Annotated in this window: 47 protein-coding genes (2 of these 47 only partly in view); 34 read left to right on the forward strand and 13 right to left on the reverse strand. The window is 65.2% G+C overall.

Going from position 1 to position 57,671, the window contains the following annotated elements; translation table 11 throughout:
• The 7 genes from NMQ14_RS14870 to moaE all read left to right on the forward strand — a co-directional run.
• Positions 1–51, forward strand: partial view of a CmpA/NrtA family ABC transporter substrate-binding protein gene (locus NMQ14_RS14870; protein WP_257097369.1) — the final stretch only. The gene continues 1,251 nt to the left of window position 1, outside the view; the window shows 51 of its 1,302 coding nt (coding positions 1,252–1,302); its start codon lies off the left edge, out of view; it ends in the stop codon at positions 49–51.
• 53 nt (positions 52–104) lie between these two features.
• Positions 105–1,028 (forward strand): nitrate ABC transporter permease, encoded by a 924-nt coding sequence (gene ntrB, locus NMQ14_RS14875; protein ID WP_257097370.1) that lies wholly within the window; start codon positions 105–107, stop codon positions 1,026–1,028.
• 21 nt (positions 1,029–1,049) lie between these two features.
• Positions 1,050–1,844, forward strand: a complete 795-nt coding sequence (locus NMQ14_RS14880) for an ABC transporter ATP-binding protein (RefSeq protein ID WP_069038023.1) — start codon at positions 1,050–1,052, stop codon at positions 1,842–1,844.
• Between the two features lie 342 nt (positions 1,845–2,186).
• A complete protein-coding gene (gene mobB, locus NMQ14_RS14885) occupies positions 2,187–2,681 on the forward strand; it encodes a molybdopterin-guanine dinucleotide biosynthesis protein B (protein WP_257097371.1) in 495 nt (164 codons plus the stop codon).
• Positions 2,678–3,895 carry a gephyrin-like molybdotransferase Glp gene (gene glp / locus NMQ14_RS14890; RefSeq protein ID WP_257097372.1) on the forward strand — a complete coding sequence of 406 codons (1,218 nt, stop codon included), beginning with the start codon at positions 2,678–2,680 and terminating at the stop codon, positions 3,893–3,895. The genes mobB and glp (NMQ14_RS14890) overlap by 4 nt, the downstream gene beginning before the upstream one ends.
• Before the next feature lie 3 nt (positions 3,896–3,898).
• Positions 3,899–4,162, forward strand: a complete 264-nt coding sequence (gene moaD, locus NMQ14_RS14895) for a molybdopterin converting factor subunit 1 (RefSeq protein ID WP_257097374.1) — start codon at positions 3,899–3,901, stop codon at positions 4,160–4,162.
• A 13-nt stretch (positions 4,163–4,175) separates the two neighbouring features.
• The gene (gene moaE / locus NMQ14_RS14900; RefSeq protein ID WP_257097376.1) at positions 4,176–4,625 is read left to right on the forward strand and encodes a molybdopterin synthase catalytic subunit MoaE; all 450 of its coding nucleotides are present in this window, start codon (positions 4,176–4,178) and stop codon (positions 4,623–4,625) included.
• On the opposite strand, the gene NMQ14_RS14905 is transcribed toward moaE, so the two are convergent.
• On the reverse strand, positions 4,626–6,770 hold the full coding sequence (locus NMQ14_RS14905; RefSeq protein WP_257097378.1) for a 4Fe-4S binding protein: 2,145 nt from the start codon (positions 6,768–6,770) through the stop codon (positions 4,626–4,628).
• Between the two features lie 185 nt (positions 6,771–6,955).
• On the opposite strand from NMQ14_RS14905, the gene NMQ14_RS14910 reads away from it, so the two are divergent.
• Complete coding sequence (locus NMQ14_RS14910; RefSeq protein ID WP_257097379.1) at positions 6,956–7,789, forward strand: tetratricopeptide repeat protein; 834 nt, start codon at positions 6,956–6,958, stop codon at positions 7,787–7,789.
• Between the two features lie 326 nt (positions 7,790–8,115).
• Here the strand turns inward: NMQ14_RS14910 and NMQ14_RS14915 are convergent, their stop codons facing one another.
• The 3 genes from NMQ14_RS14915 to NMQ14_RS14925 all read right to left on the reverse strand — a co-directional run bounded on the left by NMQ14_RS14915 (position 8,116) and on the right by NMQ14_RS14925 (position 10,733).
• Positions 8,116–9,531, reverse strand: coding sequence for an ATP-binding protein (locus tag NMQ14_RS14915; RefSeq protein ID WP_257097380.1), 1,416 nt, complete (start codon positions 9,529–9,531; stop codon positions 8,116–8,118).
• Entirely contained in the window at positions 9,528–10,253 is a 726-nt protein-coding gene (locus NMQ14_RS14920; protein WP_257097381.1) for a response regulator, read from the reverse strand. The genes NMQ14_RS14915 and NMQ14_RS14920 overlap by 4 nt, the downstream gene beginning before the upstream one ends.
• 93 nt (positions 10,254–10,346) lie before the next feature.
• Entirely contained in the window at positions 10,347–10,733 is a 387-nt protein-coding gene (locus NMQ14_RS14925) for a hypothetical protein (protein ID WP_257097382.1), read from the reverse strand.
• Between the two features lie 186 nt (positions 10,734–10,919).
• Between NMQ14_RS14925 and NMQ14_RS14930 the strand changes: the two genes are divergently transcribed.
• Together NMQ14_RS14930 and NMQ14_RS14935 are read left to right on the forward strand one after the other, a co-directional pair.
• On the forward strand, positions 10,920–13,523 hold the full coding sequence (locus tag NMQ14_RS14930) for a glycosyltransferase (RefSeq protein ID WP_257097383.1): 2,604 nt from the start codon (positions 10,920–10,922) through the stop codon (positions 13,521–13,523).
• Between the two features lie 15 nt (positions 13,524–13,538).
• A complete protein-coding gene (locus NMQ14_RS14935; protein ID WP_257097384.1) occupies positions 13,539–15,080 on the forward strand; it encodes a glucan 1,3-beta-glucosidase in 1,542 nt (513 codons plus the stop codon).
• 390 nt (positions 15,081–15,470) lie between these two features.
• Here the strand turns inward: NMQ14_RS14935 and NMQ14_RS14940 are convergent, their stop codons facing one another.
• On the reverse strand, positions 15,471–16,565 hold the full coding sequence (locus NMQ14_RS14940) for an NADH:flavin oxidoreductase/NADH oxidase (RefSeq protein ID WP_257097385.1): 1,095 nt from the start codon (positions 16,563–16,565) through the stop codon (positions 15,471–15,473).
• 126 nt (positions 16,566–16,691) lie between these two features.
• A complete protein-coding gene (locus NMQ14_RS14945; RefSeq protein WP_257097386.1) occupies positions 16,692–17,165 on the reverse strand; it encodes a nuclear transport factor 2 family protein in 474 nt (157 codons plus the stop codon).
• Between the two features lie 93 nt (positions 17,166–17,258).
• Between NMQ14_RS14945 and NMQ14_RS14950 the strand changes: the two genes are divergently transcribed.
• From NMQ14_RS14950 to lolD, 3 genes are all read left to right on the forward strand, one after another.
• Positions 17,259–17,858 (forward strand): TetR/AcrR family transcriptional regulator, encoded by a 600-nt coding sequence (locus NMQ14_RS14950; RefSeq protein ID WP_257097388.1) that lies wholly within the window; start codon positions 17,259–17,261, stop codon positions 17,856–17,858.
• Positions 17,859–17,999: 141 nt separating this feature from the next.
• Positions 18,000–19,244 (forward strand): lipoprotein-releasing ABC transporter permease subunit, encoded by a 1,245-nt coding sequence (locus tag NMQ14_RS14955; RefSeq protein ID WP_257097391.1) that lies wholly within the window; start codon positions 18,000–18,002, stop codon positions 19,242–19,244.
• The gene (lolD, locus tag NMQ14_RS14960) at positions 19,237–19,944 is read left to right on the forward strand and encodes a lipoprotein-releasing ABC transporter ATP-binding protein LolD (protein ID WP_257097393.1); all 708 of its coding nucleotides are present in this window, start codon (positions 19,237–19,239) and stop codon (positions 19,942–19,944) included. Before NMQ14_RS14955 ends, lolD begins: the two co-directional genes overlap by 8 nt.
• A 34-nt stretch (positions 19,945–19,978) precedes the next feature.
• Here lolD and NMQ14_RS14965 read toward each other — a convergent pair whose 3' ends face one another.
• The gene (locus NMQ14_RS14965) at positions 19,979–20,539 is read right to left on the reverse strand and encodes a DUF2062 domain-containing protein (protein ID WP_257097395.1); all 561 of its coding nucleotides are present in this window, start codon (positions 20,537–20,539) and stop codon (positions 19,979–19,981) included.
• 89 nt (positions 20,540–20,628) lie between these two features.
• Between NMQ14_RS14965 and NMQ14_RS14970 the strand changes: the two genes are divergently transcribed.
• The 3 genes from NMQ14_RS14970 to NMQ14_RS14980 all read left to right on the forward strand — a co-directional run bounded on the left by NMQ14_RS14970 (position 20,629) and on the right by NMQ14_RS14980 (position 24,836).
• Complete coding sequence (locus NMQ14_RS14970) at positions 20,629–23,037, forward strand: DNA internalization-related competence protein ComEC/Rec2 (RefSeq protein ID WP_257097397.1); 2,409 nt, start codon at positions 20,629–20,631, stop codon at positions 23,035–23,037.
• Positions 23,038–23,337: 300 nt separating this feature from the next.
• Positions 23,338–24,267 carry an alpha/beta fold hydrolase gene (locus tag NMQ14_RS14975; protein WP_257097399.1) on the forward strand — a complete coding sequence of 310 codons (930 nt, stop codon included), beginning with the start codon at positions 23,338–23,340 and terminating at the stop codon, positions 24,265–24,267.
• Positions 24,264–24,836: a DUF1415 domain-containing protein gene (locus NMQ14_RS14980; protein WP_257097401.1), complete on the forward strand. Its 573-nt coding sequence runs from the start codon at positions 24,264–24,266 to the stop codon at positions 24,834–24,836. The genes NMQ14_RS14975 and NMQ14_RS14980 overlap by 4 nt, the downstream gene beginning before the upstream one ends.
• A gap of 74 nt (positions 24,837–24,910) precedes the next feature.
• Here NMQ14_RS14980 and NMQ14_RS14985 read toward each other — a convergent pair whose 3' ends face one another.
• Complete coding sequence (locus NMQ14_RS14985; protein ID WP_257079596.1) at positions 24,911–25,183, reverse strand: hypothetical protein; 273 nt, start codon at positions 25,181–25,183, stop codon at positions 24,911–24,913.
• A gap of 143 nt (positions 25,184–25,326) precedes the next feature.
• Between NMQ14_RS14985 and NMQ14_RS14990 the strand changes: the two genes are divergently transcribed.
• The 12 genes from NMQ14_RS14990 (at position 25,327) to NMQ14_RS15045 (ending at position 48,055) form a co-directional block, all read left to right on the forward strand.
• The gene (locus tag NMQ14_RS14990) at positions 25,327–26,079 is read left to right on the forward strand and encodes a pseudouridine synthase (RefSeq protein ID WP_257097403.1); all 753 of its coding nucleotides are present in this window, start codon (positions 25,327–25,329) and stop codon (positions 26,077–26,079) included.
• 485 nt (positions 26,080–26,564) lie between these two features.
• Positions 26,565–26,918 carry a hypothetical protein gene (locus NMQ14_RS14995; protein WP_257097404.1) on the forward strand — a complete coding sequence of 118 codons (354 nt, stop codon included), beginning with the start codon at positions 26,565–26,567 and terminating at the stop codon, positions 26,916–26,918.
• A gap of 257 nt (positions 26,919–27,175) precedes the next feature.
• Positions 27,176–28,855 carry a DUF2341 domain-containing protein gene (locus NMQ14_RS15000; protein WP_257097406.1) on the forward strand — a complete coding sequence of 560 codons (1,680 nt, stop codon included), beginning with the start codon at positions 27,176–27,178 and terminating at the stop codon, positions 28,853–28,855.
• Positions 28,856–28,942: 87 nt separating this feature from the next.
• The gene (locus NMQ14_RS15005; RefSeq protein ID WP_257097407.1) at positions 28,943–29,353 is read left to right on the forward strand and encodes a biopolymer transporter ExbD; all 411 of its coding nucleotides are present in this window, start codon (positions 28,943–28,945) and stop codon (positions 29,351–29,353) included.
• Positions 29,354–29,372: 19 nt separating this feature from the next.
• The gene (locus NMQ14_RS15010) at positions 29,373–29,777 is read left to right on the forward strand and encodes a biopolymer transporter ExbD (RefSeq protein ID WP_257079601.1); all 405 of its coding nucleotides are present in this window, start codon (positions 29,373–29,375) and stop codon (positions 29,775–29,777) included.
• Positions 29,777–30,481, forward strand: coding sequence for a TonB C-terminal domain-containing protein (locus NMQ14_RS15015; RefSeq protein WP_257097409.1), 705 nt, complete (start codon positions 29,777–29,779; stop codon positions 30,479–30,481). Before NMQ14_RS15010 ends, NMQ14_RS15015 begins: the two co-directional genes overlap by 1 nt.
• A gap of 50 nt (positions 30,482–30,531) precedes the next feature.
• Entirely contained in the window at positions 30,532–32,187 is a 1,656-nt protein-coding gene (locus NMQ14_RS15020; protein ID WP_257097411.1) for a putative porin, read from the forward strand.
• Between the two features lie 2 nt (positions 32,188–32,189).
• On the forward strand, positions 32,190–32,855 hold the full coding sequence (locus tag NMQ14_RS15025) for a hypothetical protein (RefSeq protein ID WP_257097413.1): 666 nt from the start codon (positions 32,190–32,192) through the stop codon (positions 32,853–32,855).
• 256 nt (positions 32,856–33,111) lie between these two features.
• Positions 33,112–33,930 carry a PEP-CTERM sorting domain-containing protein gene (locus tag NMQ14_RS15030; RefSeq protein WP_257097415.1) on the forward strand — a complete coding sequence of 273 codons (819 nt, stop codon included), beginning with the start codon at positions 33,112–33,114 and terminating at the stop codon, positions 33,928–33,930.
• Between the two features lie 30 nt (positions 33,931–33,960).
• Positions 33,961–35,340 carry a hypothetical protein gene (locus NMQ14_RS15035; RefSeq protein ID WP_257097416.1) on the forward strand — a complete coding sequence of 460 codons (1,380 nt, stop codon included), beginning with the start codon at positions 33,961–33,963 and terminating at the stop codon, positions 35,338–35,340.
• Positions 35,341–35,474: 134 nt separating this feature from the next.
• Complete coding sequence (locus tag NMQ14_RS15040; RefSeq protein ID WP_257097418.1) at positions 35,475–37,124, forward strand: ShlB/FhaC/HecB family hemolysin secretion/activation protein; 1,650 nt, start codon at positions 35,475–35,477, stop codon at positions 37,122–37,124.
• A gap of 11 nt (positions 37,125–37,135) precedes the next feature.
• The gene (locus NMQ14_RS15045; RefSeq protein WP_257097420.1) at positions 37,136–48,055 is read left to right on the forward strand and encodes a filamentous haemagglutinin family protein; all 10,920 of its coding nucleotides are present in this window, start codon (positions 37,136–37,138) and stop codon (positions 48,053–48,055) included.
• Between the two features lie 6 nt (positions 48,056–48,061).
• Here NMQ14_RS15045 and NMQ14_RS15050 read toward each other — a convergent pair whose 3' ends face one another.
• Genes NMQ14_RS15050 through moaA form a run of 5 tightly spaced genes read right to left on the reverse strand, consistent with a single transcriptional unit; the run spans position 48,062 to position 52,739 of the window.
• Entirely contained in the window at positions 48,062–48,976 is a 915-nt protein-coding gene (locus NMQ14_RS15050; RefSeq protein ID WP_257097422.1) for a helix-turn-helix transcriptional regulator, read from the reverse strand.
• A 2-nt stretch (positions 48,977–48,978) separates the two neighbouring features.
• On the reverse strand, positions 48,979–50,214 hold the full coding sequence (gene glp, locus NMQ14_RS15055) for a gephyrin-like molybdotransferase Glp (RefSeq protein ID WP_257097424.1): 1,236 nt from the start codon (positions 50,212–50,214) through the stop codon (positions 48,979–48,981).
• Complete coding sequence (gene mobA / locus NMQ14_RS15060) at positions 50,211–50,804, reverse strand: molybdenum cofactor guanylyltransferase MobA (protein WP_257097427.1); 594 nt, start codon at positions 50,802–50,804, stop codon at positions 50,211–50,213. The genes glp (NMQ14_RS15055) and mobA overlap by 4 nt, the downstream gene beginning before the upstream one ends.
• The gene (locus NMQ14_RS15065; RefSeq protein WP_257097429.1) at positions 50,801–51,619 is read right to left on the reverse strand and encodes a formate dehydrogenase accessory sulfurtransferase FdhD; all 819 of its coding nucleotides are present in this window, start codon (positions 51,617–51,619) and stop codon (positions 50,801–50,803) included. Before NMQ14_RS15065 ends, mobA begins: the two co-directional genes overlap by 4 nt.
• A gap of 31 nt (positions 51,620–51,650) precedes the next feature.
• Positions 51,651–52,739: a GTP 3',8-cyclase MoaA gene (moaA, locus tag NMQ14_RS15070; RefSeq protein ID WP_257097431.1), complete on the reverse strand. Its 1,089-nt coding sequence runs from the start codon at positions 52,737–52,739 to the stop codon at positions 51,651–51,653.
• 77 nt (positions 52,740–52,816) lie between these two features.
• Between moaA and NMQ14_RS15075 the strand changes: the two genes are divergently transcribed.
• The 6 genes from NMQ14_RS15075 to NMQ14_RS15100 form a co-directional block, all read left to right on the forward strand.
• Positions 52,817–53,326, forward strand: coding sequence for a DUF3305 domain-containing protein (locus tag NMQ14_RS15075; RefSeq protein WP_257097433.1), 510 nt, complete (start codon positions 52,817–52,819; stop codon positions 53,324–53,326).
• Complete coding sequence (locus NMQ14_RS15080; RefSeq protein ID WP_257097435.1) at positions 53,316–53,915, forward strand: DUF3306 domain-containing protein; 600 nt, start codon at positions 53,316–53,318, stop codon at positions 53,913–53,915. The genes NMQ14_RS15075 and NMQ14_RS15080 overlap by 11 nt, the downstream gene beginning before the upstream one ends.
• Before the next feature lie 65 nt (positions 53,916–53,980).
• Complete coding sequence (locus NMQ14_RS15085; protein WP_257097437.1) at positions 53,981–56,074, forward strand: 4Fe-4S binding protein; 2,094 nt, start codon at positions 53,981–53,983, stop codon at positions 56,072–56,074.
• 23 nt (positions 56,075–56,097) lie between these two features.
• The gene (locus tag NMQ14_RS15090) at positions 56,098–56,730 is read left to right on the forward strand and encodes a molecular chaperone (RefSeq protein WP_257097439.1); all 633 of its coding nucleotides are present in this window, start codon (positions 56,098–56,100) and stop codon (positions 56,728–56,730) included.
• 63 nt (positions 56,731–56,793) lie between these two features.
• Entirely contained in the window at positions 56,794–57,006 is a 213-nt protein-coding gene (locus NMQ14_RS15095) for a formate dehydrogenase (RefSeq protein ID WP_257097441.1), read from the forward strand.
• A gap of 16 nt (positions 57,007–57,022) precedes the next feature.
• Positions 57,023–57,671 carry the beginning of a formate dehydrogenase subunit alpha gene (locus NMQ14_RS15100; protein WP_257097443.1) on the forward strand. Its footprint extends 2,258 nt past the window's final position, so only the first 649 of its 2,907 coding nucleotides appear in the window; its start codon is at positions 57,023–57,025; the stop codon falls past the right edge of the window.

Below are 57,671 nucleotides of genomic sequence, written 5' to 3' on the forward strand. Positions count from 1 at the left end.
GGCAAGGACCCGCAGAAGTATGCAGGCAGCTTCAAGGTCAACGCCGCTTGATGGTTCGGACGCGGGGTTCGCCCCGCGTCCTCCGGTACCGAAAGGAGTCAATCATGAGTGCAGCAATCATTACCAGTGACAAGGTGGTTCCGATGACTTCGGGCTCCGCCGCCGCGCCAGTGCGCGCCGCGAACGAAGCCGTGCCGGTCGCGCCTCCCGTTGTGGCCGCAGCGCCGCGCGAGCCGCGCACGCCGATGTCGGAAATCCTGCTGAGCATTTTCAAGGCGGTGTTTCCGCCGATCGCCGGCATGGTGTTGCTGATCGCCGTGTGGGCGCTGCTGGCGGGCTCCGGCGGCAGCATCCCCGGGCCGCTGCCGGTGTGGGAAGCGGCCAAGGTGCTGTTCGCCGACCCGTTCTACAACAACGGGCCGAACGATCTGGGCATCGGCTGGAACGTGCTGTCGTCACTGCAGCGCGTCGGCATCGGCTTCGGCTTCGCCGCCCTGATCGGCATTCCGCTGGGCTTCATCATCGGCCGCTTCGCCTTCATGAACGCCATGCTCGATCCGATCATTTCCCTGCTGCGTCCGGTCAGCCCGCTCGCCTGGCTGCCGATCGGTCTGCTGGTGTTCAAGCAGGCCGATCCGGCTGCGACGTGGACCATCTTCATCTGCTCGATCTGGCCGATGATCATCAACACTGCGGTGGGCGTTCAGCGCGTGCCGCAGGACTACATGAACGTGGCGCGCGTGCTCGATCTGAGCGAATGGAAGATCGTCACGAAGATCCTGTTCCCGTCGGTGCTGCCGTACATGCTGACCGGCATCCGCCTGTCCATCGGCACCGCCTGGCTGGTCATCGTCGCCGCCGAAATGCTGACCGGCGGCGTGGGTATCGGCTTCTGGGTGTGGGACGAATGGAACAACCTGAAGGTCGAGCACATCATCATCGCCATCTTCGTCATCGGCATCGTCGGCCTGCTGCTCGAACAGTGCCTGCTGCTGCTCGCCCGCCGTTTCTCGTACGGCAACAGCTGATCGCGGATTCAGGAGATTCCCATGAGCAAAGTCATCGTCAAGGTGGAAAACGCCGGCATGTCCTTCGATACCAAGAAAGGCAAGTTCGTCGCACTGCGCGACATCGACCTCACCATCGCCGAGGGCGAATTCGTCACGCTGATCGGCCACTCCGGCTGTGGCAAGTCGACGCTGCTGAACTTGATCGCCGGGCTCACGCTGCCGACCAGCGGCAACCTGTTCTGCGACGGTCGCGAAATCGCCGGCCCGGGCCCGGAACGCGCCGTCGTGTTCCAGAACCACTCGCTGCTGCCCTGGCTGACCTGCCGCGAAAACGTGCTGCTGGCGGTCGAGCGCGTGTTCGGCAAGAAGGAAGGCAAGGGCAAGCTGAAGGCGCGCGCCGAGGCGGCGCTCGAAATGGTGCATATGGACCACGCGCTGGACAAGCTGCCGCATGAAATTTCCGGCGGCATGAAGCAGCGCGTCGGCATCGCCCGCGCCTTCGCGATGGAGCCGAAGATCCTGCTGATGGACGAGCCCTTCGGCGCGCTCGACGCACTGACGCGCGCCAGCCTGCAGGACGAGCTGAACGGTGTCATGGAAAAGACCGGTGCGACCGTCGTCATGGTGACGCACGACGTCGATGAGGCGGTGCTGCTGTCCGACCGCATCGTCATGATGACCAACGGCCCGGCGGCCACCATCGGCGAAATCCTCGAAGTGAAGCTGGCCCGTCCGCGCGACCGGTTGAAACTGGCGCATGACCACGACTTCGTCGAGTACCGCGCCGCGCTGCTGGAATTCCTGTATCAGAAGCAGGTGAAGAAGGCGGCCTGACCCGGCGTGTGCCGGGCGTCGCTGCGCTCACCCCAACCTGCGGGGCGGGTGCGGGGTGCGGCGGGTGCGTGTTGGGCATCGCCTTTGGCTCACCCCAACCTACAACGGCGCGCGGAGTCCGTAGGTTGGGGTGAGCGCAGCGATGCCCAACATCCCCGCTCCATCTCCGCGAAGCTGCGCGACATCGTCGACGACGTAGGTGTCGGAGCTGCCCTCGCCTGCCAGGGCGAAGTGCCGGGTCAATCTGTGCCGTTTGCGGCAAACCGTGACAGGCGAAGCGGCCGCCGTGCGCGTGCGCGGTCGCCTGGGCGATAATCACGGTTTTCCCGCACCGCCCAGCCCATGAAAGTTTTCGGATTTGCCGGCTACAGCGGCTCCGGCAAGACCACGCTGATCGAACAGCTCATCCCGCATTTCGTGCTGGAGGGGCTGACCGTTTCGCTGATCAAGCATGCGCATGCCGGGTTCGACATCGACCGCCCGGGCAAGGATTCCTTTCGCCTGCGCGAGGCCGGCTGCACCGAAGTGCTGCTCACCTCCAACAACCGCTGGGTGCTGATGCACGAACTGCGCGGTCGCGACGAGCCGTCGCTCGATGAACAGATCGCGGCGCTGAGCCCGTGCGATCTGGTGCTGGTGGAAGGTTTCAAGGCCTCGCCGATTCCCAAGCTGGAAATCCATCGTCCGTCGCACGACCGGCCGCTGATGTATCCGGACAATCCGCATGTGGTCGCGGTCGCGACCGATGTGCCGATGGAACTTCCGCTGCCGCGGCTCGACCTGAACGATGTGGACGCCATCGCCGTCTTCATCCTCACGCACCAGGGGTTCCGATGAACGAAATGCTTACGCTCGACGCCGCACTCGCGCGCCTGCTCGATGCCGCGCGCCCGATCGGCGACACCGAAACGGTCAGCACCTTCCATGCGGCCGGTCGTGTGCTGGCACGCGATCAGCGGTCGGCCATCACGGTTCCGCCGCACGACAACAGCAGCATGGATGGCTACGCGGTGCGCGTGGCCGACCTCGAATCGGTCGGCGATTGCCTGCCGGTCAGCCAGCGCATTCCGGCCGGACACGTCGGTGCGCCGCTGGCGCCCCGCACCTGTGCGCGCATCTTCACCGGCGCGCCTGTGCCCGCGGGTGCCGACGCCATCGTGATGCAGGAAGCCACGCGCACCACCGATGCCGGGGTGTGCTTCGACGAGATACCGAAGACCGGCGCATGGATACGCCGCACCGGCGAAGACATCCGCAGCGGCGATACGGTGCTGGCGGCCGGCAGCCGGCTGCGTGCGCAGGAAGTCGGCCTGGCCGCGTCGGTCGGGCTGGCCGACCTGCCGGTGGTGCGTCGGCCGCGCGTCGCGCTGTTTTCCACCGGCGACGAACTGGTCATGCCGGGCCAGCCGCTGCCGCCGGGCGCCATCTACAACTCGAACCGCTACCTGCTGCGCGCGCTGTGCGAGGCGCTGGGCTGCGAAGTGCTCGATCTGGGCATCGTGCCGGACCGGCTCGACGCCACGCGCGCCGCGCTGCGCGAAGCGGCGGCGACCTGCGATGTCATCCTGACCAGTGGCGGCGTCGGCGTCGGCGAAGAAGACCACATCAAGCCCGCACTGATGGCCGAAGGTTCGCTGGAAAGCTGGAAGATCGCGATGAAACCGGGCAAGCCGCTGGCGCACGGCCATGTGAAACGCTCCGATGACAGCATGGCCGACTTCCTGGGTCTGCCCGGCAATCCGGTGTCCAGCTTCGTCACCTTCCTGCTGCTGGTGCGTCCGTTCATCCTGCGCCGCATGGGTGTGAAGGGCGTGACGCCGGTGCCCTTCATGGTGCGCGCCGATTTCGACTGGCCGAAAGCTGATCGCCGGCGCGAATTCCTGCGCGTGCGCCGCACTGCCACCGGCGGGCTGGAGCTGTTCGACAACCAGAGCTCCGGCGTGCTCACCTCGACCGTGTGGGGCGATGGCCTGGCCGACATCGCGGCCGGGCGGACGATCGCCCGGGGCGATGCCGTGCCTTTCCTGTCCTTCGAATCGCTGCTGTACTGAGTCATGACGAACAAGACCATCAAAGTGCTGTATTTCGCCGCGCTGCGCGAGGCCCTCGGCACCCCGGGCGAAACGCTTGCACTGCCGGACGACTGCACGACCCTGGCCGGCGTGCGGGCGCTGATCGCCGGTCGCGGCGGCGACTGGGAGAAGCTGGCGCAGATGAAGAACCTGCGCGCCGCGATCAACCAGCGCATGGCCGATCCGGCCGCGACGGTGGCCGACGGCGACGAGGTCGCCTTCTTTCCGCCGGTCACCGGCGGCTGAGCGGGAGGCAGGCATGAGCGTAAGTATCCGCGAAGCCGATTTCGACATCGGCGCCGAAATCGACGCGCTGCTGGCCGGCCGCACCGACGTCGGCGCGGTGGCCACCTTCACCGGTCTGGTGCGCGACATGAACGACGGTTCGGGCGTGCACGCGATGACGCTCGAACATTATCCGGGCATGACCGAGGCGGCGCTGGAAGAGATCGTCGTCGAGGCGAAGTCGCGCTGGGACATTCTCGCGGTGCGCGTGATCCATCGCGTCGGCCTGCTGCAACCGGCCGACCGCATCGTGCTGGTCATCGTCGCCGGCAGTCACCGCGGTGAAGCCTTCGCGGCGTGCGAATTCATCATGGACTACCTGAAGACGCGCGCACCGTTCTGGAAGCGCGAGGACACCCCTGACGGCAGCCGGTGGGTCGATGCGCGCGACACCGACGACAGCGCTGCCCGGCGCTGGGACTGATCAGGCGCCGCCTTCGACCCTGACGGGCAGCGGAAAGGGCTTCACCGTGCGGCCCTTCTTCGCATACAGCAGCACCGGCGCGCAGCGTTTTTCGTCGGCGTGGATGCCGACGCAGTCGAGGCACTGGAAACAGTCGTCGTAGCGGATGTCGCCGCTGCGCTCGATCGCGTCGTACTGGCAGCGGTGCCGACAGGTCTGGCACGGCTTGCCGCATTCCACCCGCCGCGCCAGCCAGTCGAAGCGGCGCAGCTTGCCACCGAGCGCCATGGCCGCGCCGAGCGGACACACATAGCGGCAGAAGAACTTGTAGCTGAACGCGCCGGCCAGCAGCAGGCCGACCGCCCATGCGACATAGGGCCAGGTGCGGTCGAATCCCACCGTGATGGCGGTCTTGAACGGTTCGACCTCGACCAGCCCGGTCGCCAGATCGGGCGCGACGCCGGCCGCCACCACCAGCACGAGCAGGATGACGTAGCGGCCGCGGTCGAGCACCCGCGCGAGCCGCGCGGGCAGGCGGATCTGCGGCACGCGCAGCTTCTGTGCCGCCATCGCGACGAATTCCTGCAGCGCGCCGAACGGGCACAGCCAGCCGCAGAAGGTGCCGCGGCCCCAGATGAAGAAAGTCACCAGCGTGAAGGCGATGATGAGCAGCGATACCGGGTCGTACAGGAAGCTCTTCAGGCTCTGGCCGGCGACCAGCGTCTTGATCGCGCCGGTGATCTGCACGATGGACAGCTGGCCCTGCGCATACCAGCCGATGAACACCAGCGTGAACAGCAGGAAGCCGCTGCGGAACACCACCAGCCGGCGCGCATCCTTCGCCATCCACTGCGGTTTCGCCAGCACCACCGACAGCAGCACGAGCGCGGCGCCGATCAGCGCCAGATCAGGCCAGCGGCCCTGCCAGGCGATCAGCCATTCCGGCAGCGGCTTCGGCGGATACACGAACAGCTGCTCGGGCAGCGCGTAGTCGAGCGCCACCGTCTGGTTGGTGATGCGCGGCAGCATGATGCCCTTGGCGCGGGTCAGCGTCAGCGTGACCTGCAGCGGTTGCGCCGGATCAAGATTGGATGCGGCATAGACGCGGAACACGCCCGATGAATTGAAGGCGGGTGCCCCGGGCGGCGCCGGGTGCTCGAACACCAGATCGCGCATCTCCGCCGGGTAGTCGCCCTGGGTCAGCTGCAGCTTCGGCGGCGCGGTACCGGGCACGAAGCTGTCGTCAAGCACCGCATCGCGGCCGGTGCTGGCGAACCACAGCGCATGCTGGCCCGGTTCGAGCTTCTTCATCAGATCGGCGTAGCGTGCATCGCCCAGCACCGTCCGGCCGATGGTCGGCGCATTCAGGTAGGCGACGTAAAGTTCGATCAGCGTGTCGCCGGGGCTGCGCAGCGCGTCATCGTCGACGCCTTCGCCTTCGGTGCCGGCAAACAGCTTTTCGGCCTCGGCGTGTGTCACGCGCAGACGCCCGATCAGGCCGCGCTCGACCAGCACCGGAAAGTCCAGTGGTTCATAGACATCGCTGCGCACTTCGGCGGGCGGACCGCGTGTGCCGGGGTCGGCGAAACCCAGCTTGGCGCGTGCCACCGCCAGCCCGGCGGCCAGTGCGGTCTGATTCACGATGCGCACCGACGCGGTGGCCTTGGTGACGCCGTCCAGCACCACGCGGTTGTCGGCAGCGCCGGTCTTCGTGTTGCCGTAGGCCGACGACACGGTGAAATCCTGACGCAGGTTCTTGCCGGCGTACTGGCGCACGAACTCGTTCAGCGGCGTTTCGCCCAGGCCGCTCAGGAACACCGGTTCGTGCTGTCGCAGCACCGATACGTCGATGAAGTTGCCCTTGCGGTCGATCGCCACCAGCAGGTTCATCGGCGTGCCTTCGAACCCCGGGATGGGTGCCAGATCGATCGACTCGAACACATAGCCGATCGGCCCGCCTTCCGGTTCCAGTTCGCTGGTGATCGGCCAGGCGGGAATGTCGGTCAGCTTCGGCTGCACGTGCAGCGGCGGCGGAAAGCGCGCCGACAGAGCCTCCAGCGTCATGTCGCCGGCGACGGCGGGCGCACAGGACAACATGAAGCACAGCGCGCTGGCAGACACGGCGGCCAGCACGAAGCGGATCGGACCGAACAGGGAAGATGTCATCGTGCGGCGGGGTGCAGTTCGTGAAGCGATGGTTCGCGACGCTAGCACACGTCGGCCGGATCGAAATCCGACGTCGAAGGGAAACTCCTTCGTGCGTTAAGCTGTCAAGGAAACATGACATACCCGAAAACCGCTGCTGCATCCTGTCGGTGCGGCCGGGCTGACCACCGCGGAGAACCTGCATCATGACCATCCAACGCTTTCGACCGCGCTTCCTGCTTCATGCCGCCGTGGCGCTGGGTCTGCTGCCGATATCGGCGTTTGCGCTGACCGAAGCGGACATCGACGAAGCTATCCGCAAGCCCTCGTGGGGCCTCTACAAGGGCTACGCGGAATTCAAGATGGCGCACTACGACGACGCCAAACGCATCTGGTCCGTACTGGCCGAGCGCGGCAGCGGCGAGGCCTGGTTCAATCTGGGCATCCTGGCCGAAGACGGGCTGGGCGAGCCGCGCGACCCGCAGCAGGCGCGCCACCGTTACGAACAGGGGGCGCTGGCCGGCAGCCGCAACGCAGCGCTGCGCCTCGGCCTGCTGCTGCAGACCAGCAAGCTCGGCGCGCCTGACCCCGATGGCGCGCGGCGCTGGCTGAAGGTCGCTGCCGACGGCGGCGATCAGGAAGCGGTGACCCAGCTTGCCGCACTGTCGGGCGATGCGCCGGGCGGCAGTGCGGCCGATCGCGCGCTGGCCGACGCCCGGAAACTCGAAACCGATGGCCGGCATGGTGATGCCGTGTCGCAGTACAGGACACTGGCCGATGCGGGCGACCCGCGCGGCGTGACCCGGCTTGCCTGGGCCTACGAATCGGGCCGCGGCGTGCCGCGTGATCTGGCCGAAGCTGCGCGGCTGTTCCGTGTCGCGGCCGAAAAAGGCGAAGCGGAAGCGCAGTTCGCACTCTCGGTCATGCTCGAAACCGGCGCCGGTCAGTCGCGCAACAGCGACGAATCGATGCGCTGGTTGCGCAGTTCGGCCGACCAGAATTACCCGCCCGCGGTCGAGGCACTGCAGGCGCGCAAGTAGCGATCGATCGACTGCGCGCAGATTCCCCTGGAATGCCCCCTGTGGGAACGGGGCGGTCTGTGGGAACGGCGATCCACTGCCGGCCCTGCATGGCCGGCCGGCTCTGCGGGCGGCGAGCAGTGCTCGCCGAAACCCCCGCTCCGTTCCACGGCTGGCCCTGCATGGCCAGCCGGCTTCGCGGGCGGCGAGCAATGCTCGCCGAAACCCCCGCTCCGCCCTCGCCGCGATACGCACGCTGCAATGTGGCCATTGCTGCACTGATCGCGGCGAGGCCGCCGCTCCCACAGGGCCGCTCCCACTGGGACAACTCCCGGCGCCCGGCGGCTTCAGGGCGCGATCGGCAACACCAGGCTGGCGCGCAGCCCGCCTTCGGGGCGGCGGCTGAGCGTGATGTCGCCGCCTTGCGCGCGCGCGACGGCGCGGGCGATGGCGAGGCCCAGGCCGCTACCGCCGGTGTGGCGGGCGCGCGACGCCTCCAGCCGCACATAGGGTTCGAATACCCGCTCGCGTTCGGCATCCGGAATGCCCGGGCCGTCGTCGTCGATGTCCACCCGTGCTTCGGTGGCGGTGCCCGATACGGTGACGCGGATCTTGCCGCTGCCGTAGCGGCGCGCGTTGTCCATCAGATTGGCCAGGCAGCGGCGGGTGATCGACGGCCGCACGATGACCGGCTGCGCCACGCTCCCGTTCACTTCGATATCGGCGCCCAGTGCGGCGATGTCGTCGGCCACACCTTCGACCAGCGCGTCGAGCCGGGTGGGGGCCGCCGCTTCCGAACTGTCGCCGGCGCGCAGGAAGGCCAGGGTGTCGTCGATCAGCGTTTCCATGTCAGCCAGATCGCGCTCGATGGCGTCGCGTACCGCGCCTTCGGGCAGTTGTTCGAGGCGCAGTCGCACCCGGGTGATCGGCAGGCGCAGGTCATGCGACACGCCGGCCAGCGCCTGCGCCCGGGTGTGGATCAGCGTGCGCAGCGCGCGCTGCATGCTGTTGAAGGCGCGGGCGGCGCCGGCAACTTCCCGCGGACCGGATTCGCCCAGCGGCGCCTGTTCGAGGTCGCGCGCCAGTCCTTCGGCAGCGCGCGCGAACATGTCGAGCGGCCGGGTCAGCCGGCGCACCACCCAGATCGACAGCAGGCTGACGACGATGGCCACCAGCAGCAGGCTTCCGATGATGCGCAGCGGCCGCTCGGCCACCGCGAGTGGCGGCGAATAGCGGAAGGTGAGCACCGTGCCGTCGTTCAGCCGCGCCTGGGTCGACACATTGTGCGCATGCGGCTTGGCGAGCAGCCGCGCCAGGGCTGGCGGGGGCGGCGGGCGCAGCGGCAGCGCGTCACCTGCGGGCGCATCCGGCGATACCGTGCCGCGTTCGAGCGTGATCACCTGATGCATGTGGCGGCCCGCGATGCGCTCATTCACCTTGTTGGCGAACGCTTCGAAGTCCTCGTCCACCGGCCGTGCGTCGTCGTACCAGGGTTCGTCGAGCGACAGCGCGGTGCTCGGACTTTCCAGCAGTCGCACCAGGCGGGCCCGGCCGGCCGGCGCGGTGTCGTTGATCAGCGCGATCGATTCGGCCACCCGCGTCGCGGCATATTCGCTGCGCACCTGACGCGACAGGCGCACGCGGTCGTCCACCACCAGCCAGAGGCCGATGCCATTGGCCACCAGCAGTCCGCCGAGCAAGGTCAGCAGGATCTGGCCGAACAGCGTGCGCGGCATCAGGCGCGAAAAGAAGAAAGCGCTCAAACGTGTTTCTCCACCGGCACCGACAGCACATAGCCTTCGCTACGCAGCGTGCGGATGATGCGCGGCTCGCGCCCGTCGTCACCGAGCCGGCGGCGCAGCCGGCTGATCATCACATCCACCGTGCGATCGAACGGACCGGCGCTGCGACCGGCCAGCACGTCCATCAGCTGGTCGCGCGACAGCACGCGGTTGGGGCTTTCGGCCAGCGCGTTCAGCATGCGGAATTCGCCGCTCGACAGCGGTGTCACGACGCCCTGCGCGTCCACCAGGTGGCGGGCACCCAGATCGAGTGTCCAGCCGGCGAATTTCAGCGTGCGCACCGTGCCGTCGCCGTCCGGATGTTCCGGCGCGCGGCGCAGGATGCTGCGCACCCGTGCCAGCAGTTCGCGCGGGTGGAATGGCTTGGGCAGGTAGTCGTCGGCGCCCATTTCGAGACCGATGATGCGATCGAGCTCGTCGCCTCGCGCGGTCAGCATCAGGATGGGCAGGCGCGATTTCGCGCGGATTTCGCGGCACAGCGCGAGCCCGTCATCACCGGGCAGCATCACGTCGAGAATCAGCAGGTCGCACGCTTCGTGGGCGAGTGCGGCGCGCAGGCCCGGGCCGTCTGCCACGGTGCGCACGTCCATGTCCTGCTTGCCCAGATAGTCGCGCAGCAGCTCGCGCAGGTCGGGGTCGTCATCGACGACCAGGATGCGCGGCTTGGGATTGGCGGTGTTCATGCATGCAAGCTTAGCGGCTTGCCGGCCGTCCGCATGCAAAGCCGACAAATCCACACAGCCGGTTTACGCGCTGTTAACAATTGCACTGCGCAGTCAGTGCGCGTGATTGCGTCGTGATCGGGTCGATGCCAGCGCGATCAGGCCGAGCAGCAGTCCGGCGGCGGCGTAGTCGGCGCTGTACAGGATCAGGCCGGCGCCGCCGCTGACGACTGCCGCCGCGGTCAGCGCGGGGATGCGCGTCGCCATGGCCAGTGCGCCGGACGCCAGCGCCAGCCAGCCGATGCGCTGGTCGATGAACAGCTGCGGCGCGTAGCGCCTTGCAGCGCAGCGCCAGTCGTCGCTGGCCGCTGCGCACAGACCGTGCAGCGCGTCGGATTCCATCAGTCCGTAACGCAGCGCAGCGCTGGCCGCGACGGCGGCGGCGAAGGCGACGATGAGGCCGGTGACCGGCGTATTGCGGTGGAACAGGTGTCGGTTCATGGGCGAGGGAGTGTAGGCGGAGTCCGTCGCCACAGGGCAAGGGATTTTCGCTGTGTTAGCATCGCCGCGCTGCAACAACAGGTCGTTCGAAGAGATGTACGACACGTCAGAAAGGCGACTTGTGCACACCCCAACCTTACCGGAAATTCCGCGTCCGACGCTTCAGGGCGCGTTCGCACACCGCGCATGAAAAGACAGATTTCGTTCGCCCGGATACTGATGGCGCTGTTCGTGGCGGGCGGCGTCGCCGCGGTCCACTTCGGCCTCTGGGCGGTGATGAACCGGCCGGTCAGTCTGGTCGAACCGCTCGACTATATCGACGGCTTCTCGTACAGCCCCTACCGCCGTGACCAGACGCCGCTGCGCGGCATCTATCCCTCGTACGACGAGATTGCGCAGGATCTGTCGCAACTCGGCGGCATCGCCCATCGCATCCGTACCTACAATTCGACCGAAAACCCGGAGGTGTCGGATCTGGCCGGCCAGAACGACCTGAAGGTCACGGCCGGTGCGTGGATCGATACCGACAAGGTGCGCAACCGCCGCGAGATCGGCGCGCTGCTGGCGGACGCGCGTCTGCATGGCAACATCGACCGGCTGATGGTGGGCAACGAGTCGCTGCTGCGCGCCGACGTGACGATTCCGGAAATGATCGAGTACCTGGACGAGGTGCGCGAGGCGACCGATCTTCCGGTATCCACCGCCGAGCCCTGGCATGTCTGGCTGAAGAACCCCGAACTGGCCGATCACGTCGACTATCTGGCCGTGCACCTGCTGCCGTATCACGAGGGTGTGCCGGCGGACAAGGCGGTCGATTACGCGATGGCGCGCTATCAGGAGCTGCTCGACGCCTTTCCCGGCAGGGCCATCCTGATCGGCGAAATCGGCTGGCCGAGCAAGGGGCCGACCATCCAGGCCGCGGTGGCATCGGAAGAGAACCAGGCGCGCTTCGTGCGTGAGTTCCTGTACCGCTCGCTGTGCAAGAACCTCGACTACTTCCTGATCGAAGCCTACGACCAGCCGTGGAAGATCGAGATCGAAGGCTGGGCCGGTGCCTACTGGGGCATGTTCAACGCCGACCGTCAGTTGAAGTTCCCGCTCGAAGGCAGCGTGGACCGCAACAGCGGCTGGATCGACGACGCTGTCGTGGCCACCGTGTTTGCGCTGGTGCCGATGCTGCTGCTGTGCCTCGCGCAGCGCGGCATGAGCATGTTCGGCCTGCTGTGGATGTGCGTGCTGGTGCAGGCCTGCGTCACCGCCATCGTCATTTCGGCCCGGCTGCCGGCGGATTATTACTTCACGTTGCGCGATCTCACGGCGCTGATCGGCCTGGTGTTCGGCGTCATGCTGACCGCGGGCGTGTTGCTGACCAATGGTTTCGAATTTGCCGAGGTGTTCTTCAAGGCGCGCTGGCGCCGCGCCTACAAGGCGGCTGCGCCGCTGCCGCCCGAGCAGCAACCCTTCGTATCGGTGCATCTGGCCTGCTGCAACGAGCCGCCCGAAATGGTGATTGCCACCATCGACAGTCTGGCGGCCATGGATTACCAGAACTTCGAAGTGCTGGTGATCGACAACAACACAAAGGATGAGGCGCTGTGGAAGCCGGTCGAGGCGCGCATGGCCGAACTGGGCCCGCGCTTCCGCTTCTTCCATCTGTCGCCGTGGCCCGGCTTCAAGGCCGGCGCGCTGAATTTCGGCCTGAAGCAGACCGACCCGCGGGCCACCGTGGTCGGCGTGGTCGACGCCGATTACGTGGTTACGCCGGACTGGCTCAGTGCATTGATTCCGCACTTCCACGACGAAAAGGTCGCCGTCGTGCAGGCGCCGCAGGCGCACCGGGAATGGGAACGCCACCCGTTCCGCCGCATGTGCAACTGGGAATTCGAAGGCTTCTTCCGCATCGGCATGCACCATCGCCACGAGCGCAATGCGCTGATCCAGCACGGCACGATGACGCTGGTGCGCCGTTCGCGCCTGGAAAGCTCGGGCAGCTGGTCGGAGTGGTGCATCTGCGAAGACACCGAGCTGGGCCTGCGCCTGCTCGAAAACGGTGACGAATTGCGCTATATCGACCGCGTGTTCGGCCGCGGCCTGACGCCGGCCAGCTTTGCGGCGCTGAAGTCGCAGCGCTTCCGCTGGGCGTTCGGCGCAATGCAGATACTGAAGGGCCACTGGCGTTCGCTGTTCGGTCACAGCAAGCTCGACAGCGGGCAGCGCTATCACTTCATCACCGGCTGGTTTTCGTGGTTCGGCGACGCGCTGCAACTGGTGTTCGCGATGGGTGCCATCGCCTGGACGGCGGCGATGCTCATCTGGCCCAAGCTGTTTTCGCTGCCGGTCACCATCATGCTGGCGCCGGTGCTCGGTCTGCTGGTCGCCAAGGCGGCGATGGGTCCGATCCTGTACCGGCGCGCGATGGACTGTCCGTGGGCTGATATTGCGGGTGCGTCGCTGGTCAGCCTCGGTCTGTCGCATTCGATCGCGCGTGGCGTGATTGCCGGTCTGACGCACAAGCGCGGCGTGTTCCTGCGCACGGCGAAGGGCAGGGGCGAAAGCGGTCTGGCGAAGTTCTTCCAGCCGATCCGCGAGGAAATGTATCTGTTGGTGGCGCTGATCGCCGCCGCCTGGGCCATGATCATGCTGCGCGGTACGCAGAACATCGAAGTCGTGCTGTGGGTGACCATGCTGGGTCTGCAGTCGCTGCCTTACCTGGCCGCCGTGGGCTGCCAGTTCATCGCCCAGTTGCCGGAAAAAGCCGAGCCACTGCCAGCGCAGGCCCAGGCCGCGTGACCGGTCACTGAACGCATGAACCGTTCCGCGCCGCGCTGGGTGCGCTTTGCGCTCGTCCATGTCCTCGTCCTCGTGCTGCTGGCGGTCTGGCTGTGGCAGCGCAATGTGGCGCAGCCGCTGGCCGACGTGCCGGCGGATGCGGGTCTGCTGCAGTGCGTGTCCTACGCGCCCTATTACCGCCCGGGTGAATCGCCGCTGCAGCCGGACTTCCGCGTCACGCGCGAGCGGATAGACGCCGATCTGGCGCGGCTGGCTGAAATTTCCGGCTGCGTGCGGCTGTATTCGGTCGACCAGGGCCTGCACCATGTGCCCGAACTGGCCGGCAAGCACGGCCTGAAGGTGCTGCTGGGCGCCTGGATAGGCGGCGACAAACTGAAGAACGACCGCGAACTGGCGCAGGCAATCGAACTGGCAAACCGCCATCCGGACGTCGTGCGCGGCCTGATCGTCGGCAACGAAGTGCTGCTCCGGCGGGAACAGACGCCGGACGCCATGCGTTCCTACATCGAACGCGCGCAGGCCGCGACGAATGTGCCGGTCACCTACGCCGATGTGTGGGAGTTCTGGTTGATGAACAAGGACCTCGCGCAGTCGGTCGACTTTGTCACCGTGCATGTGCTGCCCTACTGGGAAGACGAGCCACAGCCGATCGACCGCGCCATTGCCCATGTGGAAGAGGTGATGAAGACGGTCGACGCCGCCTTCGACAAGCCGCTGCTGATCGGTGAAACCGGCTGGCCCAGTGTCGGCAAGCAGCGCGACGGCGCGCGCCCCGGCGTGCTCGAACAGGCGCGCTACCTGCGCGAATTCGTCATCGCCGCGCAGACGCACGGCTGGCAGTACAACCTGATCGAAGCTTTCGACCAGCCGTGGAAGCGCCGGCTGGAGGGCACGGTGGGCGGCTTCTGGGGCCTGCTCGATTCGGACGGCCAGGCCAAGTTTGCCTGGCAGGGGCCGCTGGCCGCGCGGGTCGACGGGCCGCAGCCGCTGGTTGCCGGTGCGGCGGGTCTGGCGCTGGCACTCGTGTTGTCGACGCTGGGCCGCGTGCGCCGGCCGGCCGCGACGGTCGCGTTCGCCGTGTCAGGCGTGCTGGCCGGTGTCATCGCACCGCTGCAGTTCGAATATCTCGCGCTGGCCTGTCGCAGCCCGCTCGAATGGGCCGCCATGGGCGTGGTCGCGGCGGCCGGCTGGCTGATGTGGGCCGCGCTGCCCTGGACACTGCACGGTCGCCCCGGCGAGGCGGTGCGCCTTGCGGCCCGGGTGCTGCTGTTCGGACTCGCGTTCAGTGGTCTGCTGCTGGCCGTCGACGGTCGCTACCGCGACTTTCCCTTCCTGCTGTTCCTGCTGCCGGCGGTGCAGTGGGGTCTGGCCGCCGCCGTCGCGCGGCTGGCGCCTTTGCCCTATCTGCCGGAAGGCAAGCTGTTTGCCGCCGTCGCGGTGATCGGCAGTGCCGTCGCCTGGCTCGCCGACTGGCGCAATCCGCAGGCACTCGCCTGGCTCGCGCTCACGCTCGTCATGGCGAGTGCATTCGTGCTGCGTCGGGAACGAGGGTACTGAGCCAAAGCAGGCCCGCAGGGGGGAGCGGCGCCCGCGCTGAGATTGGCACCGGCCCTGTGGGAGTGGCGGCCTCGCCGCGATCAGTGCCGTGGCCATCGCGGTGCGAAGTGCATATCGCGGCGAGGGCGGAGCGGGGGGTTCGGCGAGCACTGCTCGCCGCCCGCAGAGCCGGCCGGCCATGCAGGGCCGGCAGTGGATCGCCGCTCCCACAGAGACAGCTCCCACGGCACTCGACCTGAAGTGAGACGGCTTCTCGCCGCCTTCTTGCATTCAGCGGAACAGTGTCTTGAATTCCCTCGGCTGGCAGCGCAGGTACTGCGGTGCGGCGTCGNAGACAGCTCCCACGGCACTCGACCTGAAGTGAGACGGCTTCTCGCCGCCTTCTTGCATTCAGCGGAACAGTGTCTTGAATTCCCTCGGCTGGCAGCGCAGGTACTGCGGTGCGGCGTCGACCTGCGCGCCCAGCTTCGCAGCGGCGTGCCAGGGCCAGCGAGGGTCGTAAAGCATGGCGCGGGCGAGTGCGACCAGATCGGCCTGATCGCTGGCGAGGATGGCTTCGGCCTGTTCCGCTTCGGTGATCAGGCCGACCGCGATGGTCGGCAGGCCGCCTTCGCGCTTGATGCGTTCGGCGAACGCGACCTGGTAGCCGGGCACCGCAGGAATCTGCTGCAGTGGCGAGGCGCCGCCGCTCGACACGTGGATGTACGCCGCGCCGCGCGCCTTCAGCGCCTGCGTGAAGACGACGCTCTGATCGACATCCCAGCCGCCGTCCACCCAGTCGCTGGCGGAAATGCGCACGCCGACCGGCTTGTCGGCCGGAAAGGCGGCACGCACGGCGTCGAACACTTCGAGCGGAAAGCGCATGCGGTTGTCGAGCGAACCGCCGTATTCGTCGCCGCGTGCGTTGGCCAGCGGGGTCAGGAACTGGTGCAGCAGATAGCCGTGCGCGGCATGCACTTCGATCGCATCCAGTCCGAGCCGCGCCGCGCGGCGGGCGGTGTCGGCGAACGCTGTGCGGATGCGCTCGAGGCCTGCGGCATCGAGGGCGACCGGCGGGTGTTCGCCCGGTGCATGCGGCTGTGCCGACGGCGCCACGGTCTGCCAGCCTCCGGCCGAGGGTGCGATCTGTGCGCCGCCTTCCCAGGGCCGCGCGACCGATGCCTTGCGTCCGGCGTGGCCGATCTGGATCGCGATCGGCATGGCCGAATACGCGCGCACCGCGTCGAGCACGCGTGCCAGCGCCGCTTCGTTGGCGTCCGACCACAGGCCGAGGTCCTGCGCCGAAATGCGGCCTTCCGGCTCGACTGCAGAGGCTTCGATGATCAGCAGGCCGGCGCCGGACAGCGCCAGCTGGCCCAGATGCATCAGATGCCAGTCGGTGGCGCAGCCGTCCTGCGCCGAGTACTGGCACATCGGTGCGATGACGATCCGGTTGGGAAGCTGCAGCGGGCCGAGGGCGCAGGGCTGGAAAAGCAGGCTGGACATGGGGGAGGGGGCGTGTTGACGGAGGTGTGCAGTATCCCTGACGGCGGCCCGGGCGCGCCACCGTCAGGTCGGCGAAAGAACGAAAGGGCGGTGACGAAAAAGCGGTGACGAAAAGTCAGCGCAGCATCAGAGTCCGAGTTCGCTCAGCCCCGGGTGGTCGTCGGGTCGGCGACCCTGCGGCCAGCGGAACAGCCGATCGGCTTCGCTGATCGGCAGATCGTTGATGCTGGCGTGGCGGCGCGCCATCAGGCCACGTTCGTCGAATTCCCAGTTCTCGTTGCCGTAGGAACGGAACCACTGGCCGTCGGCGTCGTGCCATTCGTAGGCGAAACGCACGGCAATGCGGTTGCCGCCGGTGCACCACAGCTCCTTGATCAGCCGGTATTCATGTTCCTTCGCCCACTTGAGGGTCAGGAAATCGACGATTCCGGCGCGTCCGTTGATGAATTCCGAGCGGTTGCGCCAGCGGCTGTCCGGCGTATAGGCGAGCGACACCTTGTGCGGGTCGCGATTGTTCCAGCCGTCTTCGGCGGCGCGCACCTTCTGTGCGGCGGTGTCGGCGGTGAAGGGCGGCAGCGGCGGGCGGGGGGCGTCGGTCATGTCGGTCTCCATCGAACAGGGGTCGAAAAAACGTGGCGATACAGATCTGTCTACATCCTTGAACAAGACAGGTCTGTCTGTCAACATGTGCGCATGACTTGCACCCTTGACGACCTCGCCGGCTCCGGCCCGCAGCCGGATCAGGACGCGCGCACCCGCGTGCTCGAAACGGCCTACCGGCTGTTCTACCGGCAAGGCCTGCGCGCCACCGGCATCGACCGCATCATCGCCGAGTCGGGCGTGGCCAAGATGTCCTTCTACCGTCACTTTCCGTCCAAGCAGGCGTTGATCGACGCCTGTCTCGACCTGCGCCATGCGCGCTGGATGGCCTGGCTGGAAGGTCGGCTCGGCGGGTTGAGTGCGCCGCGCGACTGGCTCGCTGCGCTGCCCGACGCGCTCGATGACTGGTTCCGCAGCCCCGGCTTCCGCGGCTGCGCCTTCATCAACGGTCACGCCGAAGCCGGACCCGACGCGCCGGCGATGACCGTGACGCACAAGCGCGAACTGGCTGCGCGCATCGAACAGCAGTGCGCCGAGGCAGGTCTGGCCCGTCCCGGAGACGTGGCCGCCGACCTGCTTCTGGCGATCGAAGGCGCCATCGTGCGGGCGCAGATGGAGGGTGCCGACGCCGCGTGCGGCGCGCTGCACAGGGTGTTTGCGCGCACTCTTTCCGATGCCGGCGGCAAGCAGTGAGGTTTTTGTGGGAGCGGCTCCCACAGGGACAGCTCCCACCGGGACAGCGCCCATGGCGTGGTACCCCGCCAATCATTCCACCCACCGTGTCAGCGGATACGGACGACGCGCCCTCGCCGATACCGGTACCATCCTTGCCCCATGAACTATGAAATCCTGCTCGGCCTGCGCTATGTGCGGGCGAAACGGCGCAACGGCTTCATTTCCTTCATTTCCCTGATTTCCACGCTCGGTCTGGCGCTGGGCATTGCAGCGCTGATCACGGTGCTGTCGGTGATGAACGGATTCCAGAAGGAGTTGCGCACCCGTATCCTCGGCGTGGCGTCACACGTACAGATCACCGGTTACGACAACGAACTGACCGACTGGCAGCAGGTGGCCGATCGCGCGCTGCAGAACACCGACGTGAAGGCCGCAGCGCCCTATGTCAGCGAGCAGGCCATGCTGAGCTTCGACCAGACGGTGCGCGGCGCCATGGTGCGCGGCGTGCTGCCGGCGGCTGAAGATGGCGTCGCCGATTTCAGCCAGCACATGCGCGCCGGCCATCTCGCCGACCTGCAGCCGGGCGGATTCGGCGTGGTGCTGGGCATCGAACTGGCGCGCGCGTTGCGCGTCCAGGTCGGCGAAAAGGTGACGCTGATCGCGCCGCAGGGTCTGGTGACGCCGGCGGCGGTGCTGCCGCGGCTGAAGCAATTCACCGTGGTCGGCGTGTTCGAGGCGGGGCATTTCGAGTACGACGCCAGTCTGGCGCTGATCCACATGCAGGATGCGCAGACGCTGTACCGGATGGAAGACCGCGTGTCGGGCGTGCGGCTCAAGCTGGGCGACCTGTTCGACGCGCCGCGCGTGGCGCGCGATCTGCACGCGCAGATGTCGGGCGACGGTCTGCTGGTCGGCGACTGGACGCGCCAGCACGCCAATTTCTTCCGCGCCATTGCGATCGAGAAGAACATGATGTTCATCATCCTGATGCTGATCGTCGCCGTCGCAGCGTTCAATATCGTATCCATGCTCATCATGGTGGTGACCGACAAGCAGGCGGACATCGCCATCCTGCGTACGCTGGGTGCCAGTCCGGCCAGCATGATGGCGGTGTTCATCGTGCAGGGCGCCATCATCGGCGGCGGCGGCCTGCTGCTCGGCGTGGCCGGCGGCGTGGCGCTGGCGTCCAACCTCGATATCGTCGTGCCGGCTATCGAAGCCGTCGCCGGCGTGTCGCTGTGGTCGGCCGAGGTGTATTTCATTCCCGAGCTGCCTTCCGAAATCCTGTGGTCCGACGTGCTGACGGTGACCGTCATCGGCGGGCTGCTGACGCTGGCCGCGACGCTCTACCCGAGCTGGCGCGCGTCGCGCGTGCAGCCGGCGGAGGCGCTGCGCTATGAATGAGGTCGTGCTGAAGTGCGAGGGGCTGACCAAGGTGTTCCATCAGGGCAAGGTCGAAGTGCCGGTGCTGTCCGGTGTCGATCTGGCGGTGCTGCGCGGAGAGCGCGTGGCCATCGTCGGCGCCAGCGGATCGGGCAAGAGCACCTTGCTGCACCTGCTGGGCGGGCTGGACACGCCGACTTCGGGCAGCGTGTCGCTGCTCGGCCAGCAGTATTCGACGCTGGGCGAGGCGGCGCGCGGTGCGCTGCGCAACCGCTCGCTGGGCTTCGTCTACCAGTTCCATCATCTGCTGGCCGAGTTCTCCGCGCTCGACAATGTCGCCATGCCGCTGATGATCCGCCGCCAGTCACGGCCGCAGGCGCGCGAAGCCGCGGCGGCCATGCTGGCCGAAGTCGGGCTGGCGCACCGGGTGGAGCATCAGCCGGGCGAAATGTCCGGCGGCGAACGCCAGCGCGTGGCGATCGCGCGCGCCCTGGTCACCCAGCCGGCCTGCGTGCTGGCCGACGAGCCGACCGGCAATCTCGACAGCAAGACCGCCGACGGCGTGTTCGACCTGATGCTGACGCTGAGCCGCACCCGCGGCACCAGCTTCGTCATCGTCACCCACGACGAGCGGCTCGCCGCACGGGCGGACCGCATCGTGCGGCTGGTCGACGGCTGGCTTCAGGCCGATTCAAGACACAAGATCGAAGATGCAAGATGACGGCGCTGCGAGCGCTGCATCCGCGCCGGCATGATCATGCCTTGCGCCGCTGCGCCCGCGCGCGCCAGCTGCGCAACAGGTGCCAGCGCCACAGGCCCAGCACCGTGACGTAACCGATCGCGGCCAGCGTCACCGCCAGCAGCGGCAGGCCGATCAGCAACGGTTCGCCCAGGGCCATCACCCAGTCGAACAAGGCGCGGATCCAGCCGCCAAATCCGGAACCTTCGGGGATATGCGGTGCGTGGAAGCTCGCGCCGGGTGGCAACGTCAGCCCCAGCAGCGGCATCACCAAACGACCATAACCCCAGGCCAAGGCATACAGCGGCACGATGGTCAGCGGGTTGCTGTAGAAGGTGACCGCCATCGACAGTGGCAGGTTCACGCGCAGCAGCACCGCCAGCCCGGCGGCAAACAGCATCTGCAGCGGCCCTGGAATCAGCCCCGCGAAAAGCCCGGCTGCCACGCCGCCGGCACAGCTGTGTCGGTTCAGGTGCCACAGCCTGGGATGGCCGAGCCAGTCGGCGAAGGGTGCCAACCAGCGATTGCGGCGCAGGGTTTCGGTGTCGGGGATGTACTTCCGGAAGATCTTTTTCATCGGAGCGGATTATCCGCTGCCGTCGTGACGGCATGGCAATGGTGTGGTTCGAATGACTTCCGGGACGTGTGACGGGATAATCCATCGTCATGATCCTGCCTGTCGCGCTGTTGCTTGTTGCCGGTACCTGGCTCGCCCAGCAGCAGGCCGGGTTGCCCGCGCCTGCCATGCTTTACGGCCTGTCGGCCCTTGCGCTGCTGCTGGCGCTGTGTGCTTCAACCCGACTCGCGCGCGCTGCATCCGACAGCGCCCTCTGCATCTCGGTTGCACTGGCCGCCTTCGTGTGGGCCAGCGCAACGGGGCATGTCGCGCTGGCCAACCGTCTGTCGCACGCGCTCGAAGGACAGGACATCGACCTGACTGGCGTGATCGCAGGGCTGCCGCAGCGGGTGGAGCGCGGTCAGCGCTTTGATTTCGCAGTCGAGCAGGCGCCGTCCGGCGTGCCGCGGCGCATCGCCCTGACCTGGTACGACAGTCGTCACGCCGATGCCCCGGGTTCGGAAGCGACGCCGCTGTTGCAGGCCGGCAGCCGCTGGCAGCTGCGGGTGCGCCTGAAGCGACCGCACGGCAACATGAATCTGCACGGCTTCGACTACGAAGCCTGGCTGTTCGAGCGCGGCATCGGCGCGACCGGTCATGTACGTGCCGGCGGCGAAGGACGACAGGCGCAGCGGCTGATCAGCGAACGGGCGGGCGGGCTCACGGCATGGATCGACGCGCAGCGCGACGCGGTGCGGTCGCGTTTCACGGTGGTGATGCAGGACGACGCGCTGGCCGAGGAGCCGGCGTGGCAATGGGCCGGCGTGCTGATCGCGCTGGCGATCGGCGACCAGCGGGCGATCCCGCCGGCACACTGGGATCTGTTCGAACGCGCCGGCCTGACACATCTGGTGTCGATTTCCGGGCTGCACGTCACGATGGTGGCGGCGCTGTCCGGTCTTTTGGTGTCCGCTCTCTGGCGCCGGGTGCCCGCGCTTGCGCTGCGCTGTGCTGCGCAGCGTGCCGGCATCGTCGCGGGACTGATCGCCGCCACCGCCTACTGCGCGCTGGCCGGTTTCGGCATTCCGGCGCAGCGCACGCTGATCATGCTGGCGGTCGCCGGGGTGGCGTTGCTGGCCGGGCGCTTCTCGTCACCTTTCAATGCGCTCGCGCTGGCCGTGTGCGTCGTGTTGCCGCTGCACCCGATGGCGGTGATGAACCCCGGCTTCTGGCTGTCGTTCGGCGCGGTGGCGCTGCTGTTCTACGCGGCCGCCGGCCATCTGGGAACGCCGCATCCGGTGCGCAGCTGGCTCGGCGCACAGGCCGCGATCACGCTCGGCCTGGCGCCGCCGATGATGGCGCTATTCGGTCAGGTGTCGCTCGTGTCGCCGCTGATCAACCTGTTCGCGATTCCGCTGGTCAGCGTGGTCATCACGCCGCTGGTGCTGATCGCCATCGTAGTGCCGCTCGATGCACTGCTGTGGCTGGCGCATGCGCTGACCGCCGTGCTGATGTGGGCGGTGCAGCGGCTGGTCGCACCCGACTGGGTGTTGTGGCATGCCGCGGCACCGGCCGGCTGGGCGGTCGCGTGCGGGGTGCTCGGTGCGGCGAACCTGCTGGCGCCGCGCGGCTGGCCCGGACGTGCGCTGGCCGTGCCGCTGATGCTGCCGCTCTTCATGACGCAGGACACCCGGCCGGTGGCCGGCGACATGCATGTGGTCGTGCTCGACGTCGGCCAGGGGCTCGCCGTGCATGTGCAGACGGCGCAGCATGACCTGCTGTTCGACACCGGCCCGCGCTACGGCGCCGAAGCCGATGCCGGCGGGCGGCTCGTGCTGCCCTATCTGCGGGCGATCGGTGTGCGGCGCCTCGACACCCTGATCGTCAGCCATGCCGACAGCGATCATTCAGGTGGCGCCGCATCGTTGCTCGCCGGCCTGCCGGTGGGCGAGGTGCTGTCGTCGGTGCCCGCACACGACGGGCTGCGACGGGCGCGGCCCGACACGCGGGACTGCGCTGCCGGCCAGCGCTGGACGGTGGATGGTGTGCGCTTTGCGATGCTGCATCCGCCGCCCGGCGCGGTCGCAGCCGGTGCACGCAGCAGCAACGCGCTGTCGTGCGTGCTGCGCATCGACAGCGCCCACGGGTCGGCACTGATCACCGGCGATGTGCTGGCCGACGGTGAAGCGGCGCTGCTTGAGGCGGCTGCGCCGCTGGCCGCCGATCTGCTGGTGAGCCCGCATCACGGCAGCCGCACATCGTCGACGGAAGCCTTCGTGGAGGCGGTCGACGCCAGCGACGTCGTGCATGCCGTGGGCTACCGCAACCGCTTCAATCACCCGCATCCGAAAGTGCAGCAACGGTATGCGGACCAGGGCACGGTGCAGTGGCGCAGCGACGCCCACGGCGCCGTGGCCTTCGATTTCACCGACAACGGCATCGAACGCCGCGCGAGTCGCGAGATCGACGTGCGCTACTGGCACAATCGGGTTTTCGAGCAGCGGGCGGTTGCTCGATGAACGAAGCGGGTTGGTGGGGACAGCCTCTGCGGGAGCGGCCTCTCTGGGAGCGGCTCTGTGGGACTGGACCTTGTGGGAGCGGCGGCCCCGCCGCGATGGTGCCGCGACCATCGTTGTGCAGAGTGCGTATCGCGGCGAGGGCGGAGCGGGGGTTTCGGCGAGCACTGCTCGCCGCCCGCAGAGCCGGCTCGCCATGCAGGGCCAGCAGTGGATCGCCGCTCCCACATTAATCAGATCCGTTGCCGCCCGCAGCGCCCATCGTGAATCACCGCAGGTGCATTTTCAAACAGGGCTTGATCAATGGCGACTGGTGTCATCGACAGATTGCGGGCATGGTTCGGCGGTGCGCCGCCTGCGCCACGCGACGCGCAGCCGCGTCTGCACAGCGTGCAGTGCGCCAATCCGAAAGGGCTGCATCACATGGCCTATGCGGAATGGGGCGACCCGGTGAATCCGCGCGTGCTGGTGTGCGTGCATGGATTGACCCGGGTCGGGCGCGACTTCGACTTCCTCGCGCAGCAGCTCGCCCGGCACTATCGCGTGGTGTGCCCGGACGTGGTCGGACGCGGTCGCAGCGACTGGCTGCCTGACGCTGCGAATTACGGCGTGCCGCAGTACGTCGGCGACATGGTGACGCTGATCGCGCGCCTCGGCGTCGAAGAGGTGCATTGGTTCGGCACGTCGATGGGCGGCTTGGTCGGCATGGCGCTCGCTGCGCTGCCGCAGTCGCCGATCAGCCGCATGGTGCTCAACGACGTCGGGCCGGTGGTCACTTCGGTGAGCCTGCGGCGCATCGCGGAGTACGTCGGCAAGGCGCCGAAGTTCGCCAGCCTGGACGAGGCTGACCGGTACATCCGTACGGTCAGCGCGCCGTTCGGGCCGCTGACTGACGCGCAGTGGCGCCATCTCACCGTGCATTCGACACGTCCCGTCGCCGATGGCGGCTTCGAAATGGGTTACGACCCCGACATCGCCAAGCCGATGCAGGCCATGCTGTTTCTCGGCGATATCGAACTGTGGAATCTATACGAGGCCATCCGCTGCCCGACGCTGTGCGTACGCGGCGCCGAATCGGATCTGCTGACGCGCGACACGCTGGCGCAGATGGCTGCACGCGGACCGAAAGCCCGCACGCTCGAAATCGCCGGCGTCGGACACGCGCCTATGTTCATGGACACGGCACAGACCGCTCCGATCGAACAATTCCTGACCGAAGGTTTCGCCGCATGACGAAAGATGAAGTGATTGCCGCGACGCGCGACTGGCTGGAGAAGGCCGTGATCGGCCTCAACCTGTGTCCGTTCGCCAAGGCGGTGTATGTGAAGGAACAGGTACGCTACGTGGTCAGCGAAGCGACACATCTCGACGGCTATCTGGAGGATATCGACCGCGAGATCGAATTTCTGGCCGCCGCCGATCCGCAGCACACCGACACCACCCTGATCATGCATGCCTCGCTGCTCGAGGATTTTCTCGACTTCAACGACGTGCTCGATCTGGTCGACGACGCGGTGACCGAGCATGGGCACGAGGGCGTGCTGCAGGTCGCTGCCTTCCATCCGCTGTGGCAGTTCGCCGACACCGAACCGGACGACATCGGCAATTTCACCAACCGGGCGCCGTTCCCGACCATCCACCTGTTGCGCGAAGCCAGCGTCACGCGCGCGGTCGATGCCTTCCCGGAAGCGGAAAGCATCTACGAGCGCAACATCGACACGCTGGAAAAGCTGGGCCTCGACGGCTGGCGCGCGCTCGGTCTGCCGGTCGGGCTCCGGTCATCGTCCGGCTCGAAGTCCTGACTCGCGGAAGTCGTGCCGTCAGCCATGGGCTGGCCGGGTGCGGTGCAATCGAAGGTGCTTCAGTCCGATGCGGCTCAATCAACTTCCGAAAAGTTCGCCAGTTCGGCGCTCAGTTCCGGCCAGTTGTGCGAAAGCCGGTGCACGCCGGCCGGCGTGACGACATCGATCGAAAACACTTTCTTGTCAGCGCTGACCAGACCGGCGCCGTGGATGGCCGGCTGGGACGCATCCCGGGCGTGGCGCAGCACCACCTTCATCTGGCGGCCCGGCACGGCCGACTCGAGGCGCAGCCGGTTCGAGTGATTGGTCAGATCGACGATGTACTGATTGACGTCTACGTCGTTCATGGCAGTCCTCCTGGCGGGTGAAGCATTAGGAAGTCACACCTTCAATCTAGCACCGCTCGCACGCCCGCTCTCCTCAATCGATGCTGCAGTGCAATCGCATGCGAAGATGCGCCGCTTCTCCGACGACCCGAACCGACTTGTCCGTGACTGTCTCCCTGCCCGACATTCCGCTTGAAGTCATCTATCGCGACGACGTCATGGTCGCGATCAACAAGCCGTCCGGTCTTCTGGTGCACCGCACCGCGCTGGACCGGCACGAAACCGAATTTGCGGTGCAGCGGCTGCGCGACCAGATCGGCCGGCGGGTGTGGCCGGTGCACCGGCTGGACCGCGGCACGTCGGGGGTGCTGGTGTTCGCGCTCGACGCGGTGTCGGCGCACGCGCTGGCGGACCAGTTCGCGCAACACACGCCGGACAAGCGCTACCTCGTGCTGGTGCGCGGCCATCCGTCGGAGGCGGGCGTGATCGACCATCCGCTGCGTCGCGTGATCGACGCGATCGACCCGCGCGCGGCGCGCGAGGGCGCGGACCCCGTCGAGGTGCAACCAGCGCTGACCCGCTACCGACGGCTGGCGACGGTCGAACTGCCGGTCATGGTCGATCGCTACCCGAGCAGCCGCTATGCGCTGGTCGAAGCGCTGCCGCTGACCGGCCGCACGCACCAGATCCGGCGCCACATGAATCACATCGCGCATCCGGTGATCGGCGATTCGACCCACGGCAAGGGCGTGCACAACCGCTACTTTGCGTCCGCCTGGGGCGTGAGCCGGTTGATGCTCGCCTGTATACATATGCAAGTGCGGCATCCGGTCAGCGGTGATCCGGTCACGCTGCAATGCGATCCGGGAGAAGCGTTCGAGCGGCTGGGGGAGGCATTCGGGTGGGATCTGCCATAGTGCCGGCCAGCTCCTGTATGAGCGGCCCTGAGGGAGTGGCCCCTGTGGGGCGACCGATGTGGGAGCGGCCCTTGTGGGAGCGGCGATCCACTGCTGGCCCTGCATGGCCAGCCGGCTCTGCGGGCGGCGAGCAATGCTCGCCGAAACCCCCGCTCCGCCCTCGCCGCGATACGCACTTCGCACAGCGACGGTCGCGGCACGATCGCGGCGGGGCCGCCGCTCCCACAACACCTCGCCGTCCCCACGTCCGGCAACTGATCACCGCCGCGGATCCGCGACATATCGCGGATCCGCGGAATTTCGCGGAAGGATGCGCCCGTGAAATTTCACGGATGAAAGATTTTAATGGCTTAACTATTTGTTTTTAAATTAATAAAAATTATTGGCCGCATCTGGCACACAAGCTGCTGAGAGGGAAGCGTCGAGAGCACACCGCTCAACCCGAAACCGGGCGACTGCCTACCCAACCTCAAAGGAGCTTTGCCATGAACAAGATGATCGCTGTCCTGATGTTTGCCGGCCTGACCGTTTCTTCCGCCTCGTTTGCCGGCACCACGACCACCCATGAATCCATCTATGAACCGGGCTACCTGAGCAGCCTGTCGGACAAGGGAGCGCTGGGCGGGCGTGCCGAGACCCGCGACGTGGTGGCGCACGAGTCGACGTATGACCCGGCCTATCTGCGTGCGCTGAGTCAGGCACCGGCGGGCAAGTCGTTCGACGGTCTCGTGATCAACCACGAGTCGATCTATGCGCCGGGCGTGCTGCGCGGCTTCACTTCGGGGCGCGCAGCGCCGATGCGCAGCGCGCAGGCGCCCGCAGACCACTCCGCCATCTGATGCGGACTTGCAACACCGGATCGCCAAGGGGCGATCCGGTGCGCAGCGCAACCGTCGCAATGGCGCATCTTCTCGCGGGCTGTCATCAGCCCGCTTCTCTTTTCACGTGAAGCGAAGCGGCTGCGCCAGCCGTGATGCGGCGCAGCAGGAATTGATGCTCTTGATAGTCCGATCGGACTATCAATGTCCATATTTCATGTCACGGCATGGACATGTTCCGCCCCGACAATCGGCGCTGAAACTTATCCCCGCCTGCCATGAAAACCCTGATTGCTCTCGGCGCCTTCGCGGCGCTTATCCCCTCTTTTGCCAACGCCTGGTGGGACGAAGCGTGGACCGCGCGCCGAATTGTCACGCTGGATACCAGCGCTGCGGGCGTGCCGATCACGGCGCCGCAGAATTCGATTCCGGTGGCAATCCGCCTGCACAGCGGGAATTTCGACTTTCTCGCCGCAAAGGACGACGGCTCGGATATCCGTTTTGTCACGGCAGACGACAAGACGGTGCTGAAGCACCACATCGAACGCTATGACGCGCTGAACGAACTGGCCGTGGTGTGGGTGCAGGTCCCACTGATCGCTGCTGGCGACGCACCGGCCACGCTGTACGCCTACTTCGGCAATGCAGCCGTCGGCGGCGCGCAGGACAGCAAGGCGACGTATGACGCCTCGACGGTCGGCGTGTGGCATTTTTCGGAAACCGCACCGCTGGCCGATTCTTCGGCCAGCGCGCTGGTGGCACAGGGTGCCGTGCAGATCCAGAAGGCGGCGCTGCTTGGCGATGCCGCCATTTTCGGCGGAACGCCCATCACGATCGGGGCTGGCGCACCGTTGGCGACGACCGCCGGCGGCGCCTGGACGATGTCGGCCTGGATCAAGCCGGCCACGCTGCCGCAGCAGGCGACGCTGTACGGCCAGGGCGCGCTGACGGTGAAGATCGAAGACAGCGCGCTGGCATTGAACATCGGCGCCACGCGTCTGGCCGGCGGTACGCTGCAGCCGGGCGTGTGGCAGCACGTCGCGGCAACGGTCGGCGGCGGCAAGGCCTCCCTCTATATAAATGGTCAGCCGGCCGGCAGCATCGACGTTGCGCTGACAGCGGAGCAGGCCGACGTCGTCATCGGCGACGGCTACACCGGTGAGCTGGACGAACTGCAACTTGCGAACACGGTGCGCGGCCCGGACTGGATCAAGCTGGCCGCACTGGGGCAGGGTGCCGACGCTACCTTCGTCGCGGTGCGCGAGGAGGTGGCCGAATCCGAAGGCGGTCACAGCCATTTCGCCGTGCTGGTGGACAATCTGACGGTTGATGCCTGGGTCGTCATCATCATCCTCGGCGTCATGTTCCTGATCAGCGCCTGGGTCATGGTGGACAAGGCGATGCAGGTGACGCGCATCGACAAGGCGAACCGCGGCTTCATCAACCGCTTCCGCTCGGCCGCCGGCGATTTCCTGCTGCTGGACAAGGGTGAAGCGTACGGCGACTCGTCGCTGTTCCGCCTGTATGGCGCCGGCCTGCGCGAAATCCGCAAGCGCTTCGACAGCCAGGGCGAAGCGGCCGGGCTGACCGGTGCATCGATGGACGCGATCAAGGCCGCCATCGATGCCGATCTGGTACGCGAGTCGCACAAGCTCAACGCGCGCATGGTGTTGCTGACCATCGCGATTTCCGGCGGCCCCTTCCTCGGCCTGCTCGGTACCGTGGTCGGCGTGATGATCGTGTTCGCGGCTATCGCAGCCGCCGGCGACGTGAATGTCACGGCCATCGCGCCGGGCATTGCGGCGGCACTGCTCGCCACGGTTGCCGGTCTGGCGGTCGCGATTCCGGCGCTGTTCGGCTACAACTACCTCGCGTCGCGCATCAAGAACATCAGCGCCGACATGCAGATCTTCGTCGACGAATTCGTCACCCGCGTCGCCGAAGCGCACGGCCGTTGAGGCAGGAAATGCGACCCCCACGCTCACTTCGTTCGCTGCCCCCCGGGGGGGCTACTCAGCGCCTTCGGGCGGCCGGGCGGCGCTGACATGTCCGCCGACATCAAGGACGACAACCAGCCGTACGACGAAATCAACGTCACACCGATGCTCGACCTGGCGTACGTGCTGCTGGTCGTGTTCATCATCATGACCACGGCGTCGGTGCAGGGCATCAAGGTCGAAGCGCCGGTGACCGAAACGATCACCAGCCTGGCCAAACCGCAAACCCGTGCCATCACGATCACGGCGGCCGGCGACGTTTTTCTCGACGCCTACCCGGTCGATCTGGCGATGCTCGAAACCCGCCTCGCCCAGCACAAGAGCGCCAACCCCGCGCTGCCTGTGGTGCTCAAGGGCGACGCCGCCGCGCACTTCGAAAAGGTGTCGGCCGTGCTGGAAATCTGCAAGCGGCTGGACATCACCGAAGTCGGCCTGGTGACCAAGAAAGCGGCAGGCTAGGCATGGAGCGGAACGCGTAATGCAGGTCAATACCGAAGCCAAGCCGTATGACTCGATCAACGTCACGCCGATGCTCGACCTGGCGTACGTGCTGCTGGTCGTGTTCATCCTGATGACGACTGCCGGCGTGCAGGGGCTGACGATGACGCTGCCCAAGCCGTCGAACAAGCCGAGCACAGAACAGCACGAAATCAAGATCGTGCAGGTGATGGAAAGCGGTGCGCTGATGGTCAATGGCGTCGGTGTCACGCTGGGCCAGCTCGAAGGCCAGCTCAATGCCGTGCGGGCGCGTGATCCGAAGTTCAGCGTGATGATCCGCGGTGAAGCGCGTGCGCCTTACAGCGGCGTGATCGAGGTGATCGATCTGGTCAATCGCATGGGCATCGAGAACGTCGGCCTCATCACGTCCAGGATCGGTACCTGATGGCGGCGCTGGCTGAAGATTCCCTCGAGGGCACGAGCACCGGCCGTCGCGTGCGCAACATCCTGCTGGCGCTGGTCGGCATCGGGGTGGTGGGTTACGGCGGCTACTGGCTGAAGTCGCAGTTCTCGACGCCGTCGGCACCGACCCGTCAGGTGACGAAGATTTCCATCATTCCGGATACGCCGCCGCCCCCCCCGCCGCCGCCGCGTGAAGAGAAGCGACCGGAGCCGAAGGAACAGAAGGACGTCAAGGTCGAGCAGCCCAAGCCGGTCGAGGCGCCGCCGCAGCAGGCCGAGCAGCTGAAGATGGAAGGTGCGGCCGGCGACGGCCCGAGCGCGTTCGCGGCGGGCGACGTCACCAACGAATACAAGGGCGGCGACGTCGGCAGCACGATAGGCGGCGGTCCGGTCAGGCCCAACCGCATGCAGTACGCCTTCTACACCAATGCGCTGCAGCGCCACATCCAGGACGAACTCGCGCGCAACCGCGAGGTGAAGCAGATCGATTACCGCGTCGTCGTGAAGGTGTGGCTCGGCCGTGACGGCAGCATCCAGCGCGCCGTGCTCGAAGACAGCACCGGTGATGACAAGGCCGACGGCGCGCTGTCGACCGCGCTGGCCGACATGCGCGCCTTCCACGAGGCGCCGCCAGCAGACATGCCGCAGCCGATCCGCCTGCGCATCACCAACCGGCTGACCGGCTGAGCGCGCGAGCGCATTGCTTACTTATTCCAGACAGATCCCGGACCGATGTCATGAAGAAATCCATCCTCCCTGTTGCACTGGCCGCGCTGTTCGCGCTGCCGGCGCACGCCGGCGAAGCCGAAACGCTGGACACGCTGCGCCAGACCACGCTCAACCTGATCGATGCACTGGTCGACACCGGCGTGCTGACACGTGAAAAGGCCGATGCACTGGTCAAGGCTGCTGAAGCAAAAACCGCCAAGGCGGTGGCCAAGGCAAAAAAGGACACCACGGTGCGCGTGCAGTACGTGCCCGAGTCGGTGAAGGCTGAGATACGCGACCAGCTCAAGCAGGAAGTGCTGGCGCAGGCGCGCAGCGAGGGCTGGGCGACGCCGAACGCCATTCCGGAATGGACCGAGCGCATCAAGATCGAAGGGGATCTGCGGGTGCGTTACCAGGCGGATCGCTATGGTTCCGGCAATTCGGAAATCGCCGAGTACAACAATGTGCAGAATGCCAGTGCGGTGTCCTATCCGGACATCACGCGCTTTCCGTCGGCAGCGGACCTCGCAGGCGATTCCCGTCCGACCGGCAATGTGTCGGATGACGTAAGTCGCGCGCGCGTACGTGCCCGGCTCGGCGTTCTGGCCAAGATCAATGACAGTGTCAGCGCCGGCTTGCGCGTAGTAACCGGCAACGTGGATGACAGGGTGTCGACCAACCAGACGCTGGGCAACAACTTCAACAAGTACTCCTTCAACGTTGATCGTGCCTACATCAAGGTGGATCCGGTCGAGTGGCTGTCGATTTCGGGCGGACGTATCCCGAACCCTTGGTTCAATACTGATCTGGCATGGGATGAAGACCTCAATTTCGAAGGTGTTGCGGCTACGGTTAGCCGTGTCAGCCGCACGGCGACCATCCGCCCGTTTGCCACTGCCGGCTGGTTCCCGCTGCGGGCAGACTCGCCGCCGCGGGCTGATGACCGCTCGCTGCTCGGTCTGCAGATCGGCATGGACTGGGATGTCAATTCCAACACCCGGCTGCGCTTTGGCTTGGCCCGATTCCACTACAGAAACGTCGAAGGACGGCTCGATGGTGGTTACGATTTGGTCAATGACGTGCGTGGGTCCAGTTACGGCCAGTACGAATATGGCAGCAGTTTGCGGCAGAAGGGCAATACACTGTTTCAGACCACACTCGGCAACGGCGACAACAGTTTGGCCTCGCCCTTCTGGGGATTGGCATCGAAGTTTTCGCCGACGGTGTTCACCGTGGCTGCAGACCTCGCGCATTTCGACCCGATACACTTGATGGTCAGCGCGGAATACGTCAAGAACACCGCTTTTGATCGAGCCGAAATCGAGCGCAGGTCCGGTCTGACCCTGCTCGATGGCAAGGATACGGCTTGGCAATTGCGTGTGCAGGCTGGCATGCCCAGCGTGCGTGCGAGCGGCGATTGGCAGGCATTTGTCGCTTATCGCTACCTCGGATCCGATTCGCTGCTCGATGCCTTTGTGGATTCGGACTTCGGTTCCGGGGGGACCAATCTGCGTGGTTACGTCCTGGGGGCATCCTATGCCATCTACCGGGACACCAATGTCGGATTGCGCTGGTTCTCCGCCGAGAACATCGACTCCATGACTTACGGTCAGAGCAATATCTTGTTGACGGGTCAGAAGTTCAAGGTGGACAGCTTCATGGCTGATCTCAGCGTGAGGTTCTGATCATGAAACGCCTACTTGCTCTAGCGTGCCTGATCGGCATGACCAGCGTGGCTGGTGCGCAGCAGAAGTCGCGCGAGGCGGAACAATTGCGGCGGATTCGTCAGCAAGTGCAGCAACTACAGCAGCAACTGTCCGCGGAACAGCAGAAGGCACAGCAGGCGCAGCTTGAGTCACAGAAAGTGCGCGACGCCGTTGGCGCCGAGTCGGTGAAGCTCGACGCGGAACTGCGCTCCGCGCGGGCGCGCGGACAGGGGGCGGTGGCGCGAGCAGAACGCTTGCAAAAGGAAGTCGACCAGTTGCGGGCCAGCGATGCCGAGCGTGCCCGACAGCTTGAAGCCACGCGAAATTCCCTGAACGAGCGGACGAAACAGGCGACCGAGAGTGCGCTGCGCCTGCAGCAGCGCGAAAACGAACTGGCCGTTTTCCAGGCCCGCCTGATCGAAGGTGACATCCGTCTCCAGCAGTGCGCAGCGACGAATCTGGCTTTGTTCGAACTGGGCAATGAAGTCATAGACCGCTTCGAGCGTCGAACTCTGGGTGAACGCGTAGTCGAGGGGGAGCCGTTTTTCCAAATCGGTCGCGTCAAGCTGGAAAATCTGGCCGAAGCCTATCGTGACCGACTGCACGAACAGGCGCCGAACGAGGCGGGTGCGCACGTGTTGCAATGATCCGATTGGCCTACTTGAATGAGCCGATCGGATCATATCCACATGAATTTTCTGCAATCCGAGTGTCACAAAATGTCGTTACCGTCAGGAAGGATGAATCGTCCGCCGACTCTGTGATCTGAATGGTCCATTTGGGCTATTCCTGCGTTCGTGCCTCAGGTGAGGCCTGTAACACTACCGCGTCATCATCGAGACGCTTCTCACGGAGCCGGGATCAGCGGAAACGCACCCACCCCCTCGTTATTAGGAGAAACATATGTCATTCAACCTGAAAGCTGCCGCTGCTGCACTGACGGCCCTGTTCGCCAGTACCGCTGCGAACGCTATCACCGGTACGACCCTGCAGGACTTCGCCTCGGGCGATTCGTCGCTTCTGTTCTTCGCGGTCGACAAGACCAGCCCGGGTTTTGCTTCGGTCGGTATCGACCTCGGCTACAACCTCAATTCCTTCGTGGCAATCGCCGATACGGCCGGCACCAAGATCGTGTGGGATTTCACTACCGACACGCTGACCGTCAACGGCGCCAGCGCCGACGCCACCGGCGTGAACTGGGCTTCGCTCGACACGTTCTTCGCGTCCGCCAGCGTGACCTCGGCTCAAACCCAGTGGGGTGTCATCGCCGGTGACTCGAAGACGGAAAACACCAGCGATACGCCTGTCCGTTATTTGAGCACTTCGGTCGCTGCGTCGGTGGACGACTTGGCCGTCAGCCAATCGAACATCCTGAACATGTCGGCGGTGAATGGTTGGGTCGGTGGTCTGACCAATGACGCCGATGGCTTCACGACGACGACCTCCAACGCGGCCTATGTCGCGCGCAATGGCACCGGACTCGGTGGCAACCTCAACTGGCAGAACAACGGTGTGGTCGCTGCAGCGGCCATGGGTACGGACCAGAATTTCTTCATGTTCTCGGCCCCTGCCGGTGTTGCCACCAAGACGCAGTACGGCACATGGTCGTTCGATGGCGACAAGCTGTCTTACGTCGTTGCCGTTCCGGAACCCGAAACCTATGCGTTGCTGCTGGCCGGTCTGGGCCTGATCGGTTTTGCAGCCCGTCGTCGCGCCGTCTGAGCGCACACCTCCATTTAAAGGACTGAATTCATGAAACTCAAGCTCATCGCTGCCGCGCTCGCCATGGTGTCGGGTGCCGCCTTCGCCGGCACCAACGGCGACACCACCCTGGATCTGTCGGGTGCTTCCGCTGTGCAACAGAACGTTGTGCGCGCCGTCCGCGGCCTGTGCAACGCTGCTGGCGGCAACGTCACGATTTACAAGGAAGGCAACCAGACCAACGTCTATCGCAACTGGATGGCTATTCAGTGCTCGGTGCCGATGGCCGGCGGCATTACGCTGGTTCGCCACACCGTCGACGGCGGTTCGCTCATGTCCGTTCTGGCAATGAACGACACGACGCAGGTCGACTTCGTCAATATCAATTCGTGCTCGGGAAGCGGCGTCGCCGGTACCGGTGACCTGGCTCCGCTGTCGGTCAATCCGGCCGATCCGGAAGGTGCCGCACTGGCCAATATCGTCACGGGTTGTGCCATTGTTGATGGCGATTCCGACGGCGGTTTCTCGGACGTCGAATGGCAGTTGTCTCCCGAACTGTTTGGCGCCAAGGGCGATGACTTCATGGCCAACGTCGAAGTGCTGCCGGCTTTCGTCGGTCAGGCTTTCGGTGTCGGCGTAAGCCAGAAGCTCTATCTGGCCCTGCAGGCCAAGCAGAAGGCCGATGGCCTGATCAGCGCCAGTTGTGCCGACGGCGACTACACCCCGGCCTGCCAGCCCTCGCTGAGCCGCGCCGACGTGGCGTCGCTGATCAACAATAACGAGTTCAACGCGGTGAAGACCGGCGGTGCGGGCGCGCTCATCGGTTCCAGTGTCACCGACGAAGTCGTGTATTGCCGCCGTGTGGCCACGTCGGGCACCCAGGCATCGGCCGAAGTGTTCTTCCTCGGCAAGGTGTGTCTCGGTAGCGACCTTGGCGGTGCCGTTCCGGTGATCGCCGATGCGAACATCGATTACGGTTCCTACAAGGTGGTGCGCAATTCCAGCACCACCAACGTCCGTACTTGCCTGAACAACACCAATGACTACGCCGTGGGTGTGGTGTCGGCCGAGAACGAGCCGCTCGCGACCTCGCAGAACTGGCGCTTCGTGAAGCTGGATGGCGTGTCGGTCACCGAAGGTACGACCAATCCGACCAACCGCAAGACGGCGATCGACGGCACCTACTCGTTCCTGATGGAAGTCGTGACTCACGTCAATGAAACCGACGGCGCGACCGGCAGCGAAGAGCGCGAGCTGATCGAAGCCATTGCGGGCGAACTGGCTCTGCCGGTTGAAGAAGGTGGTTTCGCTGCGCGCGGTCTGTACCAGATTCGCGACGGCGGCTTCACCAACACCGCTTTCCCGGACTCGGTGTCCAAGGTGCAGCGCGGTGGCCTGACCCCGAACAACTGCGCGCCGCTGTTGCGCTAAGCAGTCATGTATCGCCCCGCGTTGGAAGACGCGGGTTTTTTCTTCGACAGCCCCTTCGGGGGCTGTTGTCATGATGGGCCCCTGCCTGTATGCGTGTGTCACCCTCAAGATTCCCCGTCCCTTGCCTTTTCGTATTGACGGTCTTCGTACTGCTCTCGGGCAGCTCCGCGCATTCGGCCGAGCAGCCCGACGCGACGGTGGGCGGCAGGGCTCCGGAGGCCTCGGCGCTTGAGCGCTTTGAAGTGCTCGAGTTTGCAATCGAGGGCAACAGCGTGCTCGACGATGAGCAGATCGAGCGGGTGGTCTATCCGTTTCTCGGACCGGCTCGTTCGGTCGGCGACCTCGAAGCAGCGCGCGCGGCACTTGAACGCGCTTACCATGAGGCGGGCTATTTGACAGTGACGGTGGAACTGCCGGAACAGCAGATGGAGGCCAACCGAGCGGTTCGGCTCCTGGTACAGGAAGGCCGGGTGGAGCGGCTGAAAATTTCCGGGGCCGAACATTTCCTGCCCAGCCAGGTACGTGCCGGTGTGCCATCGCTTGCGGCGGGCAGCGTGCCTCAGTTCGCCACCGTGCAGGACGAGCTGACAGCCTTGGGCAGGCAGTCGCCGGACAGGCAGGTCACGCCGCTGCTCCGCCCCGGGCGTACGCCGGGAAAGATTGAGGTCGAGCTCAAAGTCGAAGATCGATCGCCCATCCACGGTAGCGTGGAAGTGAACAACAAGCAGAGTTTCAGCACGGAACAGGGCCGTATCGAATCCGCCGTGCGTCATGACAACCTTTTCCAGCGCGGTCATTCGCTCGGCGCGAACTGGATCTATTCGCCGCATGCACCCGACCAAGCCAATATCTGGGTGTTCAGTTACGGCGTGCCACTGCGCAATGGCGACTACCTGAGCGCTTCGGTGGTCAGTTCGGACAGCAATATTCCCGCTGAAATCGGCGGGGCCACCATAGTGAATGGTGAAAGTGTGGGACTGCGTTATCGCAAGAACCTGCCGAGCCGGAATTACAACCTCTATCACGGCCTGACCGTCGGCATCGACTACAAATCCAACCGCGATGCGCTTGATCGCAACGCTCAGATTTTCGTTCCGCGTTCCTTGCACTACTGGACGCTGGCGGCGCGGTACGACCTCGTTGTGCCCGATGCGGACGGACGCAGTCAGACCTCGCTGGACATGAATCTCGCTGCCGGAGTACCGCCGCTGACCGAGCGACAGGTCGATTGCGACGGTGTCAGACGGGACCAGTTCGCCTGCAAGCGCTCGGGTGCCGAAGCGGGTTTCGTGACCTTGCGACTGGGTGGGGCGCGGGTCCAGGCACTGCCGAACAACTGGACACTGGACGTGAAGGGCGAACTCCAGATCGCCAGCGGGCCACTGGTGCCACAGGAACAACTGGGCGCCGGTGGTCGCGATTCGGTGCGCGGCTATTACGAATTCGAGCGCTTCGGCGACAGCGGAGTCAGTGCGAATGTCGAACTTCTCACACCGCCGTTCGCAACACTTGCGGGCGTTCAGTTCAAGGCGCTCGCTTTTTATGATCGCGCGCAATTGCGGGTTTCGGATCCGCTACCGCTGGAGGATGCGCGCATTGATCTCTCCAGCTACGGCTTGGGGGTGCGTGCGCAGAGCCGCGGCTTCGTGGCCCGGCTTGACATTGCGGTTCCGCTCCACACTTCGGGAATACAGACCACGGACAGCAATGGCGACCCGCTGCTGCGCGTACGCACCCGAAAAAACGATGCCCGCGTCCACGTGGGCATCGGTTACCAGTTCTGAGGAGTCCCTTGATGAACAAGCGCCTGTTTCGCCTCAAATTCGATCGCAGCCGTGGCATGTTGATACCGGCGGCTGAGGGTGTCCGTGCGCAGAGCCGTTCGTCGGGGCGACGCATGACGCGCGTCGCGGCACTGCTGGCCGCGCTGGGAGGCCTGCCTGCATCGGCCTACGCCGTCGGTACGATGCCCTCTTCGGTTGCGCTGGCTCAGGCGCGCGCGATGGCGAGCGGCAGCCCGTTGAACAACCTGCCGGTCCAGGGCGCCAATTTCAATCATCAGGGGCGAGCCTCCGTCAATCAACCGACGACAAAGGACATGGTGATCACCCAGCAGGACGGAAAGGTGATCCTGAACTGGTCGAGTTTTGATATCGGCAAGGGCTATTCGGTCGAGTTCGTCCAACCCGAGAACGGATCGGCGTTGAACCGGATCGAGTCGGCCGACCCGTCCCTCATTCTGGGCAACCTCCGAGCCAACGGCGAGGTGCTCCTTTATAACTCGAATGGTGTCATCTTCGGCCCGAATGCTCGGGTTGATGTGTCCAGCTTTGTTGCCACCACGCTCAATATCGCCGACAGCCTCTTCAATGGCAGTTTTCGCAATGTAACCGATGGCTCAGTGTCCTTCGGTGGCGATGACGCCAACCCGAATGGGTTCATCCGCGTCGAGAATGGCGCTGAGATCCGTGCCGCAGCTGGCGGCCAAGTGCTGATGTTCGCGCCACGCGTGCTCAACGAGGGACGCATCGAAGCGCCCGGCGGGCAGGTTGGCGTCGCGGCTGGTCAGAAGATCTATCTCAGGTCCTCGCTCAACGCTGCCGAACGGGGTTTGCTGATCGAAGTCGATCCGTTCGAGCACAGCGACGTTGCGGGGATCAATACGGTCGAGAACGCAAAATCTGAGAAGTACTGGGTTGATGTGACCTATGTCGATGCCGACGGCAATGCAGTCAGCGCGGCGGGTTTGCCGGCCGGTCTGACGGAGGCCCAACGCTATGCGCTCCGCAGCGACAAGTACCTTTCTTACTGGGTGGATGGACAGGGAAATGTGTTCAGTGACGAGAGCTATGCGGCGCTGACACCGACCGAAAGGCAGAACCAGATTGCGTCCGGCCAGTTGCGTGCACGTACCCTGCGAGAGCGCAGTGAGACGATGAGCAATGCGGAGGTCGCCGCACTGACTCCGGAACAGCGTCAACAGCGCGTTGCGGAAAACCGTCTGGTCGAGCGCATCAATGAAATTGTGAGTGAGCGCGGCGTCGTCACCATGGTAGGGCTGGCCGTGCGTCAAATGGGCACCGTGCGCGCTACCACTGCGGTAAAGGGACAGAACGGCTCCATCCGGCTGTTTGCTCACGGCAAGACACGCACAGCAAGTCCTGACGGCGTAGTGCTGCGCATCGCCGATCAACTTGGTGATCTGGTGATCGGCGAGGCCAGTCTGACCGAGGTCACCCCGGTGTCCAACAGCAGCCAGACTCAGCTTGATGCGGAGACCTACTACGCTTCCTCCGTAAAGGGAGAGGGGCGCTTGGTGTCGGTCGAATCGAATGCGGTTGTACGTGCGACGGGTGGCAGTATAGACATTCGTGCCAGCACGGCACCGACCACTTCACCTCTGTTTTCAGGCACGGTGGCCGGCAGCGACGACGGTAGTCGCATCGTCGTGGCGTCCAGTGCGTTGTTGGACGTATCGGGACAGCAGGACGTCCTGCTCGACATGAGTCGCAATCAGATGAGCGGGCGCCTGTTCGCAATCAATCTTGCGGATTCTCCTTTGCAGCGTGACGGCGTTCTGTATCGCGAGAACATCCGGTTCGATGCGCGCGAAGGAATTGAAGTCGCGAACGTGACCGACTTCTACAATCTTGTCGAACGCTCCGCGGCGGAATTGAGCACGGCCGGCGGGTCGATTACCTTGCGTTCGGATGGTGCGGTCGTGGTCGCCGACGACGCGAGGCTGGACGTGTCAGGGGGCAGCGTTCGCTACCGGGAAGGTACGATCGCCACCACGCTGGTTCGCTCGGGCAGTCGCATCTATCGCATAGACGAAGCGCCGAACGATATTGTTTATGACGAAATACTGGACGTTGCGCGTATCACCCGCGTAGCCAGCTATGTCGAAGGAAAGGATGCCGGCACCGTATCCATATCCGGGCGACAGGTGGTGATGCAAGGTGATGTCGTCGGCAGGACGACGCCTGGCATTTTGCAGCGAGGTGATTTCACAGCGTCCGGCGAAGCAGTTGCCGTGTTCGATACGCACAGGTTGCGTCCAAAGGCAGGGGCTCTGGTGCTGGGGATGGAAGTCTCGGGCACGGGAGATCGCTATCTCTCTGACGTCGTGCTTGCGGATGCGCAGAAGCAGATGCTCCCCGAGGGTTTCTGGAACGCACCTACGACCTCGGAACTCGGTAGCGTGGGCAACGCAGTGTACTTGTCTCACGACGTGCTGGAGGCGGGCGGAATCGGTCGGCTGACCATACTGGCAAACGGTACGGTAAGTCAGGTCGCCCGGAGTACGCTTGATCTGGGCAACAGCGGCGAGTTGACCGTAAATGCAGGGCGCGTGGAAGTTGACGGAGCCGTCCGGGCGGCCTCGGGGAACATTTCATTGACCTCCGCCGCATCGGTAGGCTTCTCCGATCTGGATCGTGCAGTCGTTGTCGGTGACACGGGCAGCCTGAGTACGGCCGGGCGATGGGTGAATGACCGGGTCCGCACCGGCAGTGGTCCTGCCGATGTGGCGATCAATGGCGGCAACATCACGCTGGCAGGCATGACTGGCGTGATGCTCGGGCAGGGCTCCGTGATCGACGTGTCGGCCGGTGCGTGGCAACGCTCGGACCGTTCGCTCGGTTTCGGGGAGGCCGGCAATCTGACGATACGGCACAACATCCCGGCGTCCGATCTCAACAATCCAGGTACGCTTTGGGCGCTGACGCTGAACGGCAGTCTTCGCGGCTACGGCTTCACCGATGGCGGCACTCTCAATCTCACGGTACCGACCCTTCATCTCGGCAGCAATCCACTGGCGGCCTTCTCGCTGGCGGGCGATTTCTTGACCAGTGGTGGATTTCAGAACCTGTCCTTCAGCAGCCTCGGGAACATCGAGATCGGAAATTACGCAGTCGTGCAGGATGGCGATGGCCACGCCACACTGAGCGAGCAGGCTATGACTCTGGAAGCTGTCCTGCGCAACCGTGTGCTGAATCCTAGTGCCTATGTGCGTCGTGAAAGTGGCGAACTGACTGCCGATCTTTACTCTCTCGCCTTGCTGCCGGCTGCCGAACGCGAGGCGATGACCCTGCAGTTTCTGGCACTGCGTTCGCCGGATGTCGCTCTCGGCAGTACGGGTGCAAGCGTGCACCTCGGCGAAAAGGTCAAGATCAGGACGGAGGCAGGTGGCGCCATTACTCTGGCAGCGGGTCGTTCGGTCGTGGTCGAAGGTACGCTCGAAGCACCTGGCGGCGCGATTTCACTGAACATCGGTGGTAGCTACAAGGACGCTGACGACAACGACATTGCCAGCATTTCCGCGAGCCGCGGCGGCGGCTCCGGCTCGCCGGACAGTGCGGGTGCAATTTCCGATCAGGCGATTTACCTCACCGATACCGCCCGCCTCCTTGCATACGGTGTGCTTGACAGTACGAAGGCCTCGGCCGGGCGAGTGCGCGGTACGCTCTATGATGGTGGTGACGTGACCATCAATGCACGGCGCGGACATGTCGTGGCCGAGCAAGGTTCGGTGATCGATGTGAGCGGCGTGAACGGCGCCACTCATCTGTATGTGAATCGCACGGATGCCCAGATGCAATACGGTGACGCTGGTTCGATCACGGTCAAGTCGCCGGAAGGCATCCACATGGATGCAGAACTCAAGGCGGGCACCGAGGATGTGCGGGCGACCCGCGGCAGCCTGAGCATGGCTCTCACCCGTGGTGGCGTGGACAACTATACGTCCGGGACCGCCTATTCGACTGCCGAACGCAGGCTGGTACTGACTGCCGACGACACGGTCCTTGAATACCTCACCGACCCGGCGACCGGGCGCTCCGTGTCTTTGGTCAGCCCGGGCGACGACTTCGACGCCAGCTTCGGCAACGGCGAGTTGAAGGTCTCGGCCAGCCGACTTTCGGCGTCAGGGTTCGACAGCATCCGGCTGACGGCGGATGACCGGATGGTGGTAGAGGACACGCTGGCGCTGACTGCGGTCCGATCCCTCCAGCTTTTCTCGTCGAACATTGAAGTGTTCGGCGATGCTGCGGGACTTTTCAGCGCTCAGCATGTTGCGATCGGTGATTCCGGCGTCGAGCGAATCGACGGGGGGCTGGTGTCGGTCACGGCTCCATCTGCCGTGTCTGCAGCCCCCGGGCAGCAGTCGCGTCTGACTTTACGGGCTGCGGTGATCGATGTGATCGGAAGCGTCGGTTTGCAGGAAATAAGCAGCGTAGAACTGGATGCCTCTCTTTTCGGTCGGACCGACGGCGAGATCAGGCTGCAGGGAAGGTTGGTCGGCGATACCGACAGCAGCCTCGATGGCGCACTGCTGTTTGCGGACTCTTTGCTTCTGCATGCCGGGCAGGTGTATCCGACGACGATGTCCCGTTTCAGCATTACCGGTTCAAGCGGTTCCGCGCTGCAGTTCTCTTCTCCTGCCGGGGTTCGGTCGGGTACGCCTCTTTCGGCCTATGCGTCGCTGAATCTGGTCGCGGACACGATTTCCTTCACCGGTCGCGATGCCGTCAGTCAGGGTGGTGTCGTTCGCGTGCCTTTCGGCAGTCTGGTCGTGCAGGCACGAGATTCGATCACACTGGGCGCGGGAGCGCTGTTGTCTGCCTCGGGGGCGGGCGTGATCGTGCCGGTCGGCACGACCGTAAATGGTTCCCAATGGGTCTATTCACCGGGTGGTAGTCAGAACGAAAACACGGTGTCACTGGATGAAGCTCCGGTAGCCAAGGAACTGAGATTAGATGCGCCCCTGTTGAATGTGTCCGCCGAGGCGACGGTGTCGGTTGCCGGTGGGGGCGATCTGCAGGCTTGGGAGTTCGTGTCGGGAGCTACGGGCACGGTCGATACGCTGACCCGGGACGGCGTCTATGCCATCATTCCAGGCTATACCTTTGATTTCGCTCCGCTTGATGCCGAAATATCGGCGTCGGATAGTACGCCGGCATTGGGTGCCCGCATCGTCATACCATCCGGTGTTCCAGGTCTTTCCGCCGGCGAATACACCCTGCTACCGGCGCGCTATGCATTACTTCCGAATGCTTACCTGGTGTCGTCGATCGCCATCGGCACGCGTGCGGACGTGGGTAACTTGCTGCGCGCGGATGGAAGTATCGAGGTATCGGCCTACACCCGGCTCGCCGACTCGAATGTCCGTGAGGACAGCTACCGCCGCTACTTGGTCGAACCGGGGGCTACTTTCCTGACCAAGTCGGGGTATGGGCTCACATCGGGCAGTGATTTCTATCGAGCGCGTGCTGAGGCACTGGATGCTGCGGTGCCGCGTCTGCCGGTCGATGCCGGCAGGCTGTCTCTGGTTTCGGACAATGCCTTTGACTGGCGGGCCGCAATCGACCTTTCCGCGGCGCGAAATGCACAGGGTGAATCTGCGGGTCGTGCCGGGCAGCTTGACTTGAGCATGTCGAAGCTGGCCGTGGTCGATGCCAATGACGGCGCACCTGAGGGCTACGCTGCGGTGAGCGCGCAAAGCCTCAGCGGGGCAGGCGCCGAGAGCATTCTGCTGGGCGGTTTTCGCAGCGGACCGGATAGTGGTTTGACGCTCACTACCTCGGCCGCCAGCGTCTTGCTGCTGGCGGACGATGCAGCCATCTCTGCTGGAGAGCTGATGTTTGCGGCTCTGGATGAACTTCTGATCGGTGATGGCGTGTCGCTGCTGGCAACAGGCAGCGGTCAGTCCACGACCTCGAGCATGGCCCTGACTGGTGACGGTGCTTTTGTGCGCGTCAGTGCAGATCGTGGCCTCGCACTGACGCGGAGCAATGCGACCCTGGGTTCCGGAGGAAGATTGACATTTGGTTCTGGTGTGCGTCTGGCGGGATCCGAGATGCAGATTGACGCGACCGGACGATACGCTCTCATTGCCGCCGATCAACCTGTGCTTGTTGCTGAGTCACTGAGCATCGGAGCAAGGCGCATTTCGATTGGCGGCGCATCGCCGGAGGCAGATGCTCTGCAACTCCAAGGTAGCTTGCTGACGTCCGCCTTGGGCGTCGACGCGCTTTCGCTGCGCAGTTACTCGACGATAGATTTCGCTGCCGGTACCCAACTGCAAGGTACGCGCATTGGCGGTTTTTCTTCATTGGTGATCGATGCGCCTGCCCTGCGCAGCTTGGGCGATGCGACGAGTCGGGTCACGGTGGCGGCAGCCGACATCCTTCTCACCAACACCTCTGGCTTGGCGACCACGGCAAGTGGATTGGGCGGCATTGACGTGATTGCATCACCGCCTTTGCGCGAAGGCAGGACTGGCGGCATCACGATAGGACCGGGAGCGCTTTCCATTGCCTTTGCGGATGCACTGCTGCAGTCGGGTGGCGACGTTGTTTTCTCTGGCCCTTCTAGTCTCTCGGTGTCAGGCAATCTGACCTTGAGCACGGCTCGCGTGACTGCGGCGACAGCGGCTGACGCGACGGTGACGGCGACCGGGATGCTGACCATTTCCGACAATCCGGACGCCCGCTCACTGGGTGAGCGTACGGGTGCCGGCGCTTCACTGTCGTTTGCCGCCGAAAGCATCCTGCAGGAAGGTCATGTCCGCGCCGATGCCGGCCAACTCGACTTCATTGCGACCGGTAGCGGCAATGCACTTGTGTTTGCCGAGGACTCGGTCACCGAGGCACGCGGTTTCACGACAACAACCGTGGATGGCTATGAGTACTACGCGGATGGCGGGCGCATTTCTGTTGCCGCAAGTACCGGAAATATCATTGTAGACGGTGCGCTGGACGTGTCAGCGCAGAACGCCGGTGGTGACGGTGGCTCCCTGATGCTATCCGCAGCGTCGGGCGGCGTCGTTTTCGGTAACGAGGCGCGGCTGGCCGGAGGCGCCGGCACCGACGGAACTGGTGGCCGATTCTCGCTCGACACGGGTTCTCTGCCCGGTGAGTCTTCTTCCCTTGATCGGCTGGCTGCGCTGACCGGCGCGAGCGAAGGACAGGGGGCAGGGACGCGAAGTGGAGGCTTCGATCATCTGATTTCGATGCGCGTGCGGACCGGGGATGTCGTGCTGGATTCGGTCATCAAGGCCGATACGGTGTCGCTGTCGGTCGACGGGGGCTCATTCACGCTGGGCAGAAGCAGTCGCATCGATGCGGACAGCGAGACCGGCGGTGTGGTGGGCGTGTTTGCCACCGGAAACCTGATTGTGCGGTCGGGGGCCGAAATCACGGCGAGATCGGCTCGTGAAGGTGCTCAGGGGGGAGACATCACGCTTGGAAGTTCCTCCGGCCGCATCAGCCTTGCGCAGGGTGCTTCCGTCGATGCCAGTGGAGACGACGCTCTGGACGGTCGCATCACATTGCGCGCACAACGAGACGGAAACAGCGTGAAGGTGGATCGGATCGAGGCCGACTGGAATGCCGGCACGCTTGCCGTAGAGGCCGTCCGTACCTACACGGGAACAACTGTAGCTACCGGAAACAGTAGCGGTTCCACGGTCGGCCAGACTACGCTGGCAAATGACACCGCAACCTATATGACCAATGAGGTCAGCATTATCGACGGTCTGGGTCTCTCTGGTGAGGCGCGAGCGCACCTGCGGGTCGGCGTGGAGATCGTCTCTTCGAGCCACCTCACGGTCAGCAACGACTGGAATCTGTGGTCTGCCTCGCGTGCTGGCGGAGAGCCCGGCTACCTTACGTTGCGCGCTGCCGGTAATCTGAACATCAATGGGACCATCAGCGACGGATTCAGTACCGCTGCACGAACCGGGACCTTGCAGGGCGGTGAGTCGTGGTCCTATCGGCTGGTGGCAGGTGCGGACACTTCTGCTGCGAACGTGATGGATACGGTTGCAGGGTCCGGTGACCTCGCTGTGGCAGGAAACAAGATGGTGCGCACCGGTACCGGGTCGATAGAAATGGCTGCCGGGCGTGACATCGTGTTGTCGACCGCATCGAGCACGCCAGCCGTGGTCTACGTTGCGGGCAGCCTGACCACGCCACCGAAAGTGACCGATCCGATCACGGGTGGAGTGGTCGACGACGCGTTCTCCTCACGCACCAATGCTTTGTTCTCGTCGCGCGGTGGTCGCCTGGCACTCGACGCGGGGCGCGACATCCGCAGCGCAGTGTCCAACCAGTTGATCAACAACTGGTTCTTCCGCACCGGCTCGCTTAACGAGAGCGGGGAACTCGCAGGCAGCTTCAAGTCGTCGAGTTATCTCGCGTGGTGGAGTCGTTTCGACCTTTACAAGCAGGGGGTCGGTTCGTTTGGTGGCGGCAATGTGAGTGTGTCAGCCGGGCGCGATGTCAGCGATCTGTCCGTGGTGGCGCCAACGTCTGCCTACATGTCGTCCGCGCGTCCCGATGCAACGCGTCTGACTGTGCTGAATGGGGGGGATGTCGAAGTAACCGCAGGCCGTGACATTCGGGGCGGAACTTACTTCGTCGGTCGTGGCGATGGGACGCTCGACGCGGGACATGCAATCACCCAGGGGTCGGTCATAACCACCCAGATCGGTGCCCTCGCTCCGGTGCTCGCTGTCATGGATGGCTCTTGGTCGGTGGATGCGCGGGGCGATGTTTCGCTTGCCGGAGCATTCAATCCGACCTTGTTCTCGACCAACGCTTCACTCGTCAACTCGAATATTTCGGCGCTTTACTCGACGTATTCTGACGATGCTTCATTGTCTGTCAGTTCGAGCGGCGGTGATGTCGAGTGGGTGACACCCAGTTCCAGTACGCTGACACGGATAGCGACAGCACCGACCGCGGCTTCGGGCGAACGTCTCAGCTTCAGCTCCGCCTCGGATATTCCCTTCTTCAACCTCGCGCCGTCGAGCGTGACGATTGTTGCCCACACGGGTGACCTGAACATCGATGCCGCCGGCGGATCGGGCCTATTGCTCTACCCGCGTGCCGACGGAAACCTCGCGTTGTTTGCGGCGGGAGACCTGGAGCTTGACAGTTCGGTACGACTGATCGATATCGACCCGTCGCGTATTCCGGGGGTGGGCACTCCCATCGACGCAAGTGGCCGCAAGGCGATCAGCGATGTGTTGATAGCGACCCGCCTGACGACGGCGAATCTCTTCACGGCGCTGCACGCCAGCGACGAGGCGCCGATGCGCATTCAGGCCGGCGGCGATCTTACCTTGTCTGGGGGTACCACAACCCGCATATGGGCGCCCAAGCAGGCTGTCATCACTGCGGGAGGGGATATCAAGAATCTCGATTTCGTCGGCCAGCACCATCGGGGGTCGGATATTACGACGATCAATGCAGGGGGAGCGATTACCAACACCACAACGGTAAATACGGCCGGGCTCATTTCTCTGGCCGGTCCCGGACTGCTTGAAATCGCCGCTGGTCGTCAGATTGATCTGGGCCGTTCAGCAGGCGTGCAAACAGTTGGTAACGTTTATAACAGCACGTTGCCCGATACGGGGGCGAGCGTAACGCTTGCGGCTGGCGTGAATGCGTCACTCGATCTGACGGCATTCCGCACGACCTATCTTGAGGGTACTGACGCTGAAGCAGTCGGAAATCGGGCCAGTCTCGTTGCCTACGTAGATGGTGTTCTTGGCTTGGTGCCAGATGAGAGTTTGTCTTCTCAGCAGCAGTATGACCAAGCGCTTGAACGCTTCGGTACGCTTTCTTCCCGTTCCCAAGTGACTTTTGCGCGGCAGGTATTGAACGCAGCTTTCGTGCGCAGTTATCTGGACGATGGCAGTCTCTATACGCAGCAGTGGAACAGCTATGCACAACGCTACGGACTGGATCCGGCCGTCAGGAATGGCTCCGGTTTCGAGCGTTTCGCCGCTACAGTTGTCATGGCGGAGTTGCAAGCCGGTGGTCAGCAAGGCAGCGCAGCTACGACTCTCGAAGAGCGTGAGGCTGGGTATGGGCGCGGTTTCCGTGCTCTGGAGTTGGCGGCGCTTGCCTCTCCACATATCTTTACCGGTGGCGACATCAATATCGTCGAGAGCAAGGTTCACACGCAGCGGGGCGGCGACATCAGCTTCTATGCACCGGCCGGCAATGTGAACGTCGGTCTCAGTTCGTCGGCACGGCCCGCCAGCGGGCAGACGGAGAAGTCGCAGTCGGAGCGTGGTGTTGTGGCCTTCAATGGAGGCAATATCAGATCGTTCTCCGACGGTGACTTCCAGGTCAATACGCAGAAGGTGTTCGTGATTGGTCAGGGCGACCTGATGTTGTGGAGTTCCAATGGCAACATCGATTCGGGTCGTGGTTCCAACAACACCGTAACGGTGCCAGCCGCAGTCCCCACTCTTGACAGTAGCGGCAACATCGTCTTCCAGATTCCGCCGCTTGCGACAGGTAGTGGCATCGGCATTCTTGAACCACAGGATGGCAACGCCGAAGGTACCGTCTATCTTTACGCGCCACGTGGCGAGATCATTGCACTTGATGCCAGCATCCGCGGGCCCGAGATCAATCTTGGCGCGGAGGTGGTTCGTGGTGCCGACAACATCGTCGGCGGGTCCGTCACCGGTGTCGCCGCTGCCCCGGTGGCAGTTGCTGTCGGTGGATTGGGCGCGGTAGCGAGTCAAGGCGAAAGCCGGACGGCAGCGGGCCAGGCCCAGAGTGATCCGGAAAAGCGCGATCCGGCCCAGCGCAACTCCATACTGACCGTCGATCTGATTGGCTTGGGCGAAAGTGTTACGAGTGCCGGTTGTCAACCGGATGACAAGGACTGTGAGGCCGCGACGAGCGCCAACTGACGGCGATCAGCCCGAGCGCGTCTCCCGCAACTGCCCCAGCGGACTCAGGTCGTAGCCGCCCAGGCGCGCGGCGAGGTCGCGGCTGTCGGCGCTGGACAGTTCGGCGAGCAGTTGTTGCAGCAGCGCACGGAAGTAGAGCGTGCGCTGCATCACCAGGTCGAGCGCTTCGCTGCCCAGCGGCAGGAAGTGCAGATTGAATTCGCCGGCCGCGGCGCGCGTGCCCGGGGCGCAATCGCCGGCGCCGCTGGCCACCATGAAAGCGGCTTCGCGTTCGGTGGCGGCGGACTGCGTCAGTGCGGGCAGCGCGAGGCCGGCCGCGGTGCACGCCTGCACGAAGAAGTGCTGCGATCCGGCGCCGCTGCCGCGCTGGATGATTTTCGGCTGGCGGGCGAGCAGGTCGGCGAGCGTGGCGACCGGGGCGGTCGTGCGCGACAGCATGACGCCCTGTTCGCGCAGCGCAAGCTGCACCATGACCCAGCCCGAACTGCCTGTGTATTCGCGCAGCAGCAGCGCATGCCGGCGCGTGGCGTGCTGCGCATCGCCCCAGTGGATCGGGCAGGCGTTGGCGCGTCGCTGGGCGAGCAGCGCCAGCCCCTTGCGCGTGCCGCACGGGCTGTAGGCGATCAGCGTGCCGTCGTCGGCGCGCTGGGCGAGCCGCGCGATGCTGTGCGCCAGCCAGGGGTCGTCGCTGCCGGCGATCAGCAGGCGGTCGGCCAGCACGCCGCCATGCGTCGATTCAAGCAGCCAGTCGTCGAGCAGCGCGCGCGGAAACAACCACTTGCCGGTCACCTTGGTGGCCGGAATGCCGCCCTCCTGGATCATCGCGTACAGCGTCTTTTCGTTCAGATGCAGATAGGCGGCCGCTTCGCGTGCCGTGAGGTAGGGCGAGGGCTCGCCCGGCTGATCGTCGTCGGCCTGCACCGTCAGATCAGGCCTTCGAACGGAATGACATGCACCGCGTCGCCGACCGCGACGTTGCCACAGTCGTCACCGAGCACGATGATGCAGTTGGCGTCGCACATCGAACGCAGGATGCCCGAGCCCTGGGCACCGGTGACCGCGACATGCCACTGCCCGTCGCGCAGTTCGAGGATGCCGCGCTGGTATTCGGTGCGGCCGGGCTGCTTTTTCATCGCGGTGTCGCTGAGCGCGGCGAAATGCACGGGTGCGGTGACCGGTGATACGCCCATCAGTGTCAGCAGCGCGTCGCGCGCGAAGAAGTGGAAGGTGACCATGGTGGCCACCGGATTGCCCGGCAGGCCGAACAGCAATGTGCTGCGCGCGCCTCGGCCCAGCGTGCCGAAAGCCATCGGCCGCCCCGGCTTCATGGCGATCTTCCAGAACGTCACTTCACCCAGGCTGGCGAGGATTTCCCGCACGAAATCCGCCTCGCCGACCGACACGCCGCCGCTGGTGATGATGGCATCGACTTCGCCGACAGCGGATTCGAGCGCGGCCGACAGCGCGTCGCGCGTGTCGCGCGCGACACCCAGATCGACCACTTCGCAGCCGAGTCGCGTCAGCATGCCGGTCAGCGTGTAGCGGTTGCTGTCGTAGATGCCGCCTTCGCGCGGTGCGTCACCGATCGACATCACTTCGTCGCCGGTCGACAGCACGCCGACGCGCACGCGCCGGCGCACGGTCAGTTCCGGAATGCCGAGCGAGGCGGCCAGACCGATGTCGGCCGGGCGCAGCAGGCGCCCTGTGCGCAGTGCGGGTTCACCCGCGCGCAGGTCTTCGCCGACGCGGCGGAGGTGCTGCCCGGCTTTCTGGCCAGGCGGCACGATGACCGCGTCGCCGTCGAGCTGCGCGCTTTCCTGGATGACGATGGTGTCCGCGCCGACCGGCATGACGGCGCCTGTCATGATGCGCACCGCCTGACCGGCGGCGACTTCGCCCGCCCAGCCGTGCCCTGCGAAGGCCTGGCCGACGATGAACAGCCGCGTGGCACCGTCGGCCGACAGGTCGGCATGGCGAACTGCATAACCGTCCATCGCCGAGTTGTCGTGCGGCGGCACGCTGACCGGTGAAATGACGTCGGCGGCCAGCACGCGGCCGAGCGCATCGCGCAGCGGCACACGTTGCGTGCCGCGCACCGGCGCGCAGGCGGCGAGAATGTGGGCGCGGGCGTCCGCGACCGGAGTGAAGCGATCTGTCATGGCGTGTCATGGCGCGCGGTGAGCGCGGCCAGTTCGTTCAGCGTGTTGATGTTGACGAAGGCGTCGGGCTGGTCGTCGAAGCTGACTTCGACCACCTTCAATGCCGAATACCAGAGGTCGACCTTGCGCCCGCCGCCGTCGAGAAAATCGGTCAGACCGGGCAGTACGTGACGGTGCACCAGGCTGAATACCGGGTGCGACTGCGCGCCGGTGCGCGCCACTGCGAGGTCTGCGCTCTCGCGTTCCAGTGCCTCACGCAGGCGGGCGACCAGATCGAGCGGGAGGAAGGGCGAGTCGCACGGGCTGGTCACGAGCAGCGGCGTGCGGCAGGCGCTCAGTCCGGCATGCATGCCGGCCAGCGGACCGGCGTAACCACCGATCACGTCCGGTATGACCGGGTAGCCGAAGGCGGCGTAGCGCTCGCTGTTCTGGTTGGCATTGACGATCAGTGCATCGACCTGCGGCGCAAGCCGTTCGATTACGTGGCTCACCATCGGCCGGCCCCGGAATTCCTGCAGTCCCTTGTCGATGCCGCCCATGCGACGGCCGAGTCCGCCAGCCAGCACCAGCCCGGTGATCGCCTTCTTCATTCCGCTACTCCGTCGCGTACGAATCGCTCCATGCCGGTCAGCAGCAGATAGTGTTTGCCCTGCGAGCGGCCGATCATCGTAATGCCGACCTGGCGCGCGATGTCATAACCCATCTGCGTGAGGCCGGAGCGAGACACCAGGAAGGGGATGCCCATCTGCGCCGCCTTGATCACCATTTCCGAGGTGAGACGGCCGGTGGTGTAGAAAATCTTGTCGTCGCCGTCGACGCCGTCCAGCCACATGTGGCCGGCGATCGCGTCGACCGCATTGTGGCGCCCGACATCCTCGACGAAGTACAGCAGTTCGGCGCCGCGGAACAGCGCACAGCCGTGCACCGCGCCGGCCTGCTTGTAGATGGTTTCGTGCGTACGCACCACGTCGAGCATCGCGTACAGCGCGCTTTCGGTCAGGCGGGCGTCGGCCGGCAGGCGGATTTTCTCGATGTCGTCCATCAGATCGCCGAACACCGTGCCCTGGCCGCAGCCGGTGGTCACGGTGCGCGTGGCCATGCGTGCGTCGAGATCGGCCACGCCATGGCGCGTCGTGATGGCCGCGGCATTGACCTCCCAGTCCACCTGCACCGACACGATGTCGTCGATCGACGGCAGCATGCGCTGGTTGCGCAGCCAGCCGATCACCAGCGCCTCGGGGGCGCCGCCGAGTGTCATCAGCGTCACCAGTTCGCGCTTGTCCAGATACAGCGTCAGCGCATGTTCGCCGGCAATCGCGGTCGGCACCGTTTCGCCGCGCTCGTTGATCGCCGGAATTTCGATCGTGGCCGGGCGGGCCGCGTCGGTCAGCAGGGGTCTGGGCATGAGGGGGCGGGCCCCGAGAGATCTGGGCACTTCAGCCACCGATGTAGGACATTTCGATTTTGCGCCGGGCAGCCGTGTCGGCGGTGCGGATTTCGGAATAGCGGTCGGTGCGCGCCCGCCAGATCGCGCCGATGGCCGACGTGATGTCCGCGTCGCTGCGACCTGCGCGCAGCAGTGCGCGCAGGTCGTGACCTTCGGTGGCGAACAGGCAGGTGTAGATCTTTCCTTCGGTCGACAGCCGCACCCGCGTGCAGCTTGAACAGAAGGCCTGGGTGACCGATGAAATGACACCGATCTCGCCGCTGCCATCGACATGGCGCCAGCGCTGGGCGACCTCTCCGGGATAATTCGCACCGATCGGCTCGAGCGGCATCTCGGCGTGGATGCGCGCGATGACCTCGGCACTCGGCAGCACTTCATCCATCTTCCAGCCGTTGCTGGAGCCGACGTCCATGAATTCGATGAAGCGGACGATGTGGCCGCTGCCCTTGAAATGGCGCGCCATCGGCACGATGGCATGGTCATTGGTGCCGCGCTTGACCACCATGTTCACCTTGACGGGTGCCAGGCCGGCGGCATGCGCCGCGTCGATGCCTTCGAGCACCTGACTGACCGGGAAGTCGACATCGTTCATGCGACGGAAGGTGTCGTCGTCCATCGCATCGAGGCTGACGGTCACGCGCGTGAGCCCCGCATCGCGCAGCGCGCGCGCCTTCTGCGGCAGCAGGGTGCCGTTGGTGGTGAGCGTGATTTCGACCGGCAGCCGCGCCAGGCGCTCGATCAGCTGTTCGATGTTCTTGCGCAGCAGCGGCTCGCCGCCGGTGATGCGCAGCTTGTTCACGCCGTGCGCGACGAACAGCGTCGCGATGCGTTCGATCTCTTCGAAACTGAGCAGCTCGGCGCGCGCCAGATACGGGTAGTCCTTGTCGAACACGCTTTTCGGCATGCAGTAGACGCAGCGAAAATTGCAGCGGTCGGTGACCGATATCCGCAGGTCGCGCACTGCGCGGCCGCGCGTGTCGTCCAGCCGGCCGGTGGCCGGTATGGCGAGGTCGGGCACGACTGCCGCGGTGCGCGCGGCAGTGCGGGTGTCCAGCAGATGTATGATCTTTTCGCTCATGGGCAGCGCGGCGTGAAGTTCGGGGTCGCGAACCCGTTCGACAGGAAGGCAGGAAAAAGATTGTGCATGGCGAGAGGATGGAACACGAACCAGTCACCCTCAGGCTGGCAGTGATTATGGAGCGCAGGGTGCTGCACAACAAGTGGGCGGACCACGCGTGGGAGGCTTGCGCACTGCAGCCCGAAGGCCCGCAAAGCCCTGCAGCGCCAGTGGTTTTCGCCGATTCCGGCGCGGCGACGCAGTGGCTGTTCCCACCGCTCGACTTCACGCTCTACACCGATGAAGCCGACAACTACCTGCTCAACGTGACCGCGGCCGAGCCGCGCATCTTCGTCATGTGGCGGCAGGACGAAGAGGCAGAGCCACCGGTACGGCCGATGCAGCTGAGCGCCAGCTATGGTGAAGCGGCGCGCTGGATGGATTCCGGCGAGAAGGTCGACGGATTGCCGATGCCGCCCGGCATTCGCGACTGGATCGAAGCCTTTGCCCGCCGCTTCCAGAAGGCGCCCGAGCCGCGCAGACAGAAACGCTTTGCGCGCACCGGCGACGGCAACACCCACTACGGGGGCGGCGGCAATGGCCGATGATCCGGTGCGCGGATTTCTCGGTCGCTGGTCGCGGCTGAAACAGCAGGCCGCAGCCGGATCCGCTCCGGCCGACGCGGCGCCCGTCGTCGTTCCGGCGGCCGACGCCGCAGCGTCGCAGAGTGAATCCGAGGTGCCGCTGCCGCCGGTCGATTCGCTCGATTTCGATTCCGACTTCCGCGGCTTTCTGGGCGACAAGGTCGACGAGGGCGTCAAGCGCGCGGCGCTGAAAAAGCTGTTCCAAACCGGCCCTTTCAACACCATGGACGGGCTGGACGTCTATATCGAAGACTTCAGCGTGTTCGAGCCGCTGCCGGCATCGATGGTCGCCCAGCTTGCGCATGCGCGGGAAACACTCTCTCCGACGCTGCCGGCCGACTGGTTCGGTCCGGTGGTCGATGCCGAACCTGCGGTCGCGCTGCCGGAACCGGAGCCGCTGACTGAGTTGCCGTCCGAGTCGGACGCGCTTCCCGACAGGCGTGACGTGGCCGAACCCGAGTCTCTGCCCTCCGCGCATGCTGACGCGCAGTCCGGCTCGCCACAGGGTGTGATGCTGCCTGATGCGGCAGAAAGTCGTTCCCGGTCGGAATAGGTCATTTCTTTCATCGTTTCTTTGGCATAAAGCCTGCAAAAGCTTTGCCGGAGGAGCGACAAACAATGAATAACGCCGACAAGGCGATCCACCTGTGCAATTGCAACGGCACGGTGCCATTCGATATCACACGCCTGACCGATGCGCTCGCGCTGGATGCGCCGCTCGAGGTCGGGCAGCAACTGTGCCGGCGTGACGCGCATACGTTCGCGCAGCGGCTCGGCAAGGCGCCCGAGGCGATCGTTGGCTGTACGCAGGAATCGGCACTGTTGCGCGAGCTGGCGGACGACGCCGGCAGCGCATCCGGCGTCACCTTCATCAACCTGCGGGACATCGCCGGACGCAGTGCGCGAGGTGCCGACGTGCAGCCTGCACTCGCGGCACAGCTTGCGATGGCGCGGCTGGCCGAACCGGCACCGGTGCCGGCCGTGAGCTACGAATCCGCCGGCCAGTTGTTGATCATCGGCCCGGCCGGCGCCGCGCTGGGTTGGGCGCAGCGCGCGCCGCAACAATATGGCGAGCGCCTCGCGATCAACGTGTTGATCACCGACAACGATCGGACCGATCTGCCGGTGCGCCGCGATTACCCGGTGGCCAGCGGTCGCAATGTGTCGGTCGCCGGCTGGCTCGGTGCCTTCGAGGTGAGCTGGCAACGCGCCAACGCGATCGACCTCGATGCCTGTGTTCGCTGCAATGCCTGCATCGACGCCTGTCCGGAAGGCGCCATCGGCTATGACTATCAGGTGAGTGCCGCGCGCTGCACCGGTCACCGCGCGTGCGCGAGTGCCTGCCGCGACATCGGTGCCATCGATTTTTCCGCCGTCGGCGCACCGCGCAGCGAAACCTATGATCTCGTGCTCGACCTGTCAGAGCCGGCGCTGATCCGCATTCCGCACCCGCCGCAAGGCTATCTGTCACCCGGGCGCGATCCGCTCGAGCAGTCGCTGGCGCTGCAGCAGATTGCCGCCCTGGTCGGCGAATTCGAAAAGCCGAAATTCTTCACCTACAAGCCGTCGATCTGCGCGCACAGCCGCAACAGCAAGCAGGGCTGCAACCAGTGCATCGACGTCTGTTCGACCTCGGCCATCCGCGCCGAGGGTGATGGCGTGTTCGTCGAGCCGCATCTGTGCATGGGGTGCGGTGCGTGTGCGACAGTTTGTCCCACGGGTGCGATGCGCTACGCCTACCCGTCCGCGAGTGATGTTGCACTGCGCATCAAGACGGCGCTGAAGGCCTGGCGCGCAGCAGGTGGCCGCGCGCCGCGCATCCTTTTCCACAGCGAAACGCGCGGCGAAGAGCTGATTGCGCTGGCCGGACGTCATCGCGGGCTGCCGGCTGACGTGCTGCCGGTGGCCGTGCATGACGTCGCTTCGGTCGGCCTCGAACTGATGTTCGCGGCGCTGTCCTACGGCGCTGCACAATGCGTCATTCTGTCTCAAGGCGACCAGCCGGACGCCTATGGCGCGGCGACCGCGGCACAGATCGGCATCGGTCGCAGCGTGCTTGAGGCGCTTGGCTACCCCGCGTCGGCACTGGCGGCCGTCACGGCCGATGACGCGGCGACGCTGACGCAGGCGCTGGGCACGCTTCCCGCGGCCGGCATGTCCTGTCCGCCCGCGTCGTTTGCGCTGCCGGCCGAAAAGCGCGGCGCACTCGAGTTCTGTCTCGAACACCTGGTGCGCCACGCGCCGGTGAAGGCAGACACGATCGCGCTGCCGGCGGGCGCCCCCTTCGGTTCGGTGAATATCGACCGGGCGGCCTGCACGCTGTGCATGAGCTGTGTCGGCGCCTGTCCGGCGTCGGCGCTGATGGATGGCGGCGAACGGCCGGCGTTGCGCTTTCTCGAACGCAACTGCGTGCAGTGCGGCCTGTGCGTGAATACCTGTCCCGAAAACGCGCTGTCGCTCCAACCACGCCTGCTGATCGGTGATGCCGTGCGGCGTGAACGCATGCTGAACGAAGCCGAACCCTTCCACTGCATCCGCTGCAGCGCGCCCTTCGGCACGAAGCAGATGATCGACGCAATGACCGGCAAGCTGGCGGCGCACTCGATGTTTGCCGGCGGTGATGCACTGCGTCGGCTGCAGATGTGCGCCGATTGCCGCGTGATCGACTTGATGCACAGCCCCGGCCGCGAAACTTCGGTGTTCGATCTATGACCACCGAAACGCAACTTCGCCCGATGGCTTTCGTCCGTGATCCGGTCGGCGACGAAGACATGGCGCGTGCCAACCACTACGCGCTGATTTCGCGACTGTTTCACGCGGCACCTGATGCCGCGCTGCTGGACACGCTGGCCGCGCTGGGCGACTGGCCGGCCGACGATGGGGCGCCCTCGGTCGAAGCGATGTTGATGGCAGGCGCTTGGAACGCACTGTGCGCGGCCTCGTCCGCCATGGACGCTGCTGCAGCACAGGATGAATTCGACGCCCTGTTCGGCGGTGTCGGCCGCCCGCAGGTCGTGCCATTTGCATCTTTCCATCTCGCCGGTTTCGTCAACGAGAAGCCGTTGGCCAGATTGCGCGATGACCTGGCCGTGCTCGGACTGCAGCGCGCCGCAGGTGAATCCGACCCGGAAGATCACATTGCCGCACTGGCCGACGTGATGCGCCTGCTGCTGACCGACACGACGCGCAGCGAAGCGGACCGCACAGCGGTTCAGGATCGTTTTTTCGCGGCCCACATCGAGCCCTGGTACTGCGCACTCATCGATGCGATCGAAGCCGCACCCGAGGCAAATTTCTACCGGCGCGCCGGGCGTTACCTGCGCTGCTTTCTCGACATCGAGAGTGCTGCGCGGCAGATCGAGGCCTGACGCCATGCCCGAACAACACATGCTCCGCACAACCCGCAGCGACCACGACAGGAGGACTTCACGATGACTGACAAGGACAACCTCAAGACCAACCTCAAACGCAGGCATTTCCTGCTGACCGCAGGTGTCGGTGGCGTGGGCGCCGCAGCCGCCGTGGTGGCGGTGCGCTCGACCGGCGACGCAGCGCTGGCGACCGACCTCACGGCAAAGAACGAGACGAGCGGTTATCGCATGACCGAGCACATCGCAAATTACTACCGTACCGCACGCGTCTGACCGGAGGAGACCGACCATGACCCTGACCCGCAAATCCGCCACCGCCTCGCGCGGCGGCTCGCGCCTCGCGCGCGCCGTGTCGGCTGCCGCGCCGCGCACGATGGACCGGCGCACCTTTCTGAAGCGCTCCGGCATGACGGCCGGTGCCGGCGCCTTCGCGTCGGCGCTGCCATTCTCCATGGTCGAGCGCGCCCGGGCCAGCGATGCACCGGCGACCGGGGGCAAGGTCGAAATCAAGCGCACGATCTGTACCCACTGTTCGGTCGGCTGCGCCGTCGATGCCGAAGTTGTGAATGGCGTCTGGGTCGGGCAGGAGCCGGTGTTCGACAGCCCGATCAATATGGGTGCGAACTGCGCCAAGGGCGCGTCGATCCGCGAGCACGGTCACGGCGAGCACCGCCTGCGCTACCCGATGAAGCTGGTCGATGGCAAATGGGTGCGCATGTCGTGGGACGACGCGCTGACGGAACTGTCGGCCCGGCTGATGAAGCTGCGCGAAGAAAGCGGACCGGACAGCGTGTACTGGATAGGCTCGTCGAAGCACAACAACGAGCAGGCGTACATGATGCGCAAGTTCGTGTCGATGTGGGGCACCAACAACTGCGATCATCAGGCGCGCATCTGCCACTCGACCACGGTGGCCGGCGTGGCGAATACGTGGGGGT

It is taken from the genome of Methyloversatilis sp. XJ19-13 (assembly GCF_024580155.1).
GTDB lineage: Bacteria > Pseudomonadota > Gammaproteobacteria > Burkholderiales > Rhodocyclaceae > Methyloversatilis.

Excerpts from the sequence above, each read along its gene's own strand:
- ntrB (WP_257097370.1), top strand. The coding sequence starts at position 105 with ATGAGTGCAGCAATCATTACCAGTGACAAGGTGGTTCCGATGACTTCG.
- NMQ14_RS14880 (WP_069038023.1), top strand. The coding sequence starts at position 1,050 with ATGAGCAAAGTCATCGTCAAGGTGGAAAACGCCGGCATGTCCTTCGAT.
- mobB (WP_257097371.1), top strand. The coding sequence starts at position 2,187 with ATGAAAGTTTTCGGATTTGCCGGCTACAGCGGCTCCGGCAAGACCACG.
- glp (WP_257097372.1), top strand. The coding sequence starts at position 2,678 with ATGAACGAAATGCTTACGCTCGACGCCGCACTCGCGCGCCTGCTCGAT.
- moaD (WP_257097374.1), top strand. The coding sequence starts at position 3,899 with ATGACGAACAAGACCATCAAAGTGCTGTATTTCGCCGCGCTGCGCGAG.
- moaE (WP_257097376.1), top strand. The coding sequence starts at position 4,176 with ATGAGCGTAAGTATCCGCGAAGCCGATTTCGACATCGGCGCCGAAATC.
- NMQ14_RS14905 (WP_257097378.1), bottom strand. The coding sequence starts at position 6,770 with ATGACATCTTCCCTGTTCGGTCCGATCCGCTTCGTGCTGGCCGCCGTG.
- NMQ14_RS14910 (WP_257097379.1), top strand. The coding sequence starts at position 6,956 with ATGACCATCCAACGCTTTCGACCGCGCTTCCTGCTTCATGCCGCCGTG.
- NMQ14_RS14920 (WP_257097381.1), bottom strand. The coding sequence starts at position 10,253 with ATGAACACCGCCAATCCCAAGCCGCGCATCCTGGTCGTCGATGACGAC.
- NMQ14_RS14925 (WP_257097382.1), bottom strand. The coding sequence starts at position 10,733 with ATGAACCGACACCTGTTCCACCGCAATACGCCGGTCACCGGCCTCATC.
- NMQ14_RS14930 (WP_257097383.1), top strand. The coding sequence starts at position 10,920 with ATGAAAAGACAGATTTCGTTCGCCCGGATACTGATGGCGCTGTTCGTG.
- NMQ14_RS14935 (WP_257097384.1), top strand. The coding sequence starts at position 13,539 with ATGAACCGTTCCGCGCCGCGCTGGGTGCGCTTTGCGCTCGTCCATGTC.
- NMQ14_RS14940 (WP_257097385.1), bottom strand. The coding sequence starts at position 16,565 with ATGTCCAGCCTGCTTTTCCAGCCCTGCGCCCTCGGCCCGCTGCAGCTT.
- NMQ14_RS14945 (WP_257097386.1), bottom strand. The coding sequence starts at position 17,165 with ATGACCGACGCCCCCCGCCCGCCGCTGCCGCCCTTCACCGCCGACACC.
- NMQ14_RS14950 (WP_257097388.1), top strand. The coding sequence starts at position 17,259 with ATGACTTGCACCCTTGACGACCTCGCCGGCTCCGGCCCGCAGCCGGAT.
- NMQ14_RS14955 (WP_257097391.1), top strand. The coding sequence starts at position 18,000 with ATGAACTATGAAATCCTGCTCGGCCTGCGCTATGTGCGGGCGAAACGG.
- lolD (WP_257097393.1), top strand. The coding sequence starts at position 19,237 with ATGAATGAGGTCGTGCTGAAGTGCGAGGGGCTGACCAAGGTGTTCCAT.
- NMQ14_RS14965 (WP_257097395.1), bottom strand. The coding sequence starts at position 20,539 with ATGAAAAAGATCTTCCGGAAGTACATCCCCGACACCGAAACCCTGCGC.
- NMQ14_RS14970 (WP_257097397.1), top strand. The coding sequence starts at position 20,629 with ATGATCCTGCCTGTCGCGCTGTTGCTTGTTGCCGGTACCTGGCTCGCC.
- NMQ14_RS14975 (WP_257097399.1), top strand. The coding sequence starts at position 23,338 with ATGGCGACTGGTGTCATCGACAGATTGCGGGCATGGTTCGGCGGTGCG.
- NMQ14_RS14980 (WP_257097401.1), top strand. The coding sequence starts at position 24,264 with ATGACGAAAGATGAAGTGATTGCCGCGACGCGCGACTGGCTGGAGAAG.
- NMQ14_RS14985 (WP_257079596.1), bottom strand. The coding sequence starts at position 25,183 with ATGAACGACGTAGACGTCAATCAGTACATCGTCGATCTGACCAATCAC.
- NMQ14_RS14995 (WP_257097404.1), top strand. The coding sequence starts at position 26,565 with ATGAACAAGATGATCGCTGTCCTGATGTTTGCCGGCCTGACCGTTTCT.
- NMQ14_RS15000 (WP_257097406.1), top strand. The coding sequence starts at position 27,176 with ATGAAAACCCTGATTGCTCTCGGCGCCTTCGCGGCGCTTATCCCCTCT.
- NMQ14_RS15005 (WP_257097407.1), top strand. The coding sequence starts at position 28,943 with ATGTCCGCCGACATCAAGGACGACAACCAGCCGTACGACGAAATCAAC.
- NMQ14_RS15010 (WP_257079601.1), top strand. The coding sequence starts at position 29,373 with ATGCAGGTCAATACCGAAGCCAAGCCGTATGACTCGATCAACGTCACG.
- NMQ14_RS15015 (WP_257097409.1), top strand. The coding sequence starts at position 29,777 with ATGGCGGCGCTGGCTGAAGATTCCCTCGAGGGCACGAGCACCGGCCGT.
- NMQ14_RS15020 (WP_257097411.1), top strand. The coding sequence starts at position 30,532 with ATGAAGAAATCCATCCTCCCTGTTGCACTGGCCGCGCTGTTCGCGCTG.
- NMQ14_RS15025 (WP_257097413.1), top strand. The coding sequence starts at position 32,190 with ATGAAACGCCTACTTGCTCTAGCGTGCCTGATCGGCATGACCAGCGTG.
- NMQ14_RS15030 (WP_257097415.1), top strand. The coding sequence starts at position 33,112 with ATGTCATTCAACCTGAAAGCTGCCGCTGCTGCACTGACGGCCCTGTTC.
- NMQ14_RS15035 (WP_257097416.1), top strand. The coding sequence starts at position 33,961 with ATGAAACTCAAGCTCATCGCTGCCGCGCTCGCCATGGTGTCGGGTGCC.
- NMQ14_RS15045 (WP_257097420.1), top strand. The coding sequence starts at position 37,136 with ATGAACAAGCGCCTGTTTCGCCTCAAATTCGATCGCAGCCGTGGCATG.
- glp (WP_257097424.1), bottom strand. The coding sequence starts at position 50,214 with ATGACAGATCGCTTCACTCCGGTCGCGGACGCCCGCGCCCACATTCTC.
- mobA (WP_257097427.1), bottom strand. The coding sequence starts at position 50,804 with ATGAAGAAGGCGATCACCGGGCTGGTGCTGGCTGGCGGACTCGGCCGT.
- NMQ14_RS15065 (WP_257097429.1), bottom strand. The coding sequence starts at position 51,619 with ATGCCCAGACCCCTGCTGACCGACGCGGCCCGCCCGGCCACGATCGAA.
- moaA (WP_257097431.1), bottom strand. The coding sequence starts at position 52,739 with ATGAGCGAAAAGATCATACATCTGCTGGACACCCGCACTGCCGCGCGC.
- NMQ14_RS15075 (WP_257097433.1), top strand. The coding sequence starts at position 52,817 with ATGGAACACGAACCAGTCACCCTCAGGCTGGCAGTGATTATGGAGCGC.
- NMQ14_RS15080 (WP_257097435.1), top strand. The coding sequence starts at position 53,316 with ATGGCCGATGATCCGGTGCGCGGATTTCTCGGTCGCTGGTCGCGGCTG.
- NMQ14_RS15085 (WP_257097437.1), top strand. The coding sequence starts at position 53,981 with ATGAATAACGCCGACAAGGCGATCCACCTGTGCAATTGCAACGGCACG.
- NMQ14_RS15090 (WP_257097439.1), top strand. The coding sequence starts at position 56,098 with ATGGCTTTCGTCCGTGATCCGGTCGGCGACGAAGACATGGCGCGTGCC.
- NMQ14_RS15095 (WP_257097441.1), top strand. The coding sequence starts at position 56,794 with ATGACTGACAAGGACAACCTCAAGACCAACCTCAAACGCAGGCATTTC.